55 protein-coding genes, 2 tRNA genes, 4 pseudogenes, 1 riboswitch and 1 other annotated feature (2 of these 63 only partly in view) are annotated in these 56693 nt (G+C 67.5%); of the genes and pseudogenes, 50 read left to right on the forward strand and 11 right to left on the reverse strand.

Annotated features, from left to right (window positions below):
* The 5 genes in view from HUJ41_RS03025 to HUJ41_RS03045 are tightly spaced (at most 49 nt apart) and all read left to right on the forward strand, a layout consistent with a single transcriptional unit that may run on beyond the window.
* Window positions 1-25, forward strand: the end of a protein-coding gene (locus HUJ41_RS03025; RefSeq protein WP_179873298.1) for a hypothetical protein. Its footprint begins 515 nt before the window's first position; the window shows 25 of its 540 coding nt (coding positions 516-540); the start codon falls outside the window, past its left edge; its stop codon occupies window positions 23-25.
* Window positions 26-55: 30 nt separating this feature from the next.
* Window positions 56-592, forward strand: coding sequence for a GNAT family N-acetyltransferase (locus tag HUJ41_RS03030; protein ID WP_179873299.1), 537 nt, complete (start codon window positions 56-58; stop codon window positions 590-592).
* 49 nt (window positions 593-641) lie between these two features.
* A complete protein-coding gene (locus HUJ41_RS03035; protein WP_179873300.1) occupies window positions 642-1136 on the forward strand; it encodes a nitroreductase family deazaflavin-dependent oxidoreductase in 495 nt (164 codons plus the stop codon).
* A 9-nt stretch (window positions 1137-1145) separates the two neighbouring features.
* A complete protein-coding gene (locus HUJ41_RS03040; RefSeq protein ID WP_179873301.1) occupies window positions 1146-2279 on the forward strand; it encodes a calcium/sodium antiporter in 1134 nt (377 codons plus the stop codon).
* Window positions 2280-2302: 23 nt separating this feature from the next.
* Window positions 2303-3190: a potassium channel family protein gene (locus HUJ41_RS03045; protein WP_179873302.1), complete on the forward strand. Its 888-nt coding sequence runs from the start codon at window positions 2303-2305 to the stop codon at window positions 3188-3190.
* On the opposite strand, the gene HUJ41_RS03050 is transcribed toward HUJ41_RS03045, so the two are convergent.
* Together HUJ41_RS03050 and HUJ41_RS03055 are read right to left on the reverse strand one after the other, a co-directional pair.
* Complete coding sequence (locus tag HUJ41_RS03050) at window positions 3187-4008, reverse strand: SDR family NAD(P)-dependent oxidoreductase (protein ID WP_179873303.1); 822 nt, start codon at window positions 4006-4008, stop codon at window positions 3187-3189. The two genes, HUJ41_RS03045 and HUJ41_RS03050, sit on opposite strands and share 4 nt — an antisense overlap.
* Before the next feature lie 88 nt (window positions 4009-4096).
* Entirely contained in the window at window positions 4097-4657 is a 561-nt protein-coding gene (locus tag HUJ41_RS03055) for a DUF4395 domain-containing protein (protein ID WP_179873304.1), read from the reverse strand.
* A gap of 68 nt (window positions 4658-4725) precedes the next feature.
* Between HUJ41_RS03055 and HUJ41_RS03060 the strand changes: the two genes are divergently transcribed.
* The 5 genes from HUJ41_RS03060 to gcvP all read left to right on the forward strand — a co-directional run bounded on the left by HUJ41_RS03060 (window position 4726) and on the right by gcvP (window position 10379).
* A complete protein-coding gene (locus tag HUJ41_RS03060; RefSeq protein ID WP_246299295.1) occupies window positions 4726-5385 on the forward strand; it encodes an LON peptidase substrate-binding domain-containing protein in 660 nt (219 codons plus the stop codon).
* Between the two features lie 26 nt (window positions 5386-5411).
* The gene (locus tag HUJ41_RS03065; RefSeq protein ID WP_179873305.1) at window positions 5412-5588 is read left to right on the forward strand and encodes a hypothetical protein; all 177 of its coding nucleotides are present in this window, start codon (window positions 5412-5414) and stop codon (window positions 5586-5588) included.
* A gap of 40 nt (window positions 5589-5628) precedes the next feature.
* Window positions 5629-5729: riboswitch (glycine riboswitch) on the forward strand.
* A 163-nt stretch (window positions 5730-5892) separates the two neighbouring features.
* A complete protein-coding gene (gene gcvT, locus HUJ41_RS03070; RefSeq protein ID WP_179873835.1) occupies window positions 5893-7008 on the forward strand; it encodes a glycine cleavage system aminomethyltransferase GcvT in 1116 nt (371 codons plus the stop codon).
* Between the two features lie 3 nt (window positions 7009-7011).
* Window positions 7012-7383 carry a glycine cleavage system protein GcvH gene (gene gcvH / locus HUJ41_RS03075; RefSeq protein ID WP_179873306.1) on the forward strand — a complete coding sequence of 124 codons (372 nt, stop codon included), beginning with the start codon at window positions 7012-7014 and terminating at the stop codon, window positions 7381-7383.
* Window positions 7384-7493: 110 nt separating this feature from the next.
* Window positions 7494-10379 (forward strand): aminomethyl-transferring glycine dehydrogenase, encoded by a 2886-nt coding sequence (gene gcvP / locus HUJ41_RS03080; protein WP_246299340.1) that lies wholly within the window; start codon window positions 7494-7496, stop codon window positions 10377-10379.
* 168 nt (window positions 10380-10547) lie between these two features.
* On the opposite strand, the gene HUJ41_RS03085 is transcribed toward gcvP, so the two are convergent.
* A complete protein-coding gene (locus HUJ41_RS03085; RefSeq protein ID WP_179873308.1) occupies window positions 10548-11348 on the reverse strand; it encodes a CPBP family intramembrane glutamic endopeptidase in 801 nt (266 codons plus the stop codon).
* Between the two features lie 420 nt (window positions 11349-11768).
* Here HUJ41_RS03085 and HUJ41_RS03090 point away from each other — a divergent pair, with 420 nt between their 5' ends.
* The 3 genes from HUJ41_RS03090 to HUJ41_RS03100 all read left to right on the forward strand — a co-directional run bounded on the left by HUJ41_RS03090 (window position 11769) and on the right by HUJ41_RS03100 (window position 16407).
* Entirely contained in the window at window positions 11769-13532 is a 1764-nt protein-coding gene (locus HUJ41_RS03090; RefSeq protein ID WP_246299296.1) for an ABC transporter family substrate-binding protein, read from the forward strand.
* 122 nt (window positions 13533-13654) lie between these two features.
* Window positions 13655-15178 (forward strand): ABC transporter permease, encoded by a 1524-nt coding sequence (locus tag HUJ41_RS03095; protein ID WP_179873309.1) that lies wholly within the window; start codon window positions 13655-13657, stop codon window positions 15176-15178.
* Window positions 15178-16407: an ABC transporter permease gene (locus tag HUJ41_RS03100; RefSeq protein ID WP_179873310.1), complete on the forward strand. Its 1230-nt coding sequence runs from the start codon at window positions 15178-15180 to the stop codon at window positions 16405-16407. The genes HUJ41_RS03095 and HUJ41_RS03100 overlap by 1 nt, the downstream gene beginning before the upstream one ends.
* Window positions 16408-16425: 18 nt before the next feature.
* Here HUJ41_RS03100 and HUJ41_RS03105 read toward each other — a convergent pair whose 3' ends face one another.
* Entirely contained in the window at window positions 16426-17031 is a 606-nt protein-coding gene (locus HUJ41_RS03105; RefSeq protein ID WP_179873311.1) for a PH domain-containing protein, read from the reverse strand.
* A gap of 50 nt (window positions 17032-17081) precedes the next feature.
* On the opposite strand from HUJ41_RS03105, the gene HUJ41_RS03110 reads away from it, so the two are divergent.
* The 6 genes from HUJ41_RS03110 to gltX all read left to right on the forward strand — a co-directional run bounded on the left by HUJ41_RS03110 (window position 17082) and on the right by gltX (window position 25998).
* Window positions 17082-18755 carry a dipeptide ABC transporter ATP-binding protein gene (locus HUJ41_RS03110; protein WP_179873312.1) on the forward strand — a complete coding sequence of 558 codons (1674 nt, stop codon included), beginning with the start codon at window positions 17082-17084 and terminating at the stop codon, window positions 18753-18755.
* A gap of 6 nt (window positions 18756-18761) precedes the next feature.
* Window positions 18762-20669: a translational GTPase TypA gene (gene typA / locus HUJ41_RS03115; RefSeq protein WP_179873313.1), complete on the forward strand. Its 1908-nt coding sequence runs from the start codon at window positions 18762-18764 to the stop codon at window positions 20667-20669.
* 66 nt (window positions 20670-20735) lie between these two features.
* Window positions 20736-21524 (forward strand): fumarylacetoacetate hydrolase family protein, encoded by a 789-nt coding sequence (locus HUJ41_RS03120; RefSeq protein ID WP_179873314.1) that lies wholly within the window; start codon window positions 20736-20738, stop codon window positions 21522-21524.
* Window positions 21521-22804 (forward strand): MFS transporter, encoded by a 1284-nt coding sequence (locus HUJ41_RS03125; RefSeq protein WP_179873315.1) that lies wholly within the window; start codon window positions 21521-21523, stop codon window positions 22802-22804. Before HUJ41_RS03120 ends, HUJ41_RS03125 begins: the two co-directional genes overlap by 4 nt.
* Before the next feature lie 145 nt (window positions 22805-22949).
* Window positions 22950-24434, forward strand: coding sequence for a cell wall-binding repeat-containing protein (locus tag HUJ41_RS03130; protein ID WP_246299342.1), 1485 nt, complete (start codon window positions 22950-22952; stop codon window positions 24432-24434).
* Window positions 24435-24498: 64 nt separating this feature from the next.
* Window positions 24499-25998, forward strand: a complete 1500-nt coding sequence (gene gltX / locus HUJ41_RS03135) for a glutamate--tRNA ligase (RefSeq protein WP_179873317.1) — start codon at window positions 24499-24501, stop codon at window positions 25996-25998.
* 111 nt (window positions 25999-26109) lie between these two features.
* Here gltX and HUJ41_RS03140 read toward each other — a convergent pair whose 3' ends face one another.
* Complete coding sequence (locus HUJ41_RS03140; RefSeq protein ID WP_179873318.1) at window positions 26110-27045, reverse strand: cytochrome b/b6 domain-containing protein; 936 nt, start codon at window positions 27043-27045, stop codon at window positions 26110-26112.
* Window positions 27046-27162: 117 nt separating this feature from the next.
* Here HUJ41_RS03140 and HUJ41_RS03145 point away from each other — a divergent pair, with 117 nt between their 5' ends.
* Complete coding sequence (locus HUJ41_RS03145; RefSeq protein ID WP_179873319.1) at window positions 27163-27834, forward strand: hypothetical protein; 672 nt, start codon at window positions 27163-27165, stop codon at window positions 27832-27834.
* 34 nt (window positions 27835-27868) lie between these two features.
* Window positions 27869-27943: transfer RNA gene (locus tag HUJ41_RS03150), tRNA-Gln, on the forward strand.
* A 234-nt stretch (window positions 27944-28177) separates the two neighbouring features.
* Here HUJ41_RS03150 and HUJ41_RS12720 read toward each other — a convergent pair.
* The 4 genes and pseudogenes from HUJ41_RS12720 to HUJ41_RS03175 form a co-directional block, all read right to left on the reverse strand.
* Window positions 28178-29713: a Mu transposase domain-containing protein gene (locus HUJ41_RS12720; RefSeq protein ID WP_246299297.1), complete on the reverse strand. Its 1536-nt coding sequence runs from the start codon at window positions 29711-29713 to the stop codon at window positions 28178-28180.
* A 41-nt stretch (window positions 29714-29754) separates the two neighbouring features.
* A pseudogene (locus tag HUJ41_RS03165) lies at window positions 29755-29907 on the reverse strand (IS630 family transposase); the annotation flags it as partial.
* A 39-nt stretch (window positions 29908-29946) separates the two neighbouring features.
* Window positions 29947-30246 (reverse strand): annotated as a pseudogene (locus HUJ41_RS03170) (integrase core domain-containing protein); the annotation flags it as partial.
* 132 nt (window positions 30247-30378) lie between these two features.
* A pseudogene (locus tag HUJ41_RS03175) lies at window positions 30379-31645 on the reverse strand (IS3 family transposase).
* Window positions 31233-31361, reverse strand: a sequence feature (AL1L pseudoknot). It overlaps the preceding pseudogene by 129 nt.
* A gap of 81 nt (window positions 31646-31726) precedes the next feature.
* On the opposite strand from HUJ41_RS03175, the gene HUJ41_RS03180 reads away from it, so the two are divergent.
* Window positions 31727-31948 carry a hypothetical protein gene (locus tag HUJ41_RS03180; RefSeq protein ID WP_179873323.1) on the forward strand — a complete coding sequence of 74 codons (222 nt, stop codon included), beginning with the start codon at window positions 31727-31729 and terminating at the stop codon, window positions 31946-31948.
* A 156-nt stretch (window positions 31949-32104) separates the two neighbouring features.
* Here the strand turns inward: HUJ41_RS03180 and HUJ41_RS03190 are convergent, their stop codons facing one another.
* Window positions 32105-32428: a hypothetical protein gene (locus tag HUJ41_RS03190; RefSeq protein WP_179873325.1), complete on the reverse strand. Its 324-nt coding sequence runs from the start codon at window positions 32426-32428 to the stop codon at window positions 32105-32107.
* 190 nt (window positions 32429-32618) lie between these two features.
* On the opposite strand from HUJ41_RS03190, the gene HUJ41_RS03195 reads away from it, so the two are divergent.
* From HUJ41_RS03195 to HUJ41_RS03305, 23 genes and pseudogenes are all read left to right on the forward strand, one after another.
* Window positions 32619-33401 carry a 2-keto-4-pentenoate hydratase gene (locus HUJ41_RS03195; protein ID WP_179873326.1) on the forward strand — a complete coding sequence of 261 codons (783 nt, stop codon included), beginning with the start codon at window positions 32619-32621 and terminating at the stop codon, window positions 33399-33401.
* A gap of 23 nt (window positions 33402-33424) precedes the next feature.
* A complete protein-coding gene (locus tag HUJ41_RS03200) occupies window positions 33425-34357 on the forward strand; it encodes an acetaldehyde dehydrogenase (acetylating) (protein ID WP_281363108.1) in 933 nt (310 codons plus the stop codon).
* Window positions 34354-35385: a 4-hydroxy-2-oxovalerate aldolase gene (gene dmpG, locus HUJ41_RS03205; RefSeq protein ID WP_179873328.1), complete on the forward strand. Its 1032-nt coding sequence runs from the start codon at window positions 34354-34356 to the stop codon at window positions 35383-35385. The genes HUJ41_RS03200 and dmpG overlap by 4 nt, the downstream gene beginning before the upstream one ends.
* A 181-nt stretch (window positions 35386-35566) precedes the next feature.
* Window positions 35567-36172 carry a 2-keto-4-pentenoate hydratase gene (locus tag HUJ41_RS03210; RefSeq protein WP_431356480.1) on the forward strand — a complete coding sequence of 202 codons (606 nt, stop codon included), beginning with the start codon at window positions 35567-35569 and terminating at the stop codon, window positions 36170-36172.
* Window positions 36172-36366, forward strand: coding sequence for a tautomerase family protein (locus tag HUJ41_RS03215; RefSeq protein ID WP_179873330.1), 195 nt, complete (start codon window positions 36172-36174; stop codon window positions 36364-36366). Before HUJ41_RS03210 ends, HUJ41_RS03215 begins: the two co-directional genes overlap by 1 nt.
* On the forward strand, window positions 36366-37814 hold the full coding sequence (locus HUJ41_RS03220; protein WP_179873331.1) for an aldehyde dehydrogenase: 1449 nt from the start codon (window positions 36366-36368) through the stop codon (window positions 37812-37814). Before HUJ41_RS03215 ends, HUJ41_RS03220 begins: the two co-directional genes overlap by 1 nt.
* A gap of 100 nt (window positions 37815-37914) precedes the next feature.
* Window positions 37915-38721: an ABC transporter ATP-binding protein gene (locus HUJ41_RS03225; RefSeq protein WP_179873332.1), complete on the forward strand. Its 807-nt coding sequence runs from the start codon at window positions 37915-37917 to the stop codon at window positions 38719-38721.
* Window positions 38718-39554: an ABC transporter permease gene (locus HUJ41_RS03230; protein ID WP_179873333.1), complete on the forward strand. Its 837-nt coding sequence runs from the start codon at window positions 38718-38720 to the stop codon at window positions 39552-39554. The genes HUJ41_RS03225 and HUJ41_RS03230 overlap by 4 nt, the downstream gene beginning before the upstream one ends.
* A gap of 57 nt (window positions 39555-39611) precedes the next feature.
* Window positions 39612-40673, forward strand: a complete 1062-nt coding sequence (locus tag HUJ41_RS03235) for an ABC transporter substrate-binding protein (protein ID WP_179873334.1) — start codon at window positions 39612-39614, stop codon at window positions 40671-40673.
* A gap of 76 nt (window positions 40674-40749) precedes the next feature.
* Complete coding sequence (locus HUJ41_RS03240) at window positions 40750-41565, forward strand: 2-keto-4-pentenoate hydratase (RefSeq protein WP_179873335.1); 816 nt, start codon at window positions 40750-40752, stop codon at window positions 41563-41565.
* An 18-nt stretch (window positions 41566-41583) separates the two neighbouring features.
* Window positions 41584-42495: an IclR family transcriptional regulator gene (locus HUJ41_RS03245; RefSeq protein ID WP_218925630.1), complete on the forward strand. Its 912-nt coding sequence runs from the start codon at window positions 41584-41586 to the stop codon at window positions 42493-42495.
* Entirely contained in the window at window positions 42488-43321 is an 834-nt protein-coding gene (locus HUJ41_RS03250) for an alpha/beta fold hydrolase (protein WP_179873336.1), read from the forward strand. The genes HUJ41_RS03245 and HUJ41_RS03250 overlap by 8 nt, the downstream gene beginning before the upstream one ends.
* A 46-nt stretch (window positions 43322-43367) precedes the next feature.
* Window positions 43368-44246 (forward strand): annotated as a pseudogene (locus HUJ41_RS03255) (transposase); the annotation flags it as partial.
* A gap of 38 nt (window positions 44247-44284) precedes the next feature.
* Window positions 44285-44734 (forward strand): phosphoribosyltransferase, encoded by a 450-nt coding sequence (locus HUJ41_RS03260; RefSeq protein ID WP_218925631.1) that lies wholly within the window; start codon window positions 44285-44287, stop codon window positions 44732-44734.
* Window positions 44731-45201, forward strand: a complete 471-nt coding sequence (locus tag HUJ41_RS03265; protein ID WP_179873339.1) for a nucleotidyltransferase domain-containing protein — start codon at window positions 44731-44733, stop codon at window positions 45199-45201. The genes HUJ41_RS03260 and HUJ41_RS03265 overlap by 4 nt, the downstream gene beginning before the upstream one ends.
* 10 nt (window positions 45202-45211) lie before the next feature.
* Window positions 45212-46057, forward strand: a complete 846-nt coding sequence (locus tag HUJ41_RS03270) for a hypothetical protein (protein WP_179873340.1) — start codon at window positions 45212-45214, stop codon at window positions 46055-46057.
* Window positions 46057-46230, forward strand: coding sequence for a hypothetical protein (locus tag HUJ41_RS03275; protein ID WP_179873341.1), 174 nt, complete (start codon window positions 46057-46059; stop codon window positions 46228-46230). The genes HUJ41_RS03270 and HUJ41_RS03275 overlap by 1 nt, the downstream gene beginning before the upstream one ends.
* Before the next feature lie 238 nt (window positions 46231-46468).
* Window positions 46469-47554 (forward strand): hypothetical protein, encoded by a 1086-nt coding sequence (locus HUJ41_RS03280; protein WP_218925632.1) that lies wholly within the window; start codon window positions 46469-46471, stop codon window positions 47552-47554.
* Window positions 47551-48375 (forward strand): GSU2403 family nucleotidyltransferase fold protein, encoded by an 825-nt coding sequence (locus tag HUJ41_RS03285; protein WP_179873342.1) that lies wholly within the window; start codon window positions 47551-47553, stop codon window positions 48373-48375. Before HUJ41_RS03280 ends, HUJ41_RS03285 begins: the two co-directional genes overlap by 4 nt.
* 379 nt (window positions 48376-48754) lie before the next feature.
* Window positions 48755-49465: a MerR family transcriptional regulator gene (locus HUJ41_RS12965; RefSeq protein ID WP_179873343.1), complete on the forward strand. Its 711-nt coding sequence runs from the start codon at window positions 48755-48757 to the stop codon at window positions 49463-49465.
* Window positions 49465-50472: a hypothetical protein gene (locus HUJ41_RS03295; RefSeq protein ID WP_218925634.1), complete on the forward strand. Its 1008-nt coding sequence runs from the start codon at window positions 49465-49467 to the stop codon at window positions 50470-50472. Before HUJ41_RS12965 ends, HUJ41_RS03295 begins: the two co-directional genes overlap by 1 nt.
* A 9-nt stretch (window positions 50473-50481) precedes the next feature.
* Complete coding sequence (locus HUJ41_RS03300) at window positions 50482-51972, forward strand: phytoene desaturase family protein (RefSeq protein WP_179873344.1); 1491 nt, start codon at window positions 50482-50484, stop codon at window positions 51970-51972.
* 51 nt (window positions 51973-52023) lie between these two features.
* Window positions 52024-52164 carry a hypothetical protein gene (locus HUJ41_RS03305; RefSeq protein WP_179873345.1) on the forward strand — a complete coding sequence of 47 codons (141 nt, stop codon included), beginning with the start codon at window positions 52024-52026 and terminating at the stop codon, window positions 52162-52164.
* A 17-nt stretch (window positions 52165-52181) separates the two neighbouring features.
* Here the strand turns inward: HUJ41_RS03305 and HUJ41_RS03310 are convergent, their stop codons facing one another.
* Complete coding sequence (locus HUJ41_RS03310) at window positions 52182-52820, reverse strand: MBL fold metallo-hydrolase (RefSeq protein ID WP_179873840.1); 639 nt, start codon at window positions 52818-52820, stop codon at window positions 52182-52184.
* 95 nt (window positions 52821-52915) lie between these two features.
* On the opposite strand from HUJ41_RS03310, the gene HUJ41_RS03315 reads away from it, so the two are divergent.
* The 5 genes from HUJ41_RS03315 to HUJ41_RS03335 all read left to right on the forward strand — a co-directional run.
* Complete coding sequence (locus HUJ41_RS03315) at window positions 52916-53197, forward strand: metal-sensitive transcriptional regulator (protein WP_179873346.1); 282 nt, start codon at window positions 52916-52918, stop codon at window positions 53195-53197.
* Window positions 53198-53199: 2 nt separating this feature from the next.
* A complete protein-coding gene (locus tag HUJ41_RS03320; RefSeq protein WP_179873347.1) occupies window positions 53200-55263 on the forward strand; it encodes a heavy metal translocating P-type ATPase in 2064 nt (687 codons plus the stop codon).
* Between the two features lie 62 nt (window positions 55264-55325).
* On the forward strand, window positions 55326-56228 hold the full coding sequence (locus tag HUJ41_RS03325) for a diacylglycerol kinase family protein (protein WP_179873348.1): 903 nt from the start codon (window positions 55326-55328) through the stop codon (window positions 56226-56228).
* A gap of 62 nt (window positions 56229-56290) precedes the next feature.
* Window positions 56291-56363 (forward strand) — tRNA-Glu (locus tag HUJ41_RS03330).
* Window positions 56364-56500: 137 nt separating this feature from the next.
* Window positions 56501-56693 carry the 5' portion of a hypothetical protein gene (locus HUJ41_RS03335; RefSeq protein ID WP_179873349.1) on the forward strand. The gene runs 203 nt beyond the window's last position, so the window shows 193 of its 396 coding nt (coding positions 1-193); the start codon lies at window positions 56501-56503; the stop codon falls past the right edge of the window.

The following is a 56693-nucleotide window of genomic DNA, read 5'->3' on the forward strand; positions in this document are numbered from 1 at the left end:
AGCCGCCGGCGAGCGACCTCGGTAGGCTAGGGGGAATGATCTCCCCGAGGGCCGCATGACCGGTCCGATTCTGCGCAAGGCCGACCGGGACGAGGTCGTCGAGATGACGAGCCTCTTGCACCTCGCGCACGCTGAACTCGCCGACCGGGGCCTCAACTTCTCCGGCGTTGATCAGACCGTCGCCACGACGCGCCGCCGTTCCTTCCAGGGCAGCACGTGGGTGCTCGAGCTCGAGGGCCAGCTCATCGGCATGGCAACGCTGAGCATGCCGCCGAGCAGCGTGCTGCGCAATCTCAGCGAGGTCGCGAACGTGCGGCGCGCCGCCTGGCTCAACCAGTTGGCCGTGCATCCCGACCATCGCGGTGACGGCCATGCCCGCACGCTCTTCGAGAAGATCCGCGACGAGGCGATCCGCCGCCGCGCGGCGTTCCTCGGAATCGACACGGCGCGGCCGGCCGAGGACCTGGTCGAGATCTACCACTACTGGGGTTTCGCCGAGCGCGAGGTCATCCAGTGGCCCGGCAAGGCCTACGACAGCCTCGTCATGACCCTCGCCCTGCGACCCCTGCCGGCCATGCCCACCCAGGGCTGAGGGTTCGAGCGCCGAGCACGCACGGCACCGCCTACGCCACACTGGGGGCATGAGCGACCCGATCGTTCGCACCGTCCGCGCCGTCGTGGCGCCGATCACGCGCACGCGCGCCTTCCGCTGGCTCGCGCCGCGCGTCATGCCGCCGATCGAGCGCGCCATCGCGACCGTCACCGGCAGCTCGGTCCAACTGAGCGGGCTGCTCGTGCCCTCGCTCGTGCTGCGCACCACCGGGGCGCGCAGCGGTCAACCGCGCGACTCGATCCTCATGTACACGGCCGACGGCCACGGCTGCGCGATCGTCGCCGGCACGAGCTTCGCGCGCGAGAAGCACCCAGCGTGGACGTACAACCTGCTCGCCCATCCCGACGCGGAGATCGCGGTGCGCGGGCGGCGGTTCGCGGTACGCGCCGCCCTCATCGAGGGGGATGCTCGGGAGGCAGCCTGGCGTCGCATCGAGCACCAGTGGCCGGGGTACCGGTCCTACGAGCGCGAGTCGGGCCGCGTCGTGCGACTCTTCCGGCTCACACTCACGCGCGAACTCTAGGCTGGGCTGGTGCAGATTCTCGACGTCCTCCTCGTCATCGGCGGGCTCGTGCTCCTCATCGCCGGCGGTGAGGCGCTCGTGCGCGGTGCGTCGAGCATCGCGACCCGCATCGGCATGTCGCCGCTCATCGTCGGCCTCATCGTCGTCTCCGCGGCCACATCGGCACCCGAGCTGGCCGTGACGGTCGGCTCGGTCATCAGCGGCGAGCCCGGCCTTGCCGTCGGCAACGTCATCGGCAGCAACATCGTCAACATCCTGCTCATCCTCGGGCTCTCCGCCCTCGTGATGCCGCTGCTCATCAAGCGTCAGCTCGTGCGGTTCGACATCCCCGTCATGGTGGGCCTCTCGATTCTCCTCGTCGCCGTGAGCCTCGACGGTCAGATCGGGCTGCTCGACGGCGTGCTGCTGCTCGCAGGTCTCGTCGTGCACGCGGTGCTGAGCATCCTCATCGGGCGTCGAGAGGTGCGCGTGGGGGCGGAGGGTGCCGGCACTGCGCCCATCCCCACCCCCGGCAGCCCCACGCCGGTCTGGCTCTCGCTCCTGCTGCTCGTCGTCGGCATCGGGCTTCTCGTGCTCGGCTCGCAGCTGCTTGTGACCGGAGCCGTGAGCATCGCGACCGGGCTCGGCGTGAGCAGCCTCGTCGTCGGCCTGACGGTCGTCGCGATCGGCACCTCGCTGCCCGAGCTCGCGACGTCGATCATCGCCGTGCGGCGCGGCGAGCGCGACATGGCCGTGGGCAACATCGTCGGCAGCAACATCTTCAACATCGGCATGGTGCTCGGCCTGCCCGCGATCATCTTCGGCGAGGGCATCCCCGTTCCCGCCGCCGCGATCGCGCTCGACCTGCCGGTCATGCTCGCCACCGCGATCGCGCTCCTGCCGATCGCCTTCACGGGGTTCATCATCGCGCGCTGGGAGGGCGGTCTCTTCGTGGCGATCTACATCGCCTACACGGCCTACCTCGTGCTCGCGGCCACCCAGCACAATGCCCTGGAAGGCTTCACCGACGTCATGCTGTGGTTCGTGGTGCCGATCATCGCCCTCACGCTCGTCGTCGTCACGACCTACGAGGCGGGGCTGCACCGGGGCAAACGGCTCGCCGCACGCGAAGCGAGCGATGAACGGTCCCAGCCGGGAGGCTGACGCACTCGACTACCCTCGGCGGCATGGACTGGCTCGTCTCCGCCCTCGGCACCGCGCTCGTCCTCGCGGGCGCATACGACGTCTTCCACACGCTCCTCAATCCGAGCGGGCGCGGCACCATCAGTCGGCTGATCTTCGCGCTCTCCTGGCGCGTCACACGGCGGGCCCGCCGCCTGGGACTCGCCGTCGGCCCTGCATCGGTCGTCACCGTCATCGCGATCTGGGCGGCAACGCAGGTCGTCGGATGGGCCCTCATCTACACGCCGCACATTCCGGAGGGCTTCGCCTACTCGCACGACATCGACCCCGCGAGCTTCGTCGCCTTCTGGGAGGCGATCTACTTCTCGGGCGCCACGCTCACGACGCTCGGCTTCGGAGACACCGTGCCCATCGAGCCGTGGCTGCGCGTGCTCGCGCCCGTCGAGGCGCTCGCCGGCTTCGCGCTGCTCTCGGCGAGCGCGACCTGGTTCCTCCAGCTGCACGGGGCGCTCGCGCGACGCCGCTCGCTCGCCCTGCGAGTCTCGCAGCTCGAAGAGGCAGGCTTCGCCGAATCGCTCGCCCAGACTCCGCGCACCGCGGCGGCGGTCATCATCGAGTCGATCGCCGAGCAGATCGCGGTCGCCCGCGTGGACTACGTGCAGTCGACGGAGACCTACTACTTCCGCGACCTCGACGAGCGAGCCTCGCTCTCCTCCGCGCTGCACGCGGCGTGGCGCATCGCCGAAGCCGCGCTCGCCTCACCCGACGCCGAGGTGCGGCACTCGGGGGCGGTGCTCGACGCGGCCCTGCGCGACCTGGCACAGTACCTCCACGGCGCGTTTCTCGGCGGCCGGCGCACGGATCCCCCGGCCGCGCCGGAGGTGTTCGAGCGCTACACCGCCGACCACCGCCGGGGTGGCACCGCCGGCTAGTGCCCCAGCAGGTCCTTCATCTGCGAGTAGATGAGCGCTGCTGCGCGCTTCGGCGAGAGGCGCGCCATGCGCGACATGAAGCGAGCGTCGGAGCCGATGAAGATCTCGTAGCTGCCCTTCTCGACGGCGGCGACGATCTGCCGCGCCGCCTCGGGCGCCGGGGTCGTCTTGCGCTCCTTGCCGCCCGCGCCCGCGCTCATCGCCGCCATCTCCTCCGGCGTCATGATGGCCGAGTTGACGGCGATGTTCGTGCCGATCGCTCCCGGGAAGACCCCGGTGACCTGCACGTTCGTCGCCATGAGCTCGGAGTGCAGTCCGCGTGACAGCTGAGCGACGGCGGCCTTCGTCGCGCCGTAGAGCGACTGGCCGGGCACGGGGGCGTAGGCGCCCATGCTTGCGACGTTGACGATCGCGGCCTCGGGGCGCTGCGTGAGCTCGGGCAGGAAGGCCTTGATCGTGTTGATCGTGCCGTACAGGTTGACGTCGATGACCCGCTCGATCTGGTCGAAGCCGAGATCGGCGACCGGTACGAACTTCTGGATGATGCCCGCGATGTTGAGCAGCCCGTCGACCTGGCCGTGCGCGGCGGTGACGGCCGCGGGCAGCGCGAGCACGGCATCCCGATCGGTGATGTTGACGACGTGCGTCGAGATCGCATCGCCCTTCGCTGCCGCCAGATTCACGGTCTCGGCGAGACCCGCCTCGCTCAGGTCGACGGCGGCGACCTGCGCCCCCTTCTCGACGAGCTGGAGGGCGACCTCGCGCCCGATGCCGTTGCCGGCGCCCGTGACGACGAAGACCTTCGAGGTGATCTGCATGATGCTCCTTGATCGAGGGATGCGCGGCTTCGCGCCCCACCAGGCTAGTCAGCCTCCCGGCCTGACGGCAGGGTCGAACGTCCCCCGGTCACACCCGGTGGCTCTCACCGCGGCGCGGAGGCGTGTACGTGCACGTGTCGCCCGAGCACAGCGTGGGCGGAGTGCGACTGAGGCGCCGGGCGAGCTCGCACCCCAGGCAGTAGCCGAAGGCGGCCTCGGCGAACAGCAGCGCGAGGCACGCCCCGCACACGGTCTGGGCGATGACCGCGGGAAGGCCCAGCCAGCCGAGAGCGAGGCAGCCGGCCAGGGCCATGCCGAAGCCCAGTCCCCAGGCAAGCCGCTTGCTGCGCGCCTCGACCCATTCGGGCCGTTGGGGGCGGGTGAGCAACGTGCCAAGAAGGAGGGTGGGGGTGAACCGCGTGCCGAGGAAGAGGCGAAGGTACATTTCGAGCGCGAAGACGGCGCCGAACGCGCGCATCACCGAGAGGTCTCCCGTCATCACGCCGATGAGCCAGGCGGTGAAGCCGGCGAGGAAGAGGATGCCGGCGGAGCCGCGCACGGCGCGCTCGTTGACGACGGGAGTCTCGATGCCCTCGACCCACTGACCGATCACGGGCTGAGGGCGGGGGTCGGCGCGGGGGGAGGTCATGCCGCAACAATACCCCAGGGGGTATGCCCTGGTGGGAAATCCGCAGGAAGGGGTGGAAGCCTGGCGGCATGACGGTACTGCCGATGTTCCCGCTGGGTAGCGTGCTGTTCCCGTCCATGCCCGCCGCACTGCGCATCTTCGAGGAGCGCTACATCGTGATGCTCTCGAAGGTGCTCGGCGAGGAGCCCTCCGAGTTCGGCATCGTGCTCATCGAGCGAGGCTCGGAGGTCGGCGGGGGAGAGCAGCGGTTCCCCATCGGAACCGTCGCGCAGATCACCCAGGTCGAGGCCAGCGAGGGCTTCATCGGGCTGGTCGCGCAGGGTTCGCGCCGCATCGAGATCGTCGAGTGGCTCGACGACGACCCCCACCCCCAGGCGGAGGTGCGCGAGCTGCCCGAACTCGAGTGGCAGGACTCCCTGCAACCCCTGCGCGAGCAGGCCGAGCAACTCGTGCGCAGGACGATCGCCCAGGCGAGCGAGTTCGTCGAGCAGCAGTGGCCCGCTGACATCGTTCTCGACGACGATCCGATCGCGGCCGTCTGGCAGCTCGCGGGCATCGCACCGGTGGGGCCGCTCGACCAGGTGACGCTCCTGCGCTCGTCGACGACCGAGGAACTCTTGCGCGGCATCATCGAGGCGACCGAGGGGGCTGCAGAGATGCTCACCCTGCAGGTCGAGGACGACGGCTTCCCGAGTCCCGACGACTTCCGCTCCGGCTCGGGCGAGTGAGGCGCGCGGCCTTCTAGGCTGATCGCATGAACGCAGAGGCGGCCTTTCCCATCCCGACCGATGCGGCGACAGCCGCCTGGGCTGGTCCGGTCTTCGCGCTCATGGCGCTCACGGTCGTCGCGCTGCTCATCTGGCAGGCCGTGCGGTACTTCCGCGACGAACACGACGACGATGACGGCCCGGATGGCGATCGCACGCAGTAGAGTGGCGCCCAGCATCACTCTCAACTGAACACTCGGCCGTCACCGTCGGGCGGGAGAGCGCGAGTCACAGCACCACGGCCGCGCACCGAAGGAGCAAGCCTCCCCGCCAATCTCTCAGGTCATCCGTACCGCTCGACCAGGCCACTCTGAAAAGCAGGAGAGCGCCCGCGCCTCCTCGCCCACGGTGAAAGCGCCGCCCGCGCATCTCGGGCGCGTGAAACTCTCAGGCTCATGACAGAGGGGGAGTTCCACCGACCCGACGTGTCAGGAGAACTCCGTGTCAGACACCACCCCCCTCGCGGCGATGCAGAGGTCGCCGCTGCACGACGAGCATGCAGCACTCGGTGCGACTTTCACGGGGTTCGCCGGCTGGCAGATGCCCGTGCGCTACAGCAGCGACCTCGCGGAGCACGCGGCCGTGCGCACAGCGGCGGGACTGTTCGACCTCTCGCACATGGCGGAGATCTCCGTCACCGGGGCTGACGCCGGCGCCTTCCTCGATGTCGCACTCGCCGGCCGACTGTCGGCACTGCCGCTGCTCAAGGCGAAGTACTCACTGCTGCTCGACGAGAGCGGCGGCATCATCGACGACCTCATCGTCTACGCGAGCGCAGAAGCCGAGTACCTCGTCGTCGCGAATGCGAGCAACCGGCACGCTGTCGTCGAAGCACTCCTCGCCCGACAGGCTGACTTCGAGGTGCAGCTCGCCGACCTCACCGAGCAGCTCGCGCTCATCGCCGTGCAAGGCCCGGCGGCGCGCGCGATCCTCGACCATACCGAGGGGCTCGCTACCCGCGACGAGCTCTCGCGGGGCCGCACGCTCGACACGCTCGGGTACTACGCGGCGATGGGCATGGCCTGGCGCGACAGCCCGGTCTTCGTCGCCCGCACCGGCTACACGGGCGAGGACGGGTTCGAGCTGTACGTCGATGCGTCCGACGCCGTCGCGCTGTGGCGCGCACTCCTCGCCGCGGGCGAGGCGCACGGCCTCATGCCATGCGGTCTCGCGGCGCGCGACACCCTGCGACTCGAGGCGGGCATGCCCCTGTACGGCCATGAGCTGAGTCGAGACATCCTTCCTGAGCAGGCGGGCCTCGGGCGCGCTGTCGCCGTCGACAAGCCGCGCTTCGTCGGCAAGGCGGCGATCGAGGCAGGACCCGCCGGGGACGCGCGCGTGCTCGTGGGCCTGCGCGCCGAGGGCCGGCGTGCTCCGCGCGCCGAGTACTCCGTTCTGCACGGCGAGGACGCCGTGGGCGCCGTCACGAGCGGGGCGCTCTCGCCCACCCTCGGGTACCCGATCGCGATGGCGCTCGTGCACCCCGACCACCGCGCGCCGGGCACCGTGCTCGACGTCGACGTGCGCGGCACGCGTGTGCCCGCGACCGTCGTCCCCCTCCCGTTCTACCGAAAAGAGGACTGAGTCATGAGCGTTCCCGACGACCTGCAGTACACCGCCGAACACGAGTGGGTGCGCCTCGAGGGCGACATCGCGACGGTCGGCATCACCCAGTACGCGGCCGACTCCCTCGGCGATGTCGTCTACGTCGAGCTGCCCGCCGTCGGTGCGGCGCTCGCCGCAGGTGCGATTGTCGGCGAGGTCGAGTCGACCAAGTCGGTCGGCGAGCTGTATGCCCCGCTCGCCGGCGAGGTCGTCGAGGCCAATCAGGGTGTCGTCGATGCGCCCGAGACGATCAACTCGGACCCGTACGGCGAGGGTTGGCTCGTCAAGCTTCGTGTGAGCGAGCCGCCCGCTCTGATGACCGCCGACGACTACCGCACCCTCATCAGCGCCTGACCGGCGCACCGCACCCGCCTTTCCGCATTCGACCCCAGGGAGCCTCGACACCCGTGAGCCACGCCTTCGCCGACCGTCACATCGGCCTCGACTCCGACGCCCGCCAGCTCATGCTCGACGCCCTCGGGTACCCCGATCTCGCATCGATGATGGATGCGGCCGTACCCGCCGCCATCCGTCAGTCGAGCCCGCTGCGCACGCTGCCCGAACCGGCATCGGAGGCGGAGGTGCTCGCCGAGCTGCGCGCGATCGCCGACCACAACACCGTGCGCCGCTCGCTCATCGGGCAGGGCTACTACGGCACCGTCACCCCCGCGGTGATTCAGCGCAACGTCTTCGAGAACCCCAGTTGGTACACGGCGTACACGCCGTATCAGCCGGAGATCTCGCAGGGGCGCCTCGAGGCACTGCTGAACTTCCAGACGATGGTCGCCGACCTCACGGGGCTGCACACGGCCAACGCCTCGATGCTCGACGAGGCGACGGCCGTCGTCGAGGGCATGCTGCTCGCCCGCCGCGCCTCGAAGAGCACCTCCAACCTCTTCCTCGTCGATAGCGACCTCTTCGCGCAGACGCGCGCCGTGCTCGACGGGCGTGCGGAGGCGCTCGGGCTCGACCTGGCCTACCTGCCGCTCGCCGAGACCGACCCGGCCGACCTGCCCGAGGCGTTCGGCGTCTTCGTGCAGTACCCGGCCGCATCCGGTCGCGTGTGGGATCCGTCCGCGGTCATCGCCCAGGTGCACGAGCAGGGCGGGCTCGCGGTCGTGGCGGCCGACCTGCTCGCTCTCACGCTTCTGACCCCACCCGGCGAGCTCGGCGCCGACGTCGCGGTCGGCACGACGCAGCGCTTCGGCATCCCCATGGGTTTCGGCGGGCCGCACGCCGGCTATCTGGCCGTGCGCGCAGGCCTCGAGCGTCAGCTGCCCGGTCGTCTCGTCGGCGTCTCGAAGGATGCCGATGGTCGCCCCGCCTACCGGCTCACCCTGCAGACGCGCGAGCAGCACATCCGCCGCGACAAGGCCACCAGCAACATCTGCACGGCGCAAGTGCTGCTCGCCGTCATGGCATCGATGTACGGCGTCTACCACGGGCCCGATGGCCTCCGCCGGATCGCCGAGCGCGTGCACCAGCAGGCCGCGAGCATCGCTGCGCAGCTCCAGGGCGCGGGCTACGAGGTCGCGCACGACGCGTTCTTCGACACTCTCGAGGTCACCGCGCCGGGCCGCGCCGCCGAGCTCGTCGCAGCCGCACTCGAGCACGACGTGCTGCTCTGGCAGGTCGACGACGATACGGTGCGGCTGAGCTTCGACGAGACGACCGCTGTCTCGCCCGTGCGCGGCACGACCCTGGGCGGGGGGCAGCTCGGGTCGGCGATCGTCGCGATCTTCGGTCTCGAATCCGACTGGGCCATGGTGTTCGAAAGCCCGATTCCCGCGAACCTGCGCCGGGCGTCCGAGTTCATGACGCACCCGGTGTTCCACGCCCACCGCAGCGAGACGGCGATGATGCGCTACCTCAAGCGCCTCGCCGACCGCGACTACGCGCTCGATCGCGGCATGATCCCGCTCGGCTCGTGCACGATGAAGCTCAACGCTGCGACCGAGATGGCGGCGGTCAGCTGGCCCGAGTTCAGCGGCCTGCACCCCTTCGCGCCTCTCGACGACGTGCAGGGCACCCTCGTCATGGTCGGCCACATCGAGACGTGGCTTGCCGAGCTGACAGGCTACGACGCGGTCTCGCTGCAGCCCAACGCGGGCAGCCAGGGCGAGCTCGCCGGGCTCCTCGCCATCCGCGGCTACCACCGGTCGCGCGGCGACAAACAGCGCACCGTGTGCCTCATCCCCTCGAGCGCGCACGGCACCAATGCGGCCTCCGCCGTGCTCGCCGGGATGCGCGTCGTCGTCGTCGCCACGACCGGTAGCGGCGACGTCGATCTCGGCGACCTTCGCGCGAAGATCGCCGAGCACCGCGACGAGCTCGCCGCGCTCATGATCACCTACCCCTCTACGCACGGCGTGTACGAGCACGTTGTCAAGGACGTCACGGCGGCCGTCCACGAGGCGGGCGGGCAGGTTTACATCGACGGCGCCAACCTCAACGCGCTCCTGGGCTACGCGCGCTTCGGTGACCTCGGCGGCGACGTCAGCCATCTCAACCTGCACAAGACGTTCTGCATCCCGCACGGTGGTGGAGGCCCTGGCGTGGGCCCCGTCGCCGCCAAGGCGCACCTCGCGGAGTTTCTGCCCGGGCACCCGCTCGCGCAGATGGCGCAGCACCCGCCGTTCGACCTGCTTACCGGTCGCGCGGGCACGGTCGAGCACCGCGGCGCGCCCGTCTCGGCAGCGTCGTACGGCAGCGCGAGCATCCTGCCCATCTCCTGGGCCTATGCGCGCCTCATGGGCGCCGAAGGGCTCACGGAGGCCACCGCCAACGCCGTCCTCGCGGCCAACTACATCGCCCTGCGCCTGCGCGACCACTACCCCGTGCTGTATGCGGGCGAGAGCGGGCTCGTCGCGCACGAGTGCGTCCTCGATCTGCGGCCGCTGCGCGAGGCCACGGGCGTGACCGTTGACGACGTCGCGAAGCGCCTCATCGACTACGGCTTCCACGCGCCGACCATGTCGTTCCCCGTCGCGGGCACCCTCATGGTCGAGCCGACCGAGTCGGAGGATCTCGCCGAGCTCGAGCGGTTCATCCAGGCCATGATCGCCATTCGCCACGAGGCCGACGCCGTCGCCGCGGGGGAGTGGCCCGCCGACGACAACCCCCTCGTGAACGCCCCGCACACGGCCGAGAGTGTCATCGTCGGGCAGTGGGAGCACGCGTACTCGCGCGAGCTTGCCGCCTACCCAGCCACCCTCGCCGGTTCGACCGTCGACGGGGGGTTCGGGGCGACGCGGGCCGACAAGTACTGGCCGCCCGTGCGCCGCGTCGACCAGGCGTACGGTGACCGCAACGTCGTCTGCTCCTGTCCGCCGGTGGAGGCATTCGCCTAGAGGCGATTGCCTCCACCGGCATCCCACCGTGCTTGTCTGGCGCGCCTGCGGCGCGACGTGAGTGCATTCGCCTAGAGGCGATTGCCTCCACCGGCATACCGTTGTGCTTGTCTGGCGCGCCTGCGGCGCGACGGGAGTGCCTTCGCGGAGTAGGCGACTTCTCGCAGCCTAGGCGGGGATGCCGAAGAGCTCGGGGAACGCGGCGGCCGTCGCCGGGTATCCCACGAATACCGCAGCGTCGATCGCGGTGTGGGCGACGATGAGCGGAGCCACGCGACCGGTGCGCGTGTACAGCCATCCGAAGAGGATGCCCATGGCCACGTTGCCGACGAACGCACCGAAGCCCTGGTAGAGGTGGTAGGTGCCGCGCAGCAGGGCGCTCGTGAGGATGATCGCCCAGGGGCTCCAGCGCAGGTCGCGCAGTCGGGCGAACAGGTACCCGACGGCGATGAGCTCTTCGACCAGGCCCGCGCGCAGCGCCGCGAGCAGCAGCACGGGGACCGTCCACCAGTACTCGTCGAGTGCGGTGGGCACGACCGTCACGGTCAGACCCAGGCCGCGACCGGCGAGGTAGAGCCCGAGCCCGGGCACGCCCACGAGGAGGGCGAGCCCCAGCCCGTCGCGCACGTCGCGCCAGGGCCGCGTGCCGTCGAGCCCCAGGCGGTGGAGGTGGGGTCGCGCGGCGCTCCACAGCAACCATGCGACGAGGGCGACGGGCACGAGCCCGAAGGCGATGCTCAGCAGCTGGTAGACGAGGTCGAAGATCTCGCGGTCGTCTCGGGATGCGTTGATCGTGGCGGTCTGCTGCGAGAGAGGCACCTCCCGCGTGAGCCGGTTGGTGATCGCGACGACCGAGTAGACCGCGCTCGCACCGAGGGAGAGCCCGAGCACGAGCAGGATCTCGAGGCGCACGCGAGCCCCGGTGAGCGGCGCGATCTCGAGACCGACGGGGCGGGGCTGATCAGTCATGCGTTCGAGGGCGCGTTCGCGTGGGCAACCACGCCGACGAGCGAGCGCGCGAACGCGCACTTTGTGGACTTCCCCCAACGTGGGGTGGACAACACGGTCTGTTCTTTGGCGCAAACCACCAGGGCATCTCCTCGCTCACTGGGCACCGGGTCGGCAGGTATCGCCGAATTCATCAAGGATGCGCCATCAAACGCAAGATAACTGCATACAACGGCGCTATCGCGCATGAAAACAATAGCCAAGACGTTTTCCCGCGCACATCGTTACTGGTGTGTAACGAAAGCCGCGCCGGTTTGGCTCCGATGACTCAGCCTCTCTAGGGTCAGATCCAATACGCGTGCGCGCCCGACCGCAAGTCGGTGCTGCACGTATCCATCTTGCACAGGAGGAAAATTGCGAATCAGCAGAATCGGGGCCTCAGTGGCCACGGTCGCGGCGAGCGCTCTCGTTCTCTCGGCTTGCGCAGCGCCGCAGTCCGAGGTCGTCGAGGGAAGCTCGATCACGGTCGCGTGGAACCAGCCGTTCTACTCGTACAACGAAAACACGTCATTCGGTAACGCCACGGCGAACGCCAACATCGTGTACATGACCAACTCGGGCTTCAACTACTACAACAACGAGCCCGCGCTCGTTCGTGACGAGTCGTTCGGCACCTACGAGGTCGTCTCGGAAGATCCGCTCACGGTCGAGTACACGCTCAACGAGGACACCGAGTGGTCCGACGGCGTGGCCGTCGACGCCGCCGACCTGCTTCTCGCGTGGGTCGCGAACACCGGTCGCCTCAACACGCCCGACTTCGAGCCGAGCGAGTTCACCGACCCCGACACCGGTGAGTTCACCGATGACTACCCGACCGACGTCGTCTACTTCGACGGCTCGCTCGGCACGGGTCTCGACCTCACCGCCTTCCCCGAGTTCGACGGCAAGACGCTGACCCTCACCTACGACGAGTTCTTCGTCGACTGGGAACTCGTCTTTGACGTCGGTCTGCCGGCGCACATCGTCGCCGAGAAGGCGCTCGGCATCGAGGACGCCGCTGAGGCCAAGCAGGCGCTCATCGACGCCGTCGTGAACGAGGACACCGAGGCGCTCGCGGCGATCTCGAGCTTCTGGAACTCGGGCTTCAACTTCTCCGAGATGCCCGAAGACACCGACCTCGTCGTCGGCAGCGGCCCGTACCTCATCACGGACTTCGTGGCGGATCAGTACATCACGATGACCGCGAACGAGAACTACACGGGTGACAACCTGCCCGCCATCGAAGAGGTCACGGTGCGCTTCATCGACGACCCGCTCGCGGCTGTGCAGGCGCTCGCCAACGGTGAGGTCGACATCATCAGCCCCCAGGCCACGGCCGACGTCGCGGATGCGCTCAACGCGCTCGACGGCGTGACCGTGCTCGGTGGTGAAGAGGGTGTCTACGAGCACATCGACCTGACCTTCGCGAACTCGAAGAACGGCACGTTCGACGACCCGCTCCTGCGTGAGGCCTTCCTCAAGACGGTGCCGCGCCAGCAGATCGTCGACACGCTCATCGTGCCGCTGAACCCTGAGGCCACGGTGCGCAACTCGCAGCTGTTCCTCCAGGGTGCTCCGGGCTACGACGAGACCGTCGAGAACAACGGCATGCAGGCCAACTTCGGCGAGGTCGACATCGAGGGTGCCCAGGCGCTCATCGCTGAGGCCGGCGTCACCGACCCTGCCGTGTGCATCCTCTACGCGTCGAACAACCCTCGTCGCGTGAACGAGTTCGCCCTCATCCAGGCTTCGGCCACCGAGGCGGGCTTCGTCGTCGAGGACTGCGGCAGCCCCGAGTGGGGCGGCCTGCTCGGTACGCCCGGTGCGTACGACGCGTCCTTCTTCGGGTGGCAGTCGACGAGCCTCGGTGTGACGAACAGCTCGCCGACGTTCCGCTCGGACGGCATCAACAACCTGAGCTACTACGCGAACGAGCAGGTTGACGCTCTCCTCGACGAGCTCGATGTCACGATCGACCCCGAGCGCCAGATCGAGATCCAGATCGAGATCGACAAGCTGCTGATGGACGACTTCTACGGTCTGACCATCTTCCAGTTCCCGGCCGTCACCGCGTTCTCGGACCGCGTGACGAACGTGAACCCGGGCCCGCTGTCGCCGACGATCTTCTGGAACGTCTGGGACTGGGAGCCGACCGAGAGCAACTAGTCGGTAGGTTCTTCACCGACTGACTCGCGTCAGTTCCCCTCGGCGTACAGGCGCTGGGGCCGCGAGAGCGGCCCCAGCGCCTCCCGCTGAGACTCCCCGTTCACAGAAGGGCGCCATTCTCGATGGCCACGTTCGTCGTCAGGCGTCTCATCGCCTCCGTCTTCGTCTTGCTCGCCGCGACGTTCCTCATGTACAACCTCGTCGCGTTCTCCGGCGATCCCCTCGAAGACCTGCGCACGAGCAACGCTCCCAACAAGGAGCAGCTCATCGAGTCGCGCACGCGACTCCTCAATCTTGATGTCGCGCCACCCTTGCGCTACTTCATCTGGTTCTTCGGAGTGCTGCGACTCGACTTCGGCATCAGCGTGCAAGGACGCGACGTCAATGCCATGCTCGAGCAGGCCATCGGCTCGACCCTGCAGCTCGTCACGATCGCCACGGTCCTCGCCATCATCCTCGGCCTCATCGTCGGCATCACGACGGCACTGCGCCAGTACAGCGGCTACGACTACACGGTCACCTTCATCTCGTTCCTGTTCTTCTCCCTGCCGATCTTCTGGGTCGCCGTGCTGCTCAAGCAGTACATCGCCATCGGCTTCAACGACTTCCTGCAGGACGACCCGCAACTGCCGGTCTGGCTCATCGCAGTTCTCAGCGCGGCGTCCGGTCTGCTGTGGGCGTCGATCGTTCCGGGCCAGATGAAACGCAAGATCACCACCTTCGTCATCGGGGTCGGCGCGACCGTCTCGATCCTCGTGATCATGAATCTCGTCGACTGGTTCACGGTGCCCGGTCTCACGATCATCGGTGTCTCCATCGCCGCGATCGGCGCCGCGGTGGGCTTCACCCTCCTCATCACGGGCCTGCAGAACCGTCGAGCGCTGCGCGCGGCGCTCGTCACGGCGGGCATCGGCCTCGCGGTCTACTTCCCGTTCCAGTACTACGTATCGTTCTTCATCACCGAATGGTGGATGCTCATCCTCCTGGGTCTCGCGACCGTGGGAGTCAGCCTGCTCGTGGGCCGGCTCATGGGCGGGCACGACCGCGGCCCGATCATGCGCATCACCGCGTTCACGGGCGTCGTGACGGCACTGGCGATCCTGCTCGACCGCTTCATGATCGTGTGGGACGACTACGCCAGCTCCGGCCGCATCCGCGGCAGACCGATCGCGACCATCGGGTCGTCCACTCCCGGGCTCGAGGGCTCGCTCTGGGTCGAGGGGGTCGACATCTACACGCACCTCCTGCTGCCGACGATCGCGCTCATCCTCATCTCGTTCGCGACCTACACGCGCTACTCGCGCTCGAGCCTGCTCGAAGTGATGAACCAGGACTACATCCGCACCGCTCGAGCCAAGGGCCTCAACGAGCGCACGGTCGTGGTCCGACACGCCTTCCGCAACGCCCTCATCCCCATCGCCACGATCGTGGCCTTCGACGTCGGCGGCATCGTGGGCGGTGCCGTCATCACCGAGACGGTGTTCGGCTGGACGGGCATGGGACAGCTGTTCATCAATGGCCTGAACCAGGTCGACCCGAACCCCGTCATGGCCTTCTTCGTCGTGGTCGGAGGGCTCGCGATCCTCTTCAACCTCATCGCCGACCTCGCCTATGCCGCTCTCGATCCGCGAATCCGGGTGTCCTGATGACTACTCCATCCTCCCTTCAGCCGGGTGACGCCAACTCCGGCGTCGCCGATGCCGAGAACTCGATCGAGCTCAAGGAGGTCGAGGGCCTCAGCCAGGGGCAGATCGTCCGGCGCCGGTTCTTCCGCCACCGCGGCGCCGTCGTCTCCATGGTGGTGCTCGCGATCATCGTCGTGCTCGCCTTCAGCGCCGTCGGCTTCGACTTCGCGGTCTTCGACCTCGCGATCAAGACCGCCGGCTGGTGGCAGTGGACGTGGACGTCGATCCCGACGCCGCAGAACGGCGGCGCACCGACTCTGAGCCTGATCCCCGAGTTCCTGGGCGGTGACGGCATCCGCTTCGGCGACCATCCCTTCGGGCAGGACGAGATCGGGCGAGACACCTTCGCGGTCGTCATGCGCGGTACGCAGCAGTCGATCGTCATCATGATCGTCGTCGGCCTCATCGCGACGGCGATCGGCACGGTGATCGGGGCGATCGCCGGCTACTACCGCGGCTGGGTCGACTCGGTGCTCATGCGCTTCACCGACATCATCATCACCATCCCGCTCATCGTCATCGGTGCGGTTCTGGGTCTCGCGTTCGGGCGCCTGGGAGCTTTCGTGCTCGCGATCATCATCGGTCTCTTCACCTGGACCGGTCTCGCGCGACTCGTGCGCGCGGAGGTGCTGAGCCTGCGGGAGCGCGAGTTCGTCGACGCGGCACGCGTCGCGGGCGCAAGCGACCGCCGCATCATCTTCAAGCACATCCTGCCCAACGCGGTCGGCGTCATCATCGTCAACACGACCCTGCTCATGGCCGCGGCGATTCTGCTCGAGACGGGCCTGAGCTTCCTGGGCTACGGGGTGCAGGCCCCGGATACGTCCCTGGGTGTCATCATCAGCCAGAACCAGGCGGCGTTCGCCACCCGTCCGTGGCTGTTCTGGTGGCCCGGTGTCTTCATCATCGCCATCGCACTGTGCATCAACTTCATCGGCGACGGTCTGCGCGACGCCTTCGACCCGCGCCAGAAGCGGCTGCCGAACGCGCGCAAGCTCGCCCAGATGCGCTCCGAGACCCTCAACCGCGCCTCGACGGTCGTGTCGGCGCGCGGTGCCGGCATGCAGGCGGGCGGTACGGCCGTGGGCGGCGCCGGGCGCGGGTTCTACGCCGACGCCCCCGATGAGTCTGATCGAGGTTCGGGCTCCACGGGCGGGGGCGCCGACGGCGGCCCGACAAGGAGCTCGTAGATGCGTGCCGAGATGCGTCTAGAGCACGAAGCCGAGCGCGCCCGCGGCCGTGAGCGCGGCCAGGACGACGATCGTCGTCGGATGCCACGTGCGCCGCAGCGCGCCCGGCTCGAGCGGCCCGTCGAGCACGCCATCGTCGCGCAACTGCTCCCAGTGTCGACGGATGTGGTTCGCGGCCGCGCCGCTCTGGCTCGAGAGCGTGTCGCCGGGGCGAATAGCGCCGGCCACGCGAGCCGATTCGCTCACCCGCGTGTCCTCGGGGCTGAGCGTGAAGACGGTGTAGCGGCCCGACGCCGGTGCCGCCCAGGCCTCGATGCGGCCTCGAGGGGTCGTGAGAGTGAGCGCGTACTTCGTGTCGACGATCTGAATCGCGTTCCACGGAACCTGCCACGTGCTCAGGGGGTTGCGCACGAGAACAGCATGCTCGAGAACGTCGACGCGAGGCAGCCAGAACAGCGCGACGGCGAGTACCGCGAGCAGGGCGAACCACCACCCGTAGCGCACGAGACCGAGCACATCGCCGACCGTGACGAAGCCCGCGATGCCGGCCACGGCGATCGCGATGACGACGACCGTCAGGCCGCGACCGAACGCCGGGCGGAAGCTCGCGGGCTGAAAGCGCATGCCGTCAGCTTCGCAGATTCCCCGCTCCACACTGCACGGAAGGATCACTCGTGACCCCCACAGCTTCGACTGCTGTCGAGACCGTTCTCGAGGTCGCCGACCTCGGTGTCGACTTCTGGGTGGACGGCGAGTACTACCCCGCTGCGGTCGGGCTCACCTATCGGGTGCGCCGCGGCGAGGTGCTCGCGATCGTCGGTGAGTCCGGCTCGGGCAAGAGCTCGAGCTCGATGGCCCTCCTCGGCCTGCTGCCGCCGACGGCTCGGGTCACCGGCTCGATCCAGCTGCTCGGGCGGGAGCTCGCCGGGCTCGGTGCCAACGAGCTGCGCAAGGTGCGCGGCAGCGAGATCGCCGTCATCTTCCAGGAGCCCATGACGGCCCTCAACCCCGTCTACACGGTGGGCTTCCAAATCGTCGAGACCCTGCGCACCCACTTCGACCTCACGCCCGCCCAGGCCAAGGAGCGGGCGATCGAGCTGCTCGACAAGGTCGACATGCCCGACCCGGGCACGGCGTTCCACAAGTACCCGCACCAGCTCTCCGGCGGCCAGCGGCAGCGCGCCATGATCGCGCAGGCGATCTCGTGCGATCCCGTCCTGCTCATCGCCGATGAGCCGACCACCGCGCTCGACGTGACTGTCCAGGCCGAGATCCTCGAACTGCTGCGCAGCCTGCGCACGCGCCTCGACTCGGCGATCGTGCTCATCACGCACGACATGGGCGTCGTCGCCGACCTCGCCGACTCGATCATGGTCATGAAGGACGGCGAAGCAGTCGAGCAGGGAACCGCTCTCGACATCTTCCAGAAGCCGCAGCATCCCTACACGCAGTCGCTCCTCGCCTCCGTCCCGCACCTCGGGGTCAACCTTACGGAGGAGGGCTCTCGTGCAGCCACGACGCGCACGACCGAGCCCGCGCTCTCGTTCCAGAGCGTCTCGATCGAGTACCCCAAGCGCGGCCGAGTGCCCGCCTTCCTCGCCGCCGACGAGATCAACCTCGAGGTCTTCCCCGGCGAGATCGTCGGGCTCGTGGGGGAGTCCGGGTCGGGCAAGACGACGCTCGGGCGCGCGGCGGTCGGCCTGCTGCCCATCAAGCAGGGTCGGCTCGTGTCGGCTGGTCTCGACATCTCGACCGCGAACGCCCGCGACCTGAAGCCGCTGCGCCGCAAGGCAGGGATCGTCTTCCAGGACCCCGGGTCGAGCCTCAACCCGCGCATGCCGATCGGCGAGAGCATCGGCGAGCCGCTCTACCTCGCGGGGGAGGCGAAGGGCTCCGAGCTCAACACGCGCGTCGAGGACCTGCTCGACTCTGTCGAGCTGCCCCGCAGCTACCGCAACCGCTACCCGCACGAGCTCTCCGGTGGTCAGCGGCAGCGCGTCGGCATTGCCCGCGCCCTCGCGCTGACTCCCGAGCTGCTCGTCGCGGACGAGCCGACGAGCGCTCTCGATGTGTCGGTGCAGGCTCGGTTCCTCGACCTGCTGCAGGAGCTTCAGCAGCGACTGCAGTTCGCCTGTCTGTTCATCAGCCACGACCTCGCGGTGGTCGATATCCTGGCGCACCGTATCGCGGTCATGCATCGCGGTAGACTCGTGGAGCAGGGTTCGCGCGATCAGATTCTGCGCAATCCCCAGGACCCCTACACTCAGCGCCTCATCGCCGCTGTTCCCCTGCCCGATCCAGTGGCGCAGCGGGAGCGTCGAGAGCAGCGCGCAGCAACCAAGGACTGATTCACCATGGCACTCGCCACCCGCACCGACCTGCGCAACGTGGCGATCGTCGCCCACGTCGACCACGGCAAGACCACTCTCGTCGACGCCATGCTGCGCCAGACCGATTCCTTCGCCGCGCACGCCCACCTCGAGGATCGGGCGATGGACTCGAACGACCTCGAGCGCGAGAAGGGCATCACCATTCTCGCCAAGAACACCGCGGTCACCTACAAGGGCAAGCACGCCGGCGGCGAGGAGATCACGATCAACGTGATCGACACCCCCGGCCACGCCGACTTCGGCGGCGAGGTCGAGCGCGGCCTGAGCATGGTCGACGGCGTCGTGCTGCTCGTCGACGCGAGCGAGGGTCCGCTGCCGCAGACCCGCTTCGTGCTGCGCAAGGCGCTCGCCGCCAAGCTGCCGGTCATCCTGCTCGTCAACAAGACCGACCGCCCCGACGCGCGCATCGAGGCCGTCGAGGAGGAGACCCACGACCTGCTGCTGGGCCTCGCAAGCGACCTGCAGGACGAAGTGCCCGACCTCGACGTCGACGCCATCCTCGACCTCCCCGTCATCTACGCCTCGGGTCGCGCGGGCGCGGCGAGCCGCAACCGTCCCGCTGACGGCGAGCTGCCCGACAACGACGACCTCGAGCCGCTCTTCGAGGCGATCCTGCAGCACGTTCCGGCGCCGAGCTACGACGATGAGCACCCCCTGCAGGCGCACGTCACGAACCTCGACGCGAGCCCGTTCCTCGGCCGCATCGCTCTCCTGCGCATCTTCAACGGCACGCTCAAGAAGGGCCAGACGGTCGCGTGGGTGCGCCACGACGGCAGTCACACGAACGTGCGCATCACCGAGCTGCTCAAGACGCGTGCCCTCGAGCGCTACCCGGCCGAGTCCGGCTACGCGGGCGACATCGTCGCCGTGGCGGGCATGGACGAGATCACGATCGGTGAGACGATCGCCGACCCCGACGACATCCGGCCGCTCCCGGCGATCACGGTCGACGACCCCGCCATCTCGATGACGATCGGCACCAACACCTCCCCGCTCGTCGGCAAGGTCAAGGGGCACAAGCTCACGGCTCGCATGGTCAAGGATCGCCTCGACCGGGAGCTCATCGGCAACGTGTCGATCCGCGTCGTCGACATCGGGCGCCCCGACGCGTGGGAGGTGCAGGGCCGCGGTGAGCTCGCCCTCGCGATTCTCGTCGAGAACATGCGCCGAGAGGGCTTCGAGCTCACGGTCGGCAAGCCGCAGGTCGTCACCAAGCAGGTCGACGGCAAGCTTCACGAGCCCTTCGAGGAGCTCACGATCGATGCTCCCGAGGAGTACCTCGGTGCCATCACCCAGCTGCTCGCCGCGCGCCGCGGCCGCATGGAGGGCATGACCAACCACGGCACGGGCTGGGTGCGCATGGAGTTCCTCGTGCCGAGCCGCGGTCTCATCGGCTTCCGCACCGAGTTCCTCACGACCACGCGAGGCACGGGCATCGCGAACGCAATCTTCCACGGCTACGAGGCGTGGGCGGGGTCGATCGTCTCGCGCAACAACGGCTCCATCGTCGCTGATCGCTCGGGCGTCGTGACGAGCAACGCGATGATGACGCTCCAGGAGCGCATGACGTTCTTCGTCAACCCCACCGAAGAGGTCTACGAGGGCATGGTCGTGGGCGAGAACTCGCGCGCCGACGACATGGACGTCAACATCACCAAGGAGAAGAAGCTCAACAACATCCGCTCCTCCACGGCGGAGGAGCTCGAGCGACTGACCCCTCCCCGGCAGCTCACGCTCGAGGAGTGCCTCGAGTTCGCTCGTGAGGACGAATGCGTCGAGGTGACGCCCGAGAAGGTGCGCATCCGCAAGGTGGAGCTCGACCAGACTCTGCGGGCCCGCGCCGCCTCGCGTCTCAAGAAGCAGAATGCGTGAGCCGAGCATCCGGCCGGTGATGCGTACGCATCAGAACCCTGCGAGACGCGGCAGTAGGCTGAACCGGTGAAGATCGCGCGCTTCAGCACCGGCGGAGAGGCACCCCAGTTCGGCATCGTGGACGACGACCACCTCGTCGTGCTCACCGGCGACCCCATGTATCACGGGTTCGCCACCACGGGGGAGCGCGTGCCGCTCTCCCAGGCGCGCATCCTCGCACCGGTCATCCCCCGCTCCAAGGTCGTGTGCGTCGGCATGAACTACGCCGCGCACGCCGCCGAGATGGGGCACGAGGTGGCCGAGACGCCCCTCATCTTCATGAAGCCCAACACCGCCGTCATCGGGCCGGGCGAGCCGATCATCCTGCCCCCCGTCGAGGGGCGCATCACCCACGAGGGCGAGCTCGTCATCGTCATCGGGGCGATCGCCAAGCGCGTCAAGCCCGAAGACTGGCAAGACGTCGTCTTCGGATACACGATCGGCAACGACGTCTCCGCCCGCGACGTCATGTTCGCCGACGGGCAGTGGGCGCGCGCGAAGGGCTACGACACCTTCGCGCCCATCGGGCCGTACATCGAGACCGACCTCGACCCCACCAACCTCGAGATCGAGACCTTCGTCGACGGCGAGCTGCGGCGCAAGGGCAATACGAACGACTTCATCCACTCGATCCCCGACATCATCGCGTTCATCACCGATGCGTGGACCCTCCTGCCGGGCGACATCATCATGACCGGCACGCCCAACGGCCTCGGCGGGTTCGTCGACGGTCAGACCGTCGAGATCCACATCGAGGGGCTCGGCGTGCTGAGCAATCCCGCCAAGAACCGGGACGATCGGCTCGACCCGGCATGACGACCACCGTGCCGGTGACCGCCGAGACGGTGGCGGCGGCGCAGCGCCGCACCCGGCGCGTGCTCATGATCGGCCAGGTGCTCGCCGGTCTCGGCATGGGATCCACGCTCTCCATCGGCGCGATCCTCGCGGCCCAGATCTCCGGTTCGCCCGCGTTCAGCGGGATGGCCGCGACCATGTCGACTCTCGGCGCCGCCCTCGCGGCCGTTCCGCTCGCGCGACTCGCCCGGCGCTCGGGCCGCGCGCCCGCGCTCGCGACCGGGGCCGTGACCGCGGCCCTCGGCGCCGTGCTCGCGATGGTCTCCGCCGGCGTCAGCAACTTCCCGCTGCTTCTCCTGGGCGTCCTGCTCATCGGCACGGGCACGGCCGTCAACCTTCAATCGCGCTTCGCGGCTGCGGACCTCGCGGCACCCGCTACGCGCGGTCGCGACCTCTCCCTCGTCGTCTGGGCGACGACGGTCGGGGCGGTGAGCGGCCCGAACCTCATCGGGCCGGGGGAGAGCCTCGGGGCGTTGCTCGGCCTGCCCGAGCTCAGCGGCCCCTTCCTCTTCACCGTGCTCGCACAGTGCCTCGCCGCCGCGCTCTACCTCGTCGGGCTCCGACCCGACCCGCTCGCCCTCGCGGCCGCCTGGCAGGAGGAGCAGGATCGCGCCACGGCGGCGGAAGCCGCTCGGTCGGGGGTGGCCGCCCCTCCGACTGCCGCGATGTCGGAGGATCGCGTGGGCATCCGCCTCGCCCTCCTGTCGATCGCGCTCAGCCACGCCACGATGGTCGCCGTCATGGCGATGACGCCCGTGCACCTCACCGATCACGGCGCGAGCCTCGTGATCGTGGGCTTCACGATCAGCCTGCACATCGCTGGCATGTATGCGCTGTCCCCCCTCTTCGGCATCCTCTCCGACCGCCTCGGTCGGCGCCCGACGATCCTCCTGGGTCAGGGGATGCTGCTCGCGAGCCTCGTCATGACCGGGTTCGGAGCCGAGAGCGAGGGCTGGGTCGTCGCCGGGCTCATCTTCCTCGGGCTCGGCTGGAGCGCGAGCACTGTCGCGGGGTCTGCGCTGCTCACCGAGTCGGCGGCACCGGCACGGCGCCCCATCGTCCAAGGGCGCAGCGACCTGCTCATGAGCGGCAGCGGGGCCATCGGCGGGGCACTTGCGGGCCCCTTGCTCGCCGGGCTCGGCTACTCGGGGCTGTCGTTCGTGACGATGGCGCTCGTCGGCATCGTGCTCGCCGCGCTGCTCGTGTCACCTCGCGGTGTTCGCCCCGCGATCAGGGGGTAGCGCGGCCTCTCGGCTTCCTCGATCGCTCCGCCTAGACTGAGGGCACGCCGCGGCAGGGGGCCGCGAAGCTGCGCTGCGCGACCTGGTCGCGGATCACTCGGGAGTGGTCGAGGGCGCTGCTGCGGGTTCGGGGGGAACCGTGAGAATGCGTGTCGTCGTCACCATCGTGATGTCAGCGGTGCTCGTGGCCGCCCCCGTGAGCGCGACCGCCGCCGAGGTCGACTCCGTCGAGCCGGGCCTGGTCGCGAGCGCGCCGGACGAGCACCGCGAACTCGACCCGGCCGCGGGCACGATGACGCCGGGCACGGCCGCGTCGGCATCGGGCCTGCTGCCCGCCGCGGGGGTCTACGAGTCGGAGCGCGCCCTCATCCTCCAGAAGACGAACGACCTGCGCGCGACGCGGGGTCTGCCGCCGCTGCGTCTCAACGCCGCCCTCAACGACATCGCGCAGGACTGGTCGGTGCAGCAGGCGCGCACCTCCCGCATGTCCCACCGGCCCGGCTTCCACCTGCTCTACCCCTCCGGATGGTCGCGTGCGGCCGAGAATGTCGCCGCGGGCTACAGCCCCAGCGCGGTCGTGGATGCGTGGGCCGGCTCCTCGGGTCACCGCGCCAACATGCTCGCCAACCACACCGACATCGGCATCGGTGTCGCCGTGAGCTCGACCGGCCGCCTCTACTACACGCAGAACTTCGGCCGATACGCGAGTGCGCCGCCGACCCCACCCGGTGATGTCTACCGGCTCTCGGGCAGCGACCGCTTCGCGACCTCCGCCCAGATCTCCTCCCGCACCTTCCCGTCGGGTGCGAGCACCGTCTACGTCGCGTCGGGTCTCGACTTCCCGGACGCCCTGAGCGCTGCGGCCCTCGCGGGCGCGGCAGACGCGCCCCTGCTGCTCGTCACGCGCTCCTCGGTGCCCTCGGTGATCCTGCGCGAACTGCGGCGCCTCGACCCCGACCGCATCGTCGTGGCGGGCGGCTCCGGCGTCGTCACCTCCGCCGTCATCTCCCGACTGCGCACGGTTGCCGCTGATGTGGATCGCGTGGCCGGTGCGACCCGGTACGACACCTCCCGCAGGCTCGCCCTCGACTCCTACGGCGGCGTCGGCGCTCCCGTCGTCTACATCGCGACCGGGGCGGGGTATGCGGATGCGCTCGCCGCCGGCCCTGCTGCCGCCTCCGTCGACGCACCCGTCGTGCTCGTGCCCGGCGCGTCCCGCTCCGCCGATTCGGCGACCCTCGCGCTGCTGCGCCAGCTGGACACGGATCGGGTCGTGATCGTGGGCGGTACGGGTGCCGTCTCGTCGGGCATCCAGCGATCGCTGGCCGCGGCTGGGCTGGGTGTCGAGCGCATCGCGGGTGCCGACCGCTACGCGACCGCGGCGCTCATCGGCGCCGCGCACTTCCCGGATGCTCCGCGCGGGTACCTCGCGACAGGCACGGGCTTCGCCGACGCGCTCTCGGGCGGTGCCGCCGCCGGCGCACTGGGAGCGCCCCTGTTCACCGTGCGACCGGGGTGCGTGCCGTCGCAGGCCCACTCGGCGCTGCGCGCGCAGAACCCCGACGACCTCGTGCTGCTCGGCGGCCTCGGTGCGCTCTCCCCTCGCGTGGCGGGGTTCTACCGCTGCTGAGCCGGGGCTCTCGCGCGCGGTCGATCGACGGCCGGGCATCCCGCACCGCCTAGACTGGCTCCCCGTGACCAGCCCCGCCTTCTCCACCGCCACCGGCGCCGACGTTCGCGTGCGCTTCTGCCCGTCGCCGACCGGAACCCCGCACGTCGGGCTCATTCGCACGGCCCTGTTCAACTGGGCGTACGCGCGCCACACGGGCGGCACGATGGTGTTCCGCATCGAGGACACCGACGCGGCACGCGACAGCGAGGAGAGCTACCACCAGCTGCTCGACGGCCTGCGCTGGCTCGGCATCGAGTGGGACGAGGGCGTCGAGACGGGCGGGCCGCACGCGCCATACCGGCAGTCGGAGCGCTCGAGCATCTACCGCGCCATCATCGAGCAGCTCACCGCCTCGGGCCACCTGTACGAGAGCTACCTCACGGGCGAGGAGATCGAGGCCCGCAACGTCGCCGCCGGTCGCGACCCGAAGATGGGCTACGACAACTCGGAGCGCGACCTCACCGACGAGCAGAAGGCCGCCTACCGGGCCGAGGGCCGCGAGCCCGCGATGCGCTTGCGCGTACCCGACAGCGAGCTGAGCTTCACCGACCTCGTGCGCGGCGAGATCACCTTCCCCGCCGGCAGCTTCACCGACTTCGTCGTCGTGCGCCCCAACGGAGCCCCGCTGTACACCTTCGTCAACCCCGTCGACGACGCGCTCATGGGCATCACCCACGTGCTGCGCGGGGAGGACCTGCTGTCGTCGACGCCGCGCCAGATCGCGCTGTACCACGCGCTCATCGAGATCGGCATCGCGCAGGCGATCCCGCAGTTCGGCCACCTGCCGTACGTCATGGGGGAGGGCAACAAGAAGCTCTCCAAGCGCGACCCCGCCTCGAACCTGTTCCACCACCGCGAGCGCGGCTTCATCCGCGAGGGACTGCTCAACTACCTGTCGCTGCTCGGCTGGTCGCTCACGCACGACCGCGACGTGTTCACGATGGACGAGATGGTCGCCGCGTTCGACATCGCCGACGTCAACCCCAATCCGGCGCGCTTCGACCTCGCCAAGGCGGAATCGATCAACGGCGACCACGTGAGGATGCTCGGTCTCGACGACTTCGTCGAGCGCAGCATCCCGTACTGCGCCGATGCAGGCCTCTTCAACGAGGTGCCGCGCCCGGCCGAGCGCGAGCTGCTCACGGCGGCCGCGCCGCTCGTGCAGGAGCGCGTCGGGCTGCTCGGTGAGGTGCCCGGCATGGTCGCGTTCCTCTTCACCGCCGACGACGCGCTCGAGATCGAGCCGGACGCCGCCGCGAGCCTCAAGGACGACGCGGCCGCCGTGCTCGACGCGGGCGTTGCGGCGCTCGAGCCGCTCGACGACTTCACGACCGCGGCCATCGAGGAGGCCCTGCGCGCAGCTCTCGTCGACGGGCTCGGCCTCAAGCCGCGCCTCGCGTTCGGGCCGTTGCGCGTCGCCGTGTCGGGGCGCCGCGTGAGCCCGCCGCTCTTCGAGTCGATGGAGCTGCTCGGCCGCGAGTCGACCCTCGCACGCCTGCGCGCCCTCCGAGCAACCCTCTAGCAGCCCCCCGGTCGTCACGTCCCTCGACCCCGCTGTGGGCCAGATCTGGCGCAGAGGGGCGCGTGCGCTCAGAGCCGAGCGCCCTTTCGCGCCAGATCTGGCGCGAAAGGGCTACGCGGGTGGGGCGGGGAGGCGGCGCACGTCGGCGACGCGCTCGGCGATGGACGCCTGCGTAGGCGGGCGCAGCAGCACCCAGGCGACGGCCATGACGATGGTCGAGGCGGCGAAGACGGCGAAGCCGAGCCAGCTCTCCGAGTCCTCGACGCCCGCGTACATGCCGTTGAGGTTCTCGCGCATGCCCGTGAGCAGCACGAGACCGACGTGCACGACCGTGAAGGCCAGGTAGTACCAGAGAACCCAGGCGTGGGTGCGCCGAGCGGTGACGTCGCCGAGGAGGCCCGTGGCGCGCATCCAGCCGCGGGGCCAGACGGGCGAGAGGCGCAGCCCGGTGAGGAGCGCGAGAGGCGCGGCGACGAACACCGTCGCGGAGTAGAACAGCACCTGCAGGCTGTTGTAGCTGCGCCAGCTGTCGTGCGCCGGCCAGTCGAGCGAGAGATACTGCACGCCCGCCGAGACGGCGTTCGGTACGACTGCCCATTCAGTCGGCAGCAGGCGCGCCCAGTGCCCGCTCGCGAGCAGCAGCACGAGGTACACGAGGCCCGTCACGACCCACAGGGCGACGACGGCCAGGTGCCACCAGGTGTGGATGCCGAGCCGCTGAGGCGCTCGTGCCGTGCGCAGCAGGCCGCGGTTGCGCCGCGTGACGAAGGCGATCGGTCGCGTGCGGGAGCGGATGTGCAGGCCCGAGCTCACGATGAAGAGCAGGAAGAACGCATTCAGGTAGTGGGTCCAGCTCAGCCAAGCCGGGAATCCCTCGGGGGTGCCGGGCGGCGGCGCGACCGTGCCGGGGTAGTCGGTGAGGAAGGCGGCTCCGGTCGTCGTGTCCCGCCACCAGCGGGCGAGCAGCACGGCCGCCGCGAGCGCGAGCAGTGCGGCAGCGGCTGCGACCACGAGGACGCGTCGGCGGCGGGGTCTCGCGTCGGGCACCCCTCTACAGTAGTCGTCGACGAGTGGGGGCGCGGTGAGCGGCGGCCGGGCATCCGGCACCGTGTCGACGCGCGAGCGTTCGTCGCAGCAGGGGGAGTCGCGGTGGGAGAATGACGCATGGCCACCCTGAACCCGCACCGCCCCGAGTGGGTGCGCTGGATCCCGGCCGCGATCCTTCTGGTCATCATTGTCGGCGCGGTGCTCGTGGCCGCGATCATGGGGCCGCGACTCGCAGCGGGACCGGGTCCCGCCGGCGAGGACCAGGTGACCGACCTCAACTGGTCGGTGTTCACCGAGCAGGGTCTGCGCTTCATCGATGACGCGCGAACCCCGCGCATCGACCTGAGCTCGCCGCCGGTCGACGCCGCCGAGCTCGGATTGCCCGAGGACGGCTCCCTCACGGTCGGCCCGCACCCGACGGGTCTCGACTACCGACTCGTGCTCATCGCGACCGAAGGCGAGCCGAACGGCGCGCTCTTCACGACACCGCAGTTCACGGTGACGACGGCAGGGGGTCAGCTCGCCTCGGTGCGCGTGGAGGAGCGGGGCTCGCTCACCTTCACCAACGCCTTCCTCGAGGTGAGTGAGCGCGTGCCTGATCTGGGCCTCACCGCTCCGCCCGCTCGCGATCTCGCGCAGGCGATCTCGGATGCGCGCGAGACCGGGCGCCCCGAGGTCGTGAGGTCCGACACGGGATCGGCGGCGGGCATGGACGTCGTCGCCGAGGTGACGTGCTTCGGGGCCGGCTTCTGCCAGGTGTCGTATCTCGTCACTCCGGCGGTAGGGTAAACTCGCAACTCGGTCCGGCTCCGGCTGGAACCGGTGGGGTATGGTGTAATTGGCAACACGGCTGATTCTGGTTCAGTTGTTCTTGGTTCGAGTCCAGGTACCCCAGCCAGATAGGTCTTACTCAAACCGCGCACAAGCGAACTAGAGCCGGACCTCTCGGAAGTCGAAACCCCCGTCTGAATAGGGGGTTTTCGTTGTTAATTTTGATCTGCGCCTGCTCGTCGTCGAAGTAGTGATTACGCATGTCGCGCACCATGCTGTTCGCGCGAGTCCACCCCCTACGTGTCAGGGTTGGGTGAGTCCACCGGTTCATAGCAAGTCCGCCTTGTAGGGCGTTGAAGGATCACCTGTTTCGATGAGTATTGTTTCCCCAGTCGTGCTGGCCGCGGCGGAGGATGGAGTCGTGAGCTCCTCCTCGGTCCCTGATGGTCCGACGCGTCGTCGGTCGTTCACGCCGGCGCAAAAGTTGAAGTATCTGTCCGAGTACGAGACCGCGTGCGAGACCGGTCAGGGCGGTGCGTTCCTGCGCCAGCAGGGCCTGTACTCGTCGTTGATCTCGGAGTGGCGCCGCCAGCGTGACGCGGGCCTGCTGGAGGGTAAGAGCCCAGGCGAAAGCGTCGGGCGGCCCACTGCCGTGCAGGCTGAGAATGCCCGGTTGAAGGCGCAGCTGCGTGGGGCCGAGAAGGAGCGTGATACTGCGGAGGCCGCGCTGGAGATCATGGGAAAACTGCACGCGCTCTTGGAGCAGATCTCCGAGAGCGCGGACCCCGAAGAGCCGCGCAAGAAGCGCTGATGGGCACCTACGTCGAGCTGACCAGCGCGGGCGTCCCGACCCGGCAGGCCGCGGCGTTGACCGGGGTGCCACGCGCGACCGCGACCCGTCTCGTCGCCCGCCAGCGCAAACCCGACCCGGAACCAGCGCCACCGCGTCCGGCGCCGGTGAACAAGCTCTCGCGCGCCGAGCGGGCGGTGGTGCTGGCGGTGTGGCGTAGTGGGAGATGTCGCGGACGAACACGTCCGGCCCGACGACCGTTCCGCCGCCAGGTTTGCGCGTTGACGCGGCCGGGGTCACCGGCCGGGGCTTCTTGGTGTCGCTGTCGATCCCGGCCATGAGGCGCTTGAGCGTCGTGTAGGTGGCGTGCCCGCCCCGGTTCACGAGCTCCTGGCAGGCGGCTTCGAGGCGTTCCCGGTTCTGCTTCCCGAGCCGGTTCAGGATGTTCTGGCAGTCCAGGTAGCCTTGCGCTTCGATTCGCTGCCGGTCCAGGATCTGCTCGATGACCTGCACGGTCGCCGGTCCGAAGCTGCGGGCCCGGTCAGTGAACCAGCGCCTGGACCAGAGCCCGTCGATGTTCCGGTGCTGCGGCGGGACATGCTCCGCCAGCGTCGAGTACTGACCCTTCCGGCCCTGCAGCCTCGGGTGCTCGCAGACGATGTCGTGCCCGTCGAACACCGTCACCCGCGTCGTGGTCAGCCGGACCCGCAGTAGCCGTCCCGCCAGCGCGTAGGGGACGGAATACCGCTGCGAGTCGGCGGTGACGTGGTAGTTCCGGCCGGCCTTCAGCTCCTTCCAATCGACTTCCTCGAAACGGGTATCGGGCAGCGAGCCGAGCAGGTGGGCCTCTTCGGCTTCGAACCGTTCCCACCGGGTCGTATCGTCCGCGCGGCGCAGATCGTGGTTGATCTCCCGGACCCGTTCCTCGATCGCGTCGTTGAGCTCCGCGAGGCTCGTGAAGACGTCGTCTTCGAGGTAGCCGATGACCCGCTTGTTCACCACGTTCACCGCGTTTTCGGCAGCAGCCTTGTCTCGTGGCTTGCGGGATCTGGCCGGGACGATCGCCGTGCCGTAGTGATCGGCGAGCTGCTGATACCTCGCGTTCACGACCCGCTCCGCGTCGCCCTTGTGCCGCTGATGCGTCGAGGGATCTGGGACTTCTCGTCCACGCACAACACGATCGCGTTCTCCGGCGGGCACAAGTACAAGCCCACGACGTCGGTGACCTTCCCGACCAGCTCGGGATCGGTGGAGAACTTGAACGTCTCACTGCGCCACGGCTGCACCCCGTACTTGCGCCATGCGCTCGTCAAGTTTTTGAGACAGTTTGATTGGTTTTCTTATGCGGCCACGGGTTCGCGGTCGCGGGCGTGATGTGCTGCTCGCGCAGCGGCGGGGCTGATGCCGCCGTTGTGGCGGTGGGGCCGCCGGCGGTTGTACCAAGCCTCGATGTATTCCATGACCGCGGTCCGGGCCGAGAGATGGTTCGAGAAGCTCTGCTGGTGGAACATCTCGGTCTTCAGGTGGGAGAAGAACGACTCGGCCACGGCGTTGTCCCAGCACACGCCAACGGCGCCCATCGACTGGGTGATGCCGTTCGAGACGCACCAGTCCTGGAACTGGGTCGAGGTGTATTGACTAGGTTCAACCGGTCGTTGCAACACCAGGTTGTTGAAGTGAGCGTATCTGCTCCTCGAACACCTCGGCTGGCGTCTTCCAGTCGAGGCTTTTGCGGGGCCTGTTGTTGAGCGCGAGAGTGAATCGCCCCGGGTTTAGTGGAGGGCGAGTTCTCCCGGCAGCGGTTGCTGTCGGGTGTTGATCTCACGGTAGTACTCCTTCTCCATCTCGATCGGGGTGAGATACCCGATCGAGGAGTGCAGGCGGTTCTCGTTGAACCAGTGCACCCAGGAAAGCGTCGCGAGCTCGAGCTGGTCGACGGTGCGGAAGGGGCCGTCGATCTTGACGCACTCAGCCTTATAGAGCCCGATCGCCGACTCCGCCAGAGCATTGATGCTTAGGAGTCGCCCACGGTTCCGATCGAGGCGATCGCGCCGGCATCTGCGAGGCGGTCGGCGTAGCGAATTGCAGTGTATTGAGCTCCGGCGTCCGAATGTTGAATGACGCCCATGACGTCCTCGCCGGCGCGATCTCGAATCCACAGTGCCATCTCCAACGCGTCCAACGGCAGCTCGGTCGGCATCCGACCCATGGTTCTCCAGCCCACGATGCGGCGGGAGAACACGTCGGTGACGAACGCGGTGAACGCCATGCCCGACCAGGTGGGCACGTAGGTGAAGTCCACGACCCAGAGCTGGTTCGGCCGGCAGGCGGTGAAGTCGCGGTTGACGTGGTCCTCCGGTCGCAGCGCCCTCTCGTCCGGCCTCGTGGTGATGAACTGTTTCCCGCGGCGAGTCCCGCGAAGACCCTGCTTTCGCATGAGTCGTTCGACGGTGCAGCGAGCGACCGGGGTGCCTTCGCGGCGCAGCAGGTGCCACATCTTGCGCACCCCGCTGATCCCGCGGCCAAGCTTGCGGTCCCAGAAGACCCGCTCGATCTCGGCGATCAGCTGCTCATCGCGCACCGCTCTGGCGGAAGCGGGGCGCTTTTTGAAGGCGTAGTAACCCGACGGGGCAATCTTCACTCCGTGCTCGGTGAGCACTCGGCAGATTGGCTCGACCCCGAACCGGTCACGGTGATCGTCGATGAACTGGGTCACCAGGGAAGTCGCGGGTCGAGCTCCCGCGCGAAGAACGAGGAGGCCGCCAACAAGATCTCGTTGGCACGCTTCAGCTCACGCACTTCAGCCTCAAGATCCTTGATGCGCTTGGCCTCGCTCGTGGTCACCCCCGGCCGCTGCCCGGCATCGATCGCGGCCTGCTTAGCCCAACCTCGAAGAGTGTCGGGGTTGACTCCGGTTCTCTGCCCGATCCGGATCACTGCCGCGTTCAGCGACAGCTCTGGATCTTCCCTCTGGGCTTCCTGCACGAGCCTGATCGCTCGCTCCCGCAACTCCTGCGGATACTTCCTTGGTGCTGGCATGACTTGATCCTCTCGGGGAATCAAGCCCTCCATCAAACCCGGGGCGATTCATACCTCGACACCATCACCGACCCCGCGATCATGACCCGGGAACTCGACCTGCGCAGGGAGCACTACAACACGATCCGGCTGCACGAGGGCATCGGCTACGTCACCCCCGACGACGAGCACCGCGGCCGCGGCCAGGCCATCCGCGACGCCCGCCGCAAGGGACTCGAACGAGCCCGCTCCAACCGGATTGCAACCCGACGGAAACTACGCCACACTACCCACAGAGAGACACCGAACGATGTGGTTAATTGAAACCCCGGAATGGTTAATTATCTCAGACGCACCTCGGTGGAACGCGGATTCAGCGACACCAAACAGTGGCGCGGACTCGCCACCCGCTACGACAAACTCGCCCTCACCTACCGTGGCGGAGCCGTCCTGCGAGCCATCACGCTCTGGCTCAAACGGTTAGGAGACATGCCCTAGCTCGACCAGCGTGCGCACGTGCGACACGAGGGCGGCATCGTGGGCGGCGAGCGACTCGAACGACTTGAGCTCGGGCGACGGCCCCGTGCGGGGAACATCGAGCGCAGCATCCGCCCGGCCAGGCCCGCCTTCGATGTCGACGAATTCGTCACCGTCGACTACGGAAGCAGCGAACGAAGCGATCTCGCGGGTGTTGCGGTAGTTGGTCGAGAGCACGACTCCGCGGCCGGCGACCGAGATGCCTGCCTCGGCGAGCGAGTAGCCGCCGGGGTAGATGGTCTGCTGGCCGTCGCCGATGAGGAGCAAGCCCGCCCGACGACGCCTACTGGTGATGGTGGAATCTCATTTTGACGCCGATGGTCTCATGAGGTGAGACCACCGGCTTGCCTTGCGAACCCGCACGGTGTGTGCTGTTCCTGCCCACGAGAGTTGCATCAGCACATGCTCGCCAGGGTGCGTCCAGGTTGACTCCTCTTGTAGTGCAAAGGTGCCCATAATGCGAGAAGACGAGCGAATCGCCGAAGCCGAGCTCTTGCTTGAGGCGTACCGCACGCGACGCCCGATCGAGCCACTCGTGAAGCGGCATCCCGACATGACGCTCGACGATGCGTACGCTATCCAGTCGATTCAGACTGAGCGTCGCGTTGCCGACGGCGCCGTTATTCGAGGGCACAAAGTCGGGCTCACGAGCCACGCCATGCAACGCCAGATCGGCGTGAGCACGCCCGATTACGGCGTCTTGATGGACGACATGTTTTATCTCGAGAGTCGGCAGATTCGAACAGAGCAGTTTCTGCAGCCCCGAGTCGAACCCGAGATTGCCTTTGTGCTCGCCCGGCCGCTTCGTGGCCCCGGCGTGACGATTGCCGATGCCGTTCGCGCTGTCGACGTGGTTCTGCCTTCGCTCGAAATCATCGACTCGCGCATTGCCGACTGGAAGATCGGCTACTTCGACACCGTGGCCGACAACGCATCGAGCGGCGGCCTCGTTCTCGGTTCGAGTGTGCGCAGGCTGCACGAGCTCGACCTGCGCGGAATGGGTTGCGTTCTGCGCAAGAACGGTCACGTGGTGGGCACTGGCGCCGGCGGCGCGGTTCTCGGTTCACCCCTCAACGCCCTGGTGTGGCTTGCCAACACACTCGGAGAACACGGGGTCGAGCTGCAAGAGGGCGCTGTGGTGCTTCCCGGGTCCATCACTCAATCGGTACCGGTCGAGAGCGGAGACACCGTCACGTGTACTTTCGCCGGGCTGGGATCTCTCACCGCCCAATTCGCGTAATGGTTCACCAAGAAGGAGCACTCGTGGCGAGAAGACTGACAGCCGCAATCGTTGGGCCAGGCAATATCGGCACCGACCTCATGTTCAAGATCATGCGTCATGCAGAGCATCTCGAATTGACGCAGATGATCGGGGTGGACCCGGCATCTGACGGCCTGGCTCGTGCGCGCCGCTTGGGAATCGAGGCGAGCGATGGCGGCGTCGACTGGATGCTGAGCCAGAGCGTCTTGCCCGACATCGTCTTTGAAGCCACGAGTGCCAAAGCTCACGCGGCGAACGCTCCCCGATACCGCGAGGCCGGAATCACCGCGATCGACTTGACGCCTGCGGCTATTGGCCCATACGTGTGTCCGCCGGTGAACCTTGAGTTCAACCTCGACGCTCCGAACATCAACATGATCACTTGTGGCGGCCAAGCAACCACTCCCATGGTCAAGGCTGTCAGCAGCGTGGTCCCCGTTCCCTACGCCGAGATCGTCGCGTCGATCTCGTCGAAGTCGGCTGGCCCGGGCACTCGAGCCAATCTCGATGAGTTCACCGAGTCGACCTCCAAGGCACTGTCGGTGGTTGGCGGTGCGGACATCGGAAAGTCGATCATCATCCTCAATCCTGTTGAGCCGCCCATGATCATGCGCAACACCGTGTTCTGTGCCATCCCAGACGAAGCAGCAGAGGCGGGCGCGCTGCAAGATCGCGTCACCGAGTCGATTCACGCCATGGTCGCGGCCGTGCAGCAGTATGTGCCGGGGTATCGACTGAAGTCTGACCCGCAGTTTGACTCTGCCCGCGCGAACTGGAATGGCTACTCACGCGTCGCCATCTTCTGCGAGGTGCGCGGCCGAGGCGACTACCTGCCCGACTACGCCGGCAATCTCGACATCATCACGGCCGCGTCCGCACGCGTCGGCGACCTGGTCGCGGCGCACCGTCTCGAAACCGCTGGAGCGCAAGCATGAACACCGATGTTCGCATTACCGACACGACCCTGCGCGATGGCTCGCACTCGATGAGTCACCGCTTCACCGAAGAGCAAGTTCGCTCCACGGTGCATGCCCTCGACCAGGCCGGCGTGCAAGTCATCGAGGTCACGCACGGTGACGGCCTCGGAGGCTCGTCGTTCAACTACGGATTCTCACTCGTGCCCGAGCTTGAGCTCATTGCGGCCGCGGTAGAGGAAGCAGAGCGGGCGCGAATCGCTGTACTGATGCTGCCTGGGCTCGGAACCATTCACGACCTCAAGGCCGCCCGCGCGGCTGGCGCTTCCATCGCGCGCATCGCGACACACTGCAGCGAGGCAGACACCTCTCGTCAGCACTTCGGCGCGGCACGCGAGCTGGGTTTTGAGACCGTCGGTTTCCTCATGCTGGCCCACATGCTGACCCCGTCAGAGCTGGCGCAGCAGGCACGAATCATGGCGGATGCTGGTTGCCAGTGCATCTACGTTGTTGACTCCGCTGGCGCCTTGATTCTCGACGACGCTTCGATACGGGTTGCTGCGTTGGTAGACGAACTGGGTGACGATGCACAGGTGGGCTACCACGGCCACCAGAACCTCTCGTTCGGCGTCGCGAACTCGATACTCGCGCAGCGTGCAGGTGCTCGGCAGATCGATGGTTCGCTCGGCGCTCTCGGAGCAGGAGCAGGGAACTCGCCCACGGAGATCTTGGTAGCCGCGTTCGAGAAGGTTGGAGTGACCACGGGGATCGATCTCGATGCAATTCTCGAGGCTGCCGAAGAGGTTGCCGTGCCGTACATGACCCGAATACCTCGTATGGATCGCGCGTCCATCATGCAGGGCTACGCCGGGGTGTACTCAAGCTTCCTTCTTCACGCAGAAGCTGCTGCCGAACGCTATGGAGTGCCTGCTCACGAGATTCTCCGTCGGGTGGGCGAGCGACGCTACGTGGGGGGACAAGAAGACATGATCATCGAGATCGCGATCGAACTTGCCGCGGAGTGGGCGGGGGTGACGACCAGTGGTTGACAACCCCGAATTGACCGAAGCTCTCGCACTCGAACTCTTGAGGTGCGAGTCCGCTCGGCAAGCACGCGGTCCACTGAGCGCACATGAGTGGCCGGGCCTCACTGTTGCTGACGCCTACGGCATTCAAGACGCGAGTCGACGACACCGAGAGTCGCGGGGTGAACGAGTCGTCGGTGTGAAGATGGGCCTCACCAGTCGCGCGAAGCAGAAGACGATGAACGTCGACGAGCCGGTCGTGGCGTGGGTGACGGATGCGATGCAACTGCCCCTCAACCAGCCGATTCATACAGACCGGTACATTCACCCCAGAGTGGAGCCCGAACTGTTCTTTCGTCTTGGTGTCGCGCTGACAGGGCCCGGTGTTACGAAAGAAGACGCCGCCGCCGCCATCGATGCCGTCGTGGCCGGCGTCGACGTCATCGACAGCCGGTATCACAGCTTCGCCTTCACCTTGCCAGACGTCATTGCCGACAACGCCTCCAGCGCAGGATTCATCTTGGGGCCGATCATGAAGCCGATAGGTGCGGTTGACCTCGAGCTCGAGGCCGTCTTGGTTGAGGTCGACGGAATCGTCGTCGATTCGGCAACAGCGACTGCCGTGCTCGGGCATCCGCTCGAGGCGGTTGCCGCGGCAGCAAATCTGCTCGGGCAACGTGGGCTCGCGCTTGCCGCCGGCGACTGGGTCTTGGCGGGTGCCATGACTGACGCGGTTGCCTTGACCGGAGGCCAGTCAGTCTCGTTTCACTTCAGCACGCTCGGCTCGATTCACATGGCCAAGGAGGAGTAGTGCCGATCATCACCGTGACGATGGTTTCTGGCCGGAACCAGAGCCAGATTAGGGCGCTCATCGAAGCGTTGACCGACGCGGCGCATACCGCAATCGATGCGCCACTCGAGAGCATCCGAGTGGTCATCTCTGAAGTGCCCCCGACACACTTCGCGGCGGGCAACGTGACGATCGAAGAGAAGCGAGGCAAGTGATGGTTCGAGAGACCTTCGGGCATGTGATCAACGGCGTCGAGCAGCAATCTGTATCGGGCGAGTTGTTCGACGACGTCAACCCCTGGACTGAAGAGGTGTGGGCCCAGATCGCGCTGGGGGGCAAGGCCGAAGCGGATGCCGCTGTCGCGGCTGCGCGGCTGGCATTCGACGAGGGGCCTTGGCCACGTATGGGCTTCATCAAGCGAGGTGAGATCTTGCACCGTCTCGCCGACCTGATGGCGCGCGACCGTGAGGCGCTTGCGCTCGCCGATTGCCGAGACATGGGCAAACCCGTGAGCCAGGCGCTCGACGATGTCGACCGCAGCATTCTGAATATCCGGTTCTTTGCCGACCAGGCTCGCCTGTCTCAAGCAGATGCGTATCCGATGGACTCAGGCCATCACGCCTACACGCGATACGAGGCTGCCGGGGTCGTCGTGGCGATTGCGCCCTGGAACTTTCCCCTCATGCTCGAGACCTGGAAGGTCGCCCCTGCTCTGGCGTGGGGCAACACTGTCGTCTTGAAACCCGCCGAAGACACTCCAGCGTCGGCGACCATGCTGGCGCGGTTGGCGATTGAAGCGGGCCTACCTCCCGGCGTTCTCAACGTGGTGCACGGGTTCGGCCCTGACTCGGTGGGGCAGTTTCTCACCGAAGACCCTCGTGTTGACCGCATCACGTTCACGGGTGAGTCGGGTACGGGCCGAGCCATCTCACGTGCCGCTGCCATGAACTTGACGCCGGTGAGCCTTGAGCTCGGAGGCAAGGGCGCCAACATCGTGTTTGGCGACGCAGACCTCGATAACGCCGTGCAGTGGGCCGTGCAGGCGATTTTCAGAAACGCCGGCCAAGTGTGCCTCGCTGGCTCGAGACTCTTCGTGCATCGATCGGTGTATGACGAGTTCCTGAGTCGCTTCGCTGCAGCCGCTGAGGGCCTCAAGATCGGTGACCCTGAACTGCATGAGACCGAATTCAGCTGCCTGGCATCTCGAGAGCACTTCGAGAAGGTGACGTCATACCTGGACACGGTCGAGGCTCACGGCGGGACTGTGGTGACCGGTGGGGTGACAGACGGCGGCCTCGTGGTGAAGCCGACAATCATCACCGGAGTCGGGCTGGACTCGCCTCACTACTGCGAAGAGATCTTCGGCCCCGTCGTCGTCGTCCGTCCGTTCGACACGGAACCGGAGGCGGTCGACTTGGCGAACGACTCTCCGTACGGCCTCAATGCGATGGTGTTCACCGAGAACCTCAGCCGAGCACACCGAGTTGCAGCGCGGCTCGAAGCGGGAACTGTCTGGGTCAACTGCTTCTTCATCCGAGACCTTCGAGCGCCCTTTGGTGGCTTCGGTGACTCAGGTGTCGGACGCGAAGGCGGTGTATACAGCCGCGACTTCTTCACAGAGCCCAAGGCCGTGATCGTTGAAGTCTCAAGTCTTACCCAATGAGACCCAGTACTAGCTAGAGAGTCCGCAAGTCCATACACTCAACCCAGCCCAGGTGCCTATGCACCGAAGAGTCTGGACAAAGAAGCCCAGAGGAGACGCTATGACGATTGCACTTGGAGTAACGACGACGAAGGGCGAGGCCATCTCGCTCGTGTCCGTCGGCAAGACATACCAGACCGCCACCGGTGCGCTGCCGGCGCTCGTCGACGTGAATCTCGACATTCGCGCCGGGGAGTTCGTCGCACTCGTCGGGCCCTCTGGGTGTGGCAAGTCCACGTTGCTCAAGATCATTGCGGGCCTGATTCCGTTCGAGACCGGCATGGTCTCAGTGGGTGGCGAGAAGCCGAAGGAGGGCCGACGAGACATCGGCTTCATGCTTCAGCAATCTGTCTTGATGCCGTGGCTCGATGTCAAGGAGAACGTTGCGCTTCCATTCCGCATCGCGCGCGACTCCGGCCCTCACATCAGCGAACGAGTCGATGAGCTGCTCGACCTCGTCGGCCTGTCGCACGCTGCGTCAATGCGCACCTGGGAACTCTCGGGGGGTATGCAGCAGCGCGTCGCCTTGGCTCGTGCGCTGGCCCTCGACCCGGGAGTGATGCTCATGGACGAGCCGTTCTCGGCGCTCGATGAGTTCAAGCGCGAGCACTTGAACATTGAGGTCGCTCACATGGCAGACACGATCGGCAAGACGACGATCCTGGTGACGCACAGCATCTCCGAAGCCGTGCTCATGTCTGACCGGGTGATCGCGCTGGGGGTGAACCCGGGCCGCGTCGTTGGCGACATCACGATCGACCTCGAACGCCCCAGGTCCAGCGACATGGTGAGCGGAAAGCGATTCCAAGAGCTCAGCAATGAAGTGCGAGATGCGCTCGCCATCGGTATGACGGGAGAGGCGAAATGACGAGCAACATGACGGCGCCGTCGACAGAGCAAATCACCATTGCCCACGACGATCAGCAGAAGCGAACGGGAATGCTGGAACGGACGTCAGTTCGCATAGCGCTTCCACTGCTGGTACTGCTCTTCTTCGTCCTTGCCTTGCAGACACTCAGTGTGATGGGCGTACTCAACCCGATCACATTCCCTTCGCCACTCGATGTGTTCGCTGCCCTTGGCGACTTGATCACCAAGGGATACTTCTGGGAAGCCACCTGGATCACTCTGCAGGAGACTCTTCTCGGGTTCGCTTTCGGAGCCGGAGCCGGTCTTGTCATTGGCGCGTTGACCGGCACGTTCAAGACATTCCGGGTAGCGCTGTACCCGTTTATCGTGGCATTTCAGAACACTCCGCGTGTGGCACTCGCGCCCGTTTTTCTCACCTGGTTCGGCTTCGGAATGGAGTCGAAGGTCGTGATGGCAGCGGTGATCTGCTTCTTCCCGGTCGTCATCAACACTGTTGCTGGCATCGCAGGAGTAGACGAGAACGCCAAGACGCTCTTCCGTTCACTAGGTGCGACGAAGACGCAAGCCTTCTTCCGTCTCACGCTGCCGAGCGCCGCTGCGATCGCCTTTGCCGGGGTCAAGACGGCCCTCACCCTCGCACTGCTCGGCGCCATTGTCGCTGAGTTCGTCGGCGCATCTGAGGGTCTCGGCGTGCTGATCAAGGAACTGAACTTCCAGCTCGAAGTTGCTATGGGCTTCGCCGTCGTTATCACGTTGGCGATTATCGGCCTCGTGCTGTACGGCCTCATCGAGTTGGCAGAAAAGAAACTCATTACGTGGGTCAGAGATTGACCTTTTGAATGCACCACAGAGTCACAATTCCGATAATCACATCCAATGGAGGAAACAGTGAGAATCAACAAGAGATTGGTATCCGCAGCTGCGGCCATGGCGGCCGTCACTCTTCTCGCTTCGTGCGCTAGTAGCGAGCCCGAACCAGGCGACGGAAACGGCAACGGAGAGGCTCTGGCATCCGCCGAGGTACTGCTGCCGATTCCTGCCGGCCTGGCCTTCACTCCCCTCATCGTTGCGCAAGAGGAAGGCTTCTTTGCAGACGCCGGGCTCGACGTGACCTACTCGGTCGCAGACGGGTCGGGATATCTGTCACAGCAGATCGTCGCCGGCAACGTCGAGTTCGCTCTCATGGGCGCTGCTGATGCTGTGGTGTCGTTCAACAAGAGGGACGACGTTCGAGTTCTCTTCTGCAACCAGGTCAACAACGTCTACAGAATCGTTGCCCGCGCTGACACTGGTGTCGTAGACATGGCGGGGCTGGAGGGACTCGCTCTCGGCTACACCGAGCCCGGCGGTGGAGAAAGCCAGCTGGTGAGCGCAGCGCTCGCGGAAGCGGGACTCGTGGAGAATGAGAACATCACGCTCGTTCCTGTCGGTGCTGCAGGCCCCCAGTCGCTCGTCGCACTTCAAGACGACACGGTTCAGGCCTACAGTTCAAGCTTTCCTGATATCGCCGCTCTTGCCGCAGAGGGTATCGAATGGGTCGACATCACCCCGGCCAAGTACTCGAACGTTCCTGGCGCGTGCATGGTGACGACCGAAGAGGTTCTGAACACCGAGGAAGGCATGGCGAAGGCCATCGCCCTCGCTACCGGCTGGGTCGAGGGGCAGTACTTCTCTATCGAAAACCCTGACGAGGCTTTCGACATCGTGTGTTCGACCCTCGAGGCTGCGTGCGAAAACGCGACGGCTGCCGAGGCCCTGTACGTCGAGGCGATGAACCTCATCACCCCTCCTGACGGTCAGCGCCCCGGAGAATTGCGCCTCTCGTCATGGCAGACCGTTGTCGAGATCTTGAGTTCGTCTGACACGGTCGACGCCGGACTCGACGTCAACCCGCTCATTTCCGGAGCGAACGTCGAAGCAGTGGTCAGCGCCGCCTACGCGGGGCGCTAACTCGACCGAGCGAGGTTCACACTGCTCTGCCCAGGGGTGTGAACCTCGCTCTCGACTGCATAAGGAGCACTGAGACGTGAAGCCTGCACGCATTGCCGATGTGATTCACCACGCCCATCAGCAGGGGGAGCTTCTGCGAACAGGCACGTTTGCAGAGTTGGAGTCGGGCACCACCGCTCTGGATGCGGCGAGTGCGCTTCACGAGATTCGAACTCGCGCTGGACTTCACGCTGTGGGCTGGAAGCTCGGGTACACCTCTGAGGCAATGCGTCGTCAGATGAACATTTCGCAGCCGAACGCGGCACAAATCTATAGCGAATGGATCGCCGACGACTCGACCGTGACTCGACACCTCGTGCACCCGCGTATCGAACCCGAAGTGTCGATCTCGTTGGGCGAAAGCATTCGCTGGTCGAGTGTGCAATCGCTCTCGGCTGATCGGCAAGTGCAGTTCGTCTCTGATCGAGTTGTCGAAGCCCGGTGTGCGCTGGAAGTCGTGGACTCGGTGTGGAGCGACTACGTCTTCACCTGGGGGGAGAACACTGCTGATGGTTCGTCTGCCGCGGGAGCGGTGATCGGCGATGAGATACCGAATCTCTCTGACCTCGGAGAACTCACCGTTGAACTGTCACTTGATCGATCACCCTCAGACGGAAACGTCGCAGAAAACAGCTCGCGCGTCGAAGGCCATTCTCGAGACGTTATGGGGAATCCACTCACAGCAGTGGTGTGGCTCATTCGCCATCTTGATACCAAGGGCATCGTTCTCTCGCCCGGCGAGATTGTGCTCACAGGAGGAATCACCGCATCGCTCGACCTACCGCGCGGATCCGTCGCGCGAGCGTCGTTCTCCTCCAAGAACTGGAAGGGTGGGGTTGTTGCAATCCGCTAAGCCTTCGAAGATGGACGCATGACTGTGACTCCAGCTGCCGATGATGAGTCCGACCGCTCACTAGCCAGCGGACTTGACGACGACCACGGAAAACGTGGCATGCTGCAGCGCGCGATGAGCATCCTGTCGTCGTTTCGCCCGACCGACACCAGTGTCTCTCCGACCGAGCTCGCGAAACGAGCGGGACTCTCTAAAGCGACGGGGCACCGCATCGTCAAAGAGATGCTCGAGCTGGGATTTCTCGAACGGTCGAACGGCGGCGTGAGGTTGGGCCTACGAATGTTTGAGATCGGCCAGCTAGTTCCGCGACAACGAAACTTGCGAAGGGCTGCGCTTCCGCTCATGCACGATCTCCGCGAGGCCATTCGGGCGACGGTGCACCTGGCAGTGCTGGACGGCACTGACGTTCTGTACATCGACATTCTCGGCCAAAGTGACGAGCTTCCTTCCAGAATCGGGGGTCGACTCCCGAGCTATGCCACCGGTGTGGGCAAGGCCATGCTCGCGTTTGCACCACTCTTCATTCAGGAGCAGGTTCTCGAGGGCGAGTTCTTGCCGTATGCGCCGGGCACCATCAGGAGCAGGGCAGAACTTGAGTCTGAACTTGAATCTGCCCGTCGGTGGGGTGTCGCGTACGACCGTGAAGAGAGCACCGCGGGTGTTGTGTGCGCAGCCGCACCGATTCTCAGTCTCGATGGCGCCCTCCTGGGCGGGCTTTCCGTGTCGAGTCGAGTCGGGCAGATGAACCTTCAACAGGTTGCTCCTGCAGTGCACACGGCCGCGCTGACGCTCGGTCGCATGCTGGCTCAAGAAATGGCCCCTCGATTCGGCGCGGCTCCGATCGCCGAATACGACGACAACTACGCACGGGCTCCCCGTGGCTCGGCACCGGGGCACGAAGGGTATGGAGAGGTATACATTCATGAGTGACACGGCGAGCATTGATGCGACGGTTCTCCAAGCGGGTTCGCAAACGACCGGCATCGTGGAGTCTGGTGAGGGAACACCGGTCTTGCTCCTGCACGGTTCTGGACCTGGCGTCAGTGGGCTAGCGAACTGGCGCCTCACTCTTCCAGCACTCGCCGCTGCGGGATTTCGTGCGATCGCTCCCGATCAACTGGGATTCGGTCGAACTGTTCCCCCCGCGGGCCACCAATACTCCCTTGAGTCGTGGGTTGGCCACGCCATCGATGTTCTTGACGGCCTTGGGCTCGAGCGTGTTCATCTGATCGGCAATTCGTTCGGCGGCGCAGTGGCGTTGAATCTCGCTGCCCGTCACCCCGATCGAGTCGAACGGCTAGTACTCATGGGCACGGTGGGCGTACCTTTTCCGATCACCGAAGCTCTCGATCGCATCTGGGGGTATCGGCCGTCGATCGACGAAATGCTTGAGCTCATGAAGCTGTTCGCCTATGACTCCTCTGGCTTCGGGCGTGATCTCGCGGCACAACGGTTCGAAGCCAGCATCGAGAACGGCGCAGACAAACGGTTCGCAGAGATGTTCCCGGCACCCCGACAACGGTGGGTCGATGCCATGACGACGTCATTCGAGAGCATTGCGCGAATCACCTGCCCGACGTTGCTCGTTCACGGAAGGGACGACCGGGTGATTCCGCTGCAGAACACAATGACCCTGCTTGAGCTTCTGCCGAACGCACGGGCGCACATTTTCGGCCAGTGTGGCCACTGGACTCAAATCGAGCACGCGGCAGAATTCAACTCGCTGGTGACATCGTTCTTCACCGAAGAGATATAGTCGCGCGGGCGGTCGCTCGCGAGAAGTGCACTGCTAGCCGGTCGACCCCGCCCACAACCCATCGCGGGCACGGGTCAAGCGGGCGGTGGTGCTGGCGGTGTTGAACAGTGACGAGTTCGTCGACAAGCCACCGTTGCAGGTGTACGCGATCCTCCTCGAACGCGGCCAATACGTGGCCTCGATGTCGACGATGTACCGGGTGCTGGCCGAGAACGCGCAGGTGCGGGAGCGTCGCCGGCTCGCGTCGCATCCGCCGCGGAAGGTCCCCGAGCTGATCGCGACCGCCCCCGGGCAAGTTTTCAGCTGGGATATCACGAAACTCGCCGGCCCCGCCAAGGGGGTCTACTACGACGCGTACGTGATGATCGATATCTTCTCCCGCTACATCGTCGGCGCCATCGTCCACTCCTGCGAGGACGGTGTCCTCGCCAAGGAGATGATGCTGGACGCGTTCGGCCTGCACGGCACCCCCGAGATCGTGCATTCCGATGGCGGCCCGTCGATGACCTCCAAGACCGTGCGGACCCTGCTCGCGGACCTCAGTATGACCGCGTCCCGGTCCCGCCCGCGCGTGTCCAACGACAACCCCTACTCCGAAGCGTTGTTCAAGACGATGAAGTACCTGCCCGTCTTCCCCGAACGGTTCGGCTCCCTGACCCAAGCGCGCGAGTTCCTGGGCGAGTTCGTGCACGCGTACAACCATCACCACCGGCACACCGGGATCGGCATGCACACCCCCGCCGATCTCCACTACGGGCACGCCGACGCCATCGACCGCGACCGCGACGCCGCGCTCGACGCTGCACGCCGTGAACACCCGGAACGATTCGGCACCCGCGCTACCACCCGACCGAAGATCCTCGATCGCGACCCAGCCGCCTGGATCAACCAACCCTCAGCCGACGAGATACAACTCGCCGCCTGACACCCACCGGCCTCATCCGCCTTGACAAATTCCGGGCGGTGGTGCCGTCGAACAGGAGGGGGATGAGGCTTGTGGCGATGGTCCGTGGGTTGGCTCGCTCAACGCGCGAGGAGATCGTTGTCACCTCCCTCGACGACGGCGCAGCGAGACAACTGACTCTCGCCCGCTGGAGCATCCCTGGCTGGGATGCCGACGTTCCCGATCATGTCCTCGTGGTCGATGACTCGTGGGCGTCTGGCGGGCACGCGCAGTCGCTGGCCGCGCTGCTCAAGCAGTCCGGCGTGCGCAAGGTGTCGATCATGACCGTGGCGCGACTCCTCAGCCCCGAGTGGAGTGAGAATCCCGAGTTCGTGAAGACGCGCCTGTGTGGCAGCACCTTTGACTGGGCGCATTGCCCCGGACCGACGATGGTCTATGCCCATAGTGATTCTGTAAGGCCGGGCAAGAGATCAGCATGCGATTCGCAGGGAGGTAGGTTCTCTTTATGACCCTGGTCCTGGAGTACGAGCAGGCGACACGCAACGCCGAGCTGGCGCGACTGCGGAGTGTGCTCGCGGTGCGGGCGATGCTCGCCGAGGGGCAGTCGCAGCGCGAGGTGGCGAAGCGCCTCGGGGTCACGCAGCCCGCGATCAGCTACCAGGTCGCCAGCGAGCACACTGACGGCGTCCGGCCGAGCGATCTGATCGCCGCCGGAGGCTCCGTGCTCCGGCAGGTCGCCGAGCGGCAAGGATTCACCGACCTCGCGGTGTTCGGTTCCGCCGCTCGCGGGGACGACCGGCCGGACTCCGACATCGACCTGCTCGTGCAGCCGCCCCTCGGCGCCGACCTCTTCGACATGCTCCGCCTGGAAGAGGCGCTGGAGGCGATCCTCGGGTGTGGTGTCGATCTCGTGAGCTATCGGGGACTCGACCCTCAACGCGACTGTGCCATCCTCCGCGACAAGGTGCTGCTGTGATGGAACCGGCATGACCGACGCCTTCGGCCGACCGCTTGGCGGCGAGCTGCCACGCTTTCCGCCGAGCGCCCGTCCAGAGGAGGTCCGCGAGATCCGGCACGTCCGCCAGACGCTCGATCCACGGCTCGGGGTGATCCTCAGCGGGTTGAACGACTCCCCGTTGCAGCAGCCATTCGCCGACCGCATCTCCGAGCTGGTCACCACGACGCCCCCGACGCCGACCGGGGACGAGTTGGAGCGCGTGCTCGCGCCGCATTTGTGGCTGCTCCGCCGAGTCGGCGACACAGGCCTCCCCCTGACGGCTGCGGGCTACCTTCGGCCCGCCGACGTGAAAGAACTCGCAGCGATCCTGCCGTCAATGGTCGGCTGGATTCACCGCGTCACCACCGAAGCCCACGTCCAGCCGGTGCTGCACTTCCGCGAGCACCTTCAGGCGGTGGGGTTGCTGCGAAAGGCAAAGGGCGTCCTCCACGCGACGAAGATCGGTAAGCAACTCCGGGACGACCCCGCCGGGCTCTGGCGGCACCTCACCGGGCGAATCGTGCCGACCCGCGTCGCCTTCGACGAGACCTGCGCGACCCTACTGCTCGTCCACCTCGCCACCACCGAGGGCCGCCTCGACGAGGACGCCATCGTTCGGATGATGAACGAGATGGCTTGGGGCCACAGCGACGGCAGCCCTATCGTGCGATGGGACGTTTTCGACGTGTGGAACCCGCTGTGGTGGGCGATCGGCGCCGTCGGCCCGCGGGACGCCGCGACCGAGGAGAGCGCGTGGAAGCGCATTCCGACCCCTGCGGCCCGTGCGCTGGTCCGCGACGTGCTCTTTCCGGACCCGGCGATCGGGGCTCGGTGATGAGCGATGACGGCGAGGGAGTGCGAAAGAAGGATTTCACACCCGAGATGATTCGCCGCGCTGCCGAACGCTCGGCTCGGGCGTCGATGGCGCTCGAAGGGCGCGCGGTGCCGGAGGGGTACGTCCGGACCGAGCGCGTCGAACGATTCCTGGAGACCCGCCGTCAGCGATAGACAGCGGAGTCGGCTGGGCCGGATCAGGCCGAAACGACGATGGACGGGGGAAACTGAAAGCATGATCGCCGTCGCCAGCCGCCTCGACCGGATCGCCGTCGATCCGCAGATTCAGAGAACACTTGAGTTCCGCCGTCAGTGGAGTTCGCTAGTTTTCCGAACGCACTGCTAGGATGTTCTGGAAACTCTTGTGCTCCGCTGGCGTCGGAGTCGCTAGGTATTCCGAACGAGGTGCCCTATGTTCCGCGATGAACCGCAGTCCGAGCGTGACGTGGTGAAGCGCGCCATCGACGTCGTGCGCTCGCGGATGCCGCTCGGCTGGAAGCTGGACGAGACGTACGAGGTCAGCGGTCCGAACGGTCGCCGCATCGACGCGACGCTCCAGATCACTGCGCCCGATGGTGCCTGGGCGCGTCTCGTGTTCGAGGCGAAGCGGGTCATCGAGCGGCGGGACGTCGCCGACATCGTGAACCAGCTGAAGGACTACCTCGGCGACGGCGATGTCCCTGTTGTTGCGGGAAAGTACCTGAACCCGCAGGTGCGCGCCGATCTGAAGAAGCAGGACATCTCCTACATCGACGCGACCGGCAACATACTCATCACGGCCACGTCGCCCGCTCTTTATCTCGCGGACCGTGGCGAAGATCGGGACCCTTGGCGGGGAAAGGGTCGGCCGCGCGGCACGCTACGAGGCGAGCCCGCAGCTCGGGTGGTGCGCGCCCTGCTCGACTTCGACAAGGCCTGGGGCATTCGGGATCTCATCGAGACATCCAAGGCCTCGACAGGGGCCACCTACCGTGTGCTGGAGTACCTGGAGCAGGAAACCCTCGCCGCGCGCGGCGCTGACGGACTGATCCGAGTACCCGACTGGAAACGGCTGCTCGAAGCCTGGGCCGCCGACACGACGCTGGGGGCGACAAGCAAGGTGGCCCGCTACATCGAGCCCCGAGGCCTGGAGTCGTTTGCGGACAAGCTCCGCGCCAGCGAGGACTACCCGTATGTTGTGACCGGCTCGATCGCAGCTCGTGAATGGGCACCCTATGCCCCGGTGCGGGCCGCGTATGTGTATGTGGAATCGCTCGACGCCGCGTCGGAGCGATGGGATCTGCGTGCTGCCGAGGCTTCTCCCAACGTGATCTTGTGCGAGCCGCGAAAGCCTGATGACGTGGCCTTCGACCGTGCCGTGATGTCGAGCAAGGGGTACCGGATCGCCGCCCCTACGCAAGTGGCCGCAGACCTCCTGAACGGCCCCGGACGCAACCCGTCGGAGGCTGAAGAGCTCCTCGCGTGGATGTCCGCGCACGAAGGAGCGTGGCGGAAGTGACCGAACGCGACCCGCAGGTCGTGAGCGCACGCCGGGCGCTCCTCGACGCACTGGACGCACTCGGGCCGCATCGGGATGCGGTGATCCTCGTCGGCGCTCAGGCCATCTACCTCCACACCGGCAGTGCCGAGGTCGCGCTCGCGGAGTTCACGACCGACGCCGACCTCGCCGTCGACCCGTCCCGCCTCGGTGCCGACCCCCTGATCGAGGACGCGATGACGGCGGCCGGATTCGTGCCCGACCCCGACTCCTCAGCGCTCGGCACCTGGCGCTCCCGGGATTGGGTGCCGGTCGATCTGCTGGTACCGGATGCGGTCGCAGGAGCAGGGCGCCGATCGGCGAACCTGCCGCCGCACGACAAGCGCGCGATGCGTCGGGCCGTCGGCCTGGAGCCTGTGCTGGTCGACAGTACGCCGATGCTGATCGAGTCGTTCGATCCGGCCGATCTCCGGGTTTTCACGGTCAAGGTCGCGGGCCCAGCAGCCCTGCTCATCGCGAAGGCGCACAAGGTGGCCGAGCGGATCGACAACCCGAAGCGCCGCGACGCAAAGGACGCCCACGACATCTACCGGCTGCTGCGGGCCGTCGGCACGGAAGAACTCGCAGCGCCGCTCACGCTGCTCGCGACCGATCCGATGGTCGGCGGCGTGACGCGAGCCGGGGTCGGGTACATCGAGACGATGTTCGCCGCCGGAGAGGGTGCTCCCGGATCCATGCTTGCCGGGCAGGCTGAGGAACTCGTCGGCGACCCGGTGCAGGTCGCCCTCGCTGTCAGCCTGCTCGCACAGGACCTGATCTCCGCCCTCGCGAAGTCCGCCTGAAGTCACCGGCCTCGGTTGCGGATCCGCCGGGTCGGCGTTGCGGATTCGCCGGGCCGAGCCGAGTCGCTGACGGGGTGCGATGAGGTGACCACGAACGTGACCAAAAACCCCCTCAGCGTGACCAGAAACAGCCCGTACCGATCAGTAGCCCGCCGTACACTGACCCCATGAGAAGCGCGGAATTCCGCGGATTCTCGGGCATCACGCCAGCGAGCGCCGGGACGCCAGGAGCCGTCAGTTGTTCTTGGTTCGAGTCCAGATACCCCAGCCACGTAGGAACGACCCTCGCAGGGCCTGCAGATGCGGGCCCGGAGTGCATTAACGGGCGCTCTCGTAGTCGGTATGGACGGTGCCACTATCGATAGCGACACTATCCATCATGGGGATGTCCGAGCTCAGTGCCGCGACCGGTGCGACCGTGCCCACGCTCAAGTTCTACCTGCGCGCGCAGCTGCTGCACGCGGCGCTGCGCACGAGCCCCAACCAGGCGCAGTACGACGACAGCCACGTCGAGCGCGTGCGCCTCGTACGCGCCCTGCTCGAGGTCGGCGGGCTGAGCGTCGCGCAGGCCGCGCGCGTCATCGGCGCACTCGACTCCGACGTCCCGCTGTCGAGCGTGTTCGGTGTCGCGCAGCGTGCGGTGAGCATCCCGTCGTCGCCTCGCGAGGACCGCGACGCGTCGTCAGAGCTGGGGGAGGGCGCCCGCCTCATCGCCGAGCTGTGCGCGCGCCGCGGCTGGCGCGTGCACGCGAACAACCCGGGCCTCGCGATCGCCGCGCGCGTCATCGGCACCTACGCCGACCTGGGTCTCGACGCACTCACGGCAGCCGTGCTCGAGCCGGGCGCCGAGGCGGCCGACCTCGTGGCGCGCGCCGATCTCGACGGCGTCGCGCAGGCCGGTCCCGATCCTGCCGCCATGACGCGCGTCGTCGCCGTCGGCACCGTGCTCGGCGACAGCCTCGCTGCGGGGCTGCGCCGCATCGCGCAAGAGGCGGAGTCGTTCCGACGCTTCCCGCTCCCCGCGGGCGTGCCCGCGCCGGAGCCCTTGACCGCCGCCGCGATCGCGGCCCACCTCGAGGAGGACTGCTGATGACCACGACCGATGTCGCCGATGCTCGCCACGACTGGCGCCTCGACCTGCCGCCGAGCCGCTGGCACCGTCCGCTGCTGGTCCTCGCCGTCGCGCTCGCCGCCCTCACGGTGGTGACTCTCGTCGGCTGGGTCGTCGACGACCGCGAGCTGTTGGGCGTGAACCTGTGGGAGAAGCCCCTCAAGTTCGCGATCTCGGGGGTCGTCTACGCGGTCACGTGGGCGTGGCTCATCGGACACTTCAGCAGGTGGCGCCGCGCTGCCTGGTGGGCCGGCACGGTGATCGCGATCACGCTCGCGATCGAGCTCGTCGTCATCGTGGGCGCCGCGGTCGCCGGCATCACGAGCCACTTCAACGTCTCCACACCGCTCGCGACGACCCTGTGGTCGGTCATGGCGGCGGCGATCACGACGCTCTGGGTCGCGACCTTCGTCGCGGCCGTCGCGCTGTGGAGGAACCCGGGTGCCGACCCGGCCCGGCAGGCGGCGATTCGCAGCGGGGTCGGGATCTCGCTCCTCGGCATGGGATTCGCCTTCCTCATGACGAGCCCCAACGCCGAGCAGCTGGCCGACTTCCAGGGCATCGCGGGGGCCCATGCCGTCGGTGTCGCCGACGGCGGCCCCGGGCTTCCCCTCCTCGGGTGGAGCACGGTCGCGGGCGACCTGCGCATTCCGCACTTCGTCGGCATGCACGCGTTGCAGGCCATACCGCTGCTCGCGCTTGCCCTCGAGCTCGCGGCCCGGCGCGTCGTGGTGCTGCGCGACGCCGCTGTGCGCCGCGGGCTCGTGCTCACGGGCGCGGGCGCCTTCCTCGCGGTCGTCGGCCTCGTGACGATGCAGGCCCTGCGCGGCCAGTCGATCATTGCTCCGGATGCTCTGACCCTGTCACTCGCGACCACCATCGCCGCTCTGGCTCTCGCCGGGGCGCTCGCCGTGCTCGCCGCGGGCGTGCGCCGACGTCGAGCGTTGGCTGTAAGCGAGTCGACCCAGAACGCACCCGCGCCCTAGGTTCGAGGTATGGCACCTCACGCGGCGGCAGTGGTCGGATCAGGGCCCAACGGTCTCGCCGCCGCCGTGATCCTCGCTCGAGCAGGCATCCGCACGACCGTCTACGAGCGCTCCGCGCACGTCGGCGGGGGAGCACGCACCGCGGAGCTCACCCTGCCCGGCTACCTGCACGACGCCGGCTCGGCCGTGCATCCGCTCGCCGTCTCCTCCGGATTCTTCCGGCGGTTCGAGCTCGCGAAGCGCATCGAGCTGCGCACTCCCGAGCGCTCGTACGGGCATCCTCTCGATGGCCGCCCCGCGGCGATCGCGTACCGCAGCCTCGATCGCACCGCACACAACCTGGGGGTCGACGGTGCGGCCTGGCGGCGACTCTTCGCGCCGCTCGTGGAGCGCGCCGCGCACGTCGCCCAGTTCACGGGGTCGAGTCTCATGCGGGTTCCCGACCATCCCGTCGCGGCGGCCCTCTTCGGCCTTCGCGCCCTCGAGCAGGGCACGCCGGCGTGGAATCTGCGCTGGCGCGACGATGCGGCACCCGCTCTCCTCACGGGTGTCGCCGCGCACTCCGTGCAGCCCATGCCGTCGCTCGGCACGGCGGGCACGGCGATGTCGCTCGCGACGGCGGGCCACGCGGGCGGATGGCCGATACCGGTGGGCGGCAGCCAGGCGATCACTGACGCTCTCGTCGCCGACCTGCTCGCGCACGGCGGGCGCGTCGAAGCGGGCGTGGACATCGCCTCGCTCGCCGAGCTGCCGCCGGCGGACGTCGTGCTCCTCGACGTGACCCCTCGAGCTCTCATCCGGCTCGCGGGCGATGCGCTGCCCGACGGCTATCGGCGGCGGCTCGAGCGGTACCGCTACGGCTCGGGCATCGCGAAGGTCGACTTCGCGCTCAGCAGCCCCGTGCCGTGGGCCGACCCGGAGCTGCACGCGACGCCCACCCTGCACCTCGGGGGCACGCGCGAGCGCATCACGGCATCGGAGGCGACCGTCGCTCGCGGGCGGCACTCCGACGATCCGTACGTGCTCGTCTCCCAGCCCTCGGTCGTCGACGACTCGAGGGCGCCCGCGGGCCACCACGTGCTGTGGGCGTACACGCACGTGCCGAGCGGGTCGACGGTCGACCAGACGGAGGCGATCACGCGGCAGATCGAGCGGTGGGCGCCGGGCTTCCGCGACGTCATCCTCGCCTCCACGAGTGCGACGGCCGCGCAGATGCAGGTGGAGAACCCGAACTACATCGGGGGCGACATCGCCACGGGCGCCGCCACGATGCGGCAGCTCGCCGCACGACCCGTCCTCTCGCCCGAGTCCTGGCGCACGCCCGTCCCCGGGCTCTACTTGTGCTCGTCGGCCACCGCGCCCGGGCCGGGAGTGCACGGGCTCAGCGGCGCCTACGCCGCGCGCAGTGCGCTGCGGCACGAGTTCGGGCTCGAGGGTCTGCCGTTCCTCGGCATCGACAACTCCGGCGCCGACTCCCGCAGCACACCTGGAGGCGACTGATGGCCCGCACGATTCGGTTGTTCCACTGCCCTCCAGAGGCGGTCTTCCCTCGTGTCGAGCATCCTCATAGACCCGCCCCTGCACTTCCGCAACCGCAAGGCCCTGCGCCGCCTCGCGTACCTCGCCGAGGGCCAGTGGACGAACCACGAGACGGACGAGCGCTCGAGCGCGGAGGATCGCGGCGAGGAGTGATGCTCGCCGGGCGGCGATCAGTCGAGGTCGAGCGAGTCGCCAGCCTCGAGCGCGACGAACGTGCCGCCGTGCAGCTCGGTCACGTGCTGGATGCGCGCGTTGGCCATCTTCTGCCCGATCTCCGAGTTGATCCGTTCGTGAGTCGGGAACGAGCGGCGGGGGCGCACGGCGTCGACGTAGTCCATGACCTCGCCGATCTTGAGCCACGGCGCGCTCGAGGGCACCGCGAGCACGTCGACGGAGCGCTCCGGCACCGTGAACGAGTCGCCGGGGTAGTAGAGGGTCTCGTTGACGAAGACGCCCACGTTGTCGATGACGGGGATGCTGCGGTGGATGGTCGCGTGCCGACCGCCCGAGAAGGCGAGCGCGAAAGGCCCGGCTGCGCGCACATCTCCCGCATCCACGACGGTCCAGTCGTAGTCGGGATGCGCGGCGGCGACTCCCGCGGGAGCGAACAGGTGCACGGCACCCTCCGCGGCACCCAGCAATCGGTCGAGGTGCTCGCGCGTGATGTGGTCGGCGTGCTCGTGCGTGACGACGATCGCGGCGAGATGTTCGGCGGAGAAGGGGGCTGTGTAGCTGCCCGGGTCGATGACGAGACTCGCTCCCTCGTGCTCGACGACGAGGCACGCGTGCTCGCGCTTGGTGAGAATCATGGGCACACTGTTGGTGAGAATCATGGGCACACTGTACTCACCGATCGTGCGCAGTCCCTTGACGTTCTATACCCCAGGGGGGTATCGTCGGCCGCGTGATCGACGACATCAAGAAGCGAGCCCTGCACCGTTCGCGCATCCTGCAGGGCCAATTGCGCGGCATCGAGAAGATGATCGAGAACGAGGACTACTGCGTCGACATCATCACGCAGTCCCTCGCCGTGCAGAAGAGCCTGCGCAGCCTCAACAAGCTGCTCGTCGAGAACCACTTGCGCACGCACGTGACCGACATGTTCGACGTGGGCGGCGACGAGCGCGAGAAGGCGATGGCCGAGCTGCTCGCCGTCTTCGAGCTCAAGAACAACAGGGGGGAGTGACCATGGCGCACGATCACGCACACCACGACCACGCAGGCCACGACGCCGCGGAGCAGGACGGCGCAGTCGCGACGAGGGAGGCACCGCACGGGCACGGCGCCCACGGCGACCACACCGGTCACGACCCTGCGCAGTTCCGGCGCAAGTTCTGGCTGAGCCTCGCGCTCACCGTCCCGATCCTCGTCTTCTCGCCCGGCCTGCAGAGTCTCCTCGGCCTCGACGGGCCGCGGTTCCCCGGCAGCGAGTTCATCTCCGCGGGGCTCGGTGCATTCCTCTTCTTCTACGGCGGCTGGGTCTTCCTCCGCGGCGCCTGGGTCGAGCTGCGGCAGAAGCAGCCCGGCATGATGACCCTCATCTCCCTCGCGATCGTCGTCGCCTTCGGCTACAGCGCCGCCGTCACGCTGGGCCTCGACGGCATGGACTTCTGGTGGGAGCTCGCGACGCTCATCACGATCATGCTGCTCGGCCACTGGCTCGAGATGTCGGCTGTCATGGGAGCGCAGAACGCGCTCGGTGAGCTCGCCGCCCTCATCCCCGATGAGGCCGAACTCGTCGACGGCGACGACACCCGCACGGTCGCAGCCTCCGAGCTCGCGGTCGGCGACCGTGTGATCGTGCGCCCCGGGTCGGCGATCCCCGCCGATGGCACGGTCGTCGACGGCGAGAGCGACGTCGATGAGTCGCTCCTCACGGGCGAGTCCGAGCCGATCGGCAAGCAGACGGGCGATTCGGTCGTCGCCGGCTCCGTCGTCGGGGGCGGCTCTCTCACCGTCGAGGTGACCAAGACGGGCGAGGACACGGCCCTCGCGGGCGTCATGAAGCTCGTCGCCGACGCCCAGAGCTCCAAGTCGGGCACGCAGCTGCTCGCCGATCGCGCCGCGGCGCTCCTGTTCTACCTCGCCCTCGCCGCGGCGATCATCACGGCGATCGTGTGGGTGATCGTGCGCCCCGGCGAGCCCGACTTCGTGCTCGCGCGCGTCGTGACCGTGCTCGTCATCGCGTGCCCGCACGCCCTCGGTCTCGCCATCCCGCTCGTCGCGCAGATCTCCACCTCCCGCGGCGCCAAGCGCGGGCTGCTCATCCGCTCACGTGCGGCGCTCGAGGCGGCGCGCTCGATCGACGTCGTGCTGTTCGACAAGACGGGCACCCTCACCGAGGGCCGTCAGGGCGTCGAGACGGTCGTCGTCGCCGACGGAGTCGACGAGGACGAGGCTGTGGCGCTCGCCGCCGCCGTCGAGGCCAAGAGCGAGCATCCCATCGCCCGCGCGATCATCGCCGAGGCCGCCGATCGCGACCTGAAGAAGCGCCGCAGCGCGCGGTTCACCGCGGTCTCCGGCAAGGGCGTGACCGCGCGCGTCGGCGAGACGGAGTACTCGGTCGCGAGCGGCCGTTGGGTCACCGAGCAGAGCATCGAGGTGCCGGGCGCCCTCGTCGCGGCGGCCCGCGAGGCGGGCGAGGCAGGCCAGACGGTCGTCTATCTTCTCGAGGGGGATACCGTGCTCGCGCTCTTCGCGATCGCCGACGTGATCCGCCCCGAGTCGCGTGAAGCCGTCACGGCTCTGCAGAAGCGCGGCGTGCGGGTCGCGCTGCTCACGGGCGACTCGCAGCCCGTCGCCGAGTGGGTCGGGCGCGAGCTCGGCATCGACGAGGTGCACGCCGAAGTGCTGCCCGGCCAGAAGTCCGACGTCGTCGCCGAGCTGCAGCGCGGCGGTACGAGCGTCATGATGGTCGGCGACGGCGTCAACGACGCCCCCGCCCTGGCCCGCGCCGACGTGGGCGTCGCGATCGGAGCGGGAACAGACGTCGCCATCGAGTCGGCGGGCATCGTGCTCGCCTCGAGTGACCCGCGCGGCGTCGACGAGGCGATTCAGCTCAGCCGCCGCACGTACGCGAAGATGCAGCAGAACCTCGTGTGGGCGGCCGGCTACAACGTCGTCGGCATCCCGCTCGCCGCCGGCGTGCTCGCGGGCGTCGGCTTCCTGCCCTCGCCCGCGCTCGGCGCCGTGCTCATGAGCGTGTCGACGATCGTCGTCGCCCTCAACGCGCAGCTGCTGCGCCGCGGCTGACGCGCGGAGTCGTCAGCAGCCGTCGGGCGGATCGTGACGCGGTTTCGCGCCATAATCAGCGGATGACATCGTCGTCGCGTCGCGTGGTCGTCGCCATCAACCCGGCAGCATCCTTCGGCCGCGGCAGCGAGGTCGGGCCGGCCGTCGTCACCACGCTGCGCGGACTGGGCCACGAGGTGACAAGCCTCACCGAGCCTGACTTCGCGCAACTGCTCGACGCGACGCGCGCGGCGCTCGGCGACAAGCCCGATGCGCTCGTCGTCGTCGGCGGCGACGGCATGGTGAACCTCGGCGTCACCGCGCTCGAGGGCACACGTATTCCGCTCGGGATCGTGCCGAGCGGCACCGGCAATGACATGGCGCGCGGGCTGAGCATCCCGATCGGGGACACCGAGGCGGCGATCACGGCGCTCGCCGCGGCGCTGCATCGGCCGCCGCGCGTCATCGACGCTGGACGCATCGCGTTCGACGGCAGCCGGGCGCGGTTCGCGTGCATCCTCTCGGCCGGCTTCGATGCCCTCGTCAACGAGCGCGCCAACCGCATGCGCTGGCCGCGCGGCCGCAGCCGGTACACGATCGCGCTGCTCGTGGAGCTCGCACGGCTGCGCCCGATCGAGTACCGGCTCACGCTCGACGGCGTCGAGCACGTCGAGCGTGCGCTGCTCGTCGCCGTCGCCAACAACCTCTCCTTCGGCGGGGGCATGAAGGTCGCCCCCGACGCCTCGCTCTACGACGGGCTCTTCGACGTCGTGCTCGTGCGGCCCCTCGGGCGGCTCGCGTTCCTGCGCATCTACCCGCGCGTCTTCGCCGGAACCCACGTGACCGACAGCCGCGTCGTCGTCCATCGCGCCCGCCAGGTGCGCATCGAGGCGGACGGCGTCGTCGCCTACGCCGACGGGGAGCGCATCGCTCCGCTGCCCGTCGAGATCCACATGCAGGAAGGCTCGCTGCGAGTGCTCGCATAGCGGTCGCGGCACCGGTTTGGTCGGGGTGTTCGCCCTATGGCATACTCGACTGGTTGCGTGACGGCCCCATCGTATAGCGGCCTAGTACGCCGCCCTCTCACGGCGGTAACGCGGGTTCGAATCCCGCTGGGGTCACGTGTCTGAGACCGCCCGGAATCGTCCGGGCGGTTTCGTCAGTTAACCCGCGACGCGATGCTGCGAACCCGCTCTTCCTTTGGGGTTCCAGGGGGTCTACTGTGTGGCACATGACAATGCTTAGGAGTGTGTCTCTCGTGTCGCTCACCGCCGCGCTCGTCGTCGGCCTGAGCGGCTGCTTCGGCTTTCCCGGCGGCCTCCTCAACCAGGGTTCTGCCGACCCGGCGGCGGGCGGCAACGCGAGCGCCGAAGACGCGCTCGCCGGCACGACCTGGGATGGCGTGGACTCGGACGGAGACAGCTGGGTGCTCGAGTTCCAGGAGGATCGCA

This window comes from Microcella indica (assembly GCF_013414345.1).
Classification (GTDB): Bacteria; Actinomycetota; Actinomycetes; order Actinomycetales; family Microbacteriaceae; genus Microcella; species Microcella indica.

Bases quoted from the DNA above. Each gene is read 5' to 3' on its own strand.
- HUJ41_RS03030 (WP_179873299.1), top strand. From the start codon at position 56: ATGACCGGTCCGATTCTGCGCAAGGCCGACCGGGACGAGGTCGTCGAG.
- HUJ41_RS03035 (WP_179873300.1), top strand. From the start codon at position 642: ATGAGCGACCCGATCGTTCGCACCGTCCGCGCCGTCGTGGCGCCGATC.
- HUJ41_RS03045 (WP_179873302.1), top strand. From the start codon at position 2,303: ATGGACTGGCTCGTCTCCGCCCTCGGCACCGCGCTCGTCCTCGCGGGC.
- HUJ41_RS03050 (WP_179873303.1), bottom strand. From the start codon at position 4,008: ATGCAGATCACCTCGAAGGTCTTCGTCGTCACGGGCGCCGGCAACGGC.
- HUJ41_RS03055 (WP_179873304.1), bottom strand. From the start codon at position 4,657: ATGACCTCCCCCCGCGCCGACCCCCGCCCTCAGCCCGTGATCGGTCAG.
- HUJ41_RS03060 (WP_246299295.1), top strand. From the start codon at position 4,726: ATGACGGTACTGCCGATGTTCCCGCTGGGTAGCGTGCTGTTCCCGTCC.
- HUJ41_RS03065 (WP_179873305.1), top strand. From the start codon at position 5,412: ATGAACGCAGAGGCGGCCTTTCCCATCCCGACCGATGCGGCGACAGCC.
- gcvT (WP_179873835.1), top strand. From the start codon at position 5,893: ATGCAGAGGTCGCCGCTGCACGACGAGCATGCAGCACTCGGTGCGACT.
- gcvH (WP_179873306.1), top strand. From the start codon at position 7,012: ATGAGCGTTCCCGACGACCTGCAGTACACCGCCGAACACGAGTGGGTG.
- gcvP (WP_246299340.1), top strand. From the start codon at position 7,494: ATGCTCGACGCCCTCGGGTACCCCGATCTCGCATCGATGATGGATGCG.
- HUJ41_RS03085 (WP_179873308.1), bottom strand. From the start codon at position 11,348: ATGACTGATCAGCCCCGCCCCGTCGGTCTCGAGATCGCGCCGCTCACC.
- HUJ41_RS03095 (WP_179873309.1), top strand. From the start codon at position 13,655: ATGGCCACGTTCGTCGTCAGGCGTCTCATCGCCTCCGTCTTCGTCTTG.
- HUJ41_RS03100 (WP_179873310.1), top strand. From the start codon at position 15,178: ATGACTACTCCATCCTCCCTTCAGCCGGGTGACGCCAACTCCGGCGTC.
- HUJ41_RS03105 (WP_179873311.1), bottom strand. From the start codon at position 17,031: ATGCGCTTTCAGCCCGCGAGCTTCCGCCCGGCGTTCGGTCGCGGCCTG.
- typA (WP_179873313.1), top strand. From the start codon at position 18,762: ATGGCACTCGCCACCCGCACCGACCTGCGCAACGTGGCGATCGTCGCC.
- HUJ41_RS03125 (WP_179873315.1), top strand. From the start codon at position 21,521: ATGACGACCACCGTGCCGGTGACCGCCGAGACGGTGGCGGCGGCGCAG.
- HUJ41_RS03130 (WP_246299342.1), top strand. From the start codon at position 22,950: ATGCGTGTCGTCGTCACCATCGTGATGTCAGCGGTGCTCGTGGCCGCC.
- HUJ41_RS03145 (WP_179873319.1), top strand. From the start codon at position 27,163: ATGGCCACCCTGAACCCGCACCGCCCCGAGTGGGTGCGCTGGATCCCG.
- HUJ41_RS03180 (WP_179873323.1), top strand. From the start codon at position 31,727: ATGACCCGGGAACTCGACCTGCGCAGGGAGCACTACAACACGATCCGG.
- HUJ41_RS03195 (WP_179873326.1), top strand. From the start codon at position 32,619: ATGCGAGAAGACGAGCGAATCGCCGAAGCCGAGCTCTTGCTTGAGGCG.
- dmpG (WP_179873328.1), top strand. From the start codon at position 34,354: ATGAACACCGATGTTCGCATTACCGACACGACCCTGCGCGATGGCTCG.
- HUJ41_RS03210 (WP_431356480.1), top strand. From the start codon at position 35,567: ATGGGCCTCACCAGTCGCGCGAAGCAGAAGACGATGAACGTCGACGAG.
- HUJ41_RS03220 (WP_179873331.1), top strand. From the start codon at position 36,366: ATGGTTCGAGAGACCTTCGGGCATGTGATCAACGGCGTCGAGCAGCAA.
- HUJ41_RS03225 (WP_179873332.1), top strand. From the start codon at position 37,915: ATGACGATTGCACTTGGAGTAACGACGACGAAGGGCGAGGCCATCTCG.
- HUJ41_RS03230 (WP_179873333.1), top strand. From the start codon at position 38,718: ATGACGAGCAACATGACGGCGCCGTCGACAGAGCAAATCACCATTGCC.
- HUJ41_RS03245 (WP_218925630.1), top strand. From the start codon at position 41,584: ATGACTGTGACTCCAGCTGCCGATGATGAGTCCGACCGCTCACTAGCC.
- HUJ41_RS03250 (WP_179873336.1), top strand. From the start codon at position 42,488: ATGAGTGACACGGCGAGCATTGATGCGACGGTTCTCCAAGCGGGTTCG.
- HUJ41_RS03265 (WP_179873339.1), top strand. From the start codon at position 44,731: ATGACCCTGGTCCTGGAGTACGAGCAGGCGACACGCAACGCCGAGCTG.
- HUJ41_RS03270 (WP_179873340.1), top strand. From the start codon at position 45,212: ATGACCGACGCCTTCGGCCGACCGCTTGGCGGCGAGCTGCCACGCTTT.
- HUJ41_RS03275 (WP_179873341.1), top strand. From the start codon at position 46,057: ATGAGCGATGACGGCGAGGGAGTGCGAAAGAAGGATTTCACACCCGAG.
- HUJ41_RS03280 (WP_218925632.1), top strand. From the start codon at position 46,469: ATGTTCCGCGATGAACCGCAGTCCGAGCGTGACGTGGTGAAGCGCGCC.
- HUJ41_RS12965 (WP_179873343.1), top strand. From the start codon at position 48,755: ATGGGGATGTCCGAGCTCAGTGCCGCGACCGGTGCGACCGTGCCCACG.
- HUJ41_RS03295 (WP_218925634.1), top strand. From the start codon at position 49,465: ATGACCACGACCGATGTCGCCGATGCTCGCCACGACTGGCGCCTCGAC.
- HUJ41_RS03300 (WP_179873344.1), top strand. From the start codon at position 50,482: ATGGCACCTCACGCGGCGGCAGTGGTCGGATCAGGGCCCAACGGTCTC.
- HUJ41_RS03310 (WP_179873840.1), bottom strand. From the start codon at position 52,820: ATGATTCTCACCAAGCGCGAGCACGCGTGCCTCGTCGTCGAGCACGAG.
- HUJ41_RS03320 (WP_179873347.1), top strand. From the start codon at position 53,200: ATGGCGCACGATCACGCACACCACGACCACGCAGGCCACGACGCCGCG.
- HUJ41_RS03325 (WP_179873348.1), top strand. From the start codon at position 55,326: ATGACATCGTCGTCGCGTCGCGTGGTCGTCGCCATCAACCCGGCAGCA.